At 72.0% G+C, this 50,842-nt stretch carries 48 protein-coding genes; 23 read left to right on the top strand and 25 right to left on the bottom strand.

Going from position 1 to position 50,842, the window contains the following annotated elements:
* Positions 1-196: 196 nt before the first annotated feature.
* Genes HZS56_RS21060 through HZS56_RS21050 form a run of 3 tightly spaced genes read right to left on the bottom strand, consistent with a single transcriptional unit; the run spans position 197 to position 2,567 of the window.
* Positions 197-607, bottom strand: coding sequence for a RidA family protein (locus HZS56_RS21060; RefSeq protein ID WP_216722299.1), 411 nt, complete (start codon positions 605-607; stop codon positions 197-199).
* Positions 604-1,368, bottom strand: a complete 765-nt coding sequence (locus HZS56_RS21055; RefSeq protein ID WP_216722298.1) for an IclR family transcriptional regulator — start codon at positions 1,366-1,368, stop codon at positions 604-606. Before HZS56_RS21055 ends, HZS56_RS21060 begins: the two co-directional genes overlap by 4 nt.
* Complete coding sequence (locus HZS56_RS21050; protein ID WP_308408115.1) at positions 1,365-2,567, bottom strand: sugar kinase; 1,203 nt, start codon at positions 2,565-2,567, stop codon at positions 1,365-1,367. The genes HZS56_RS21055 and HZS56_RS21050 overlap by 4 nt, the downstream gene beginning before the upstream one ends.
* Positions 2,568-2,716: 149 nt before the next feature.
* Between HZS56_RS21050 and HZS56_RS21045 the strand changes: the two genes are divergently transcribed.
* The 4 genes from HZS56_RS21045 to HZS56_RS21030 all read left to right on the top strand — a co-directional run bounded on the left by HZS56_RS21045 (position 2,717) and on the right by HZS56_RS21030 (position 7,465).
* Complete coding sequence (locus tag HZS56_RS21045; protein WP_216722297.1) at positions 2,717-4,006, top strand: alanine racemase; 1,290 nt, start codon at positions 2,717-2,719, stop codon at positions 4,004-4,006.
* Between the two features lie 33 nt (positions 4,007-4,039).
* Positions 4,040-5,650 (top strand): N-acyl-D-amino-acid deacylase family protein, encoded by a 1,611-nt coding sequence (locus HZS56_RS21040; RefSeq protein WP_216722296.1) that lies wholly within the window; start codon positions 4,040-4,042, stop codon positions 5,648-5,650.
* Between the two features lie 83 nt (positions 5,651-5,733).
* Positions 5,734-6,945, top strand: coding sequence for a pyridoxal phosphate-dependent aminotransferase (locus tag HZS56_RS21035; protein WP_216722295.1), 1,212 nt, complete (start codon positions 5,734-5,736; stop codon positions 6,943-6,945).
* 100 nt (positions 6,946-7,045) lie between these two features.
* Entirely contained in the window at positions 7,046-7,465 is a 420-nt protein-coding gene (locus tag HZS56_RS21030) for an SCO4983 family protein (RefSeq protein ID WP_216722294.1), read from the top strand.
* A 141-nt stretch (positions 7,466-7,606) separates the two neighbouring features.
* Here HZS56_RS21030 and HZS56_RS21025 read toward each other — a convergent pair whose 3' ends face one another.
* Together HZS56_RS21025 and HZS56_RS21020 are read right to left on the bottom strand one after the other, a co-directional pair.
* Entirely contained in the window at positions 7,607-7,783 is a 177-nt protein-coding gene (locus tag HZS56_RS21025) for a hypothetical protein (protein ID WP_216722293.1), read from the bottom strand.
* Positions 7,784-8,085: 302 nt separating this feature from the next.
* Positions 8,086-9,906 carry a phosphoenolpyruvate carboxykinase (GTP) gene (locus tag HZS56_RS21020; RefSeq protein WP_216722292.1) on the bottom strand — a complete coding sequence of 607 codons (1,821 nt, stop codon included), beginning with the start codon at positions 9,904-9,906 and terminating at the stop codon, positions 8,086-8,088.
* Between the two features lie 323 nt (positions 9,907-10,229).
* Between HZS56_RS21020 and trhA the strand changes: the two genes are divergently transcribed.
* From trhA to HZS56_RS21000, 4 genes are all read left to right on the top strand, one after another.
* Positions 10,230-10,934, top strand: coding sequence for a PAQR family membrane homeostasis protein TrhA (trhA, locus tag HZS56_RS21015; RefSeq protein WP_216722291.1), 705 nt, complete (start codon positions 10,230-10,232; stop codon positions 10,932-10,934).
* Between the two features lie 138 nt (positions 10,935-11,072).
* The gene (locus HZS56_RS21010) at positions 11,073-11,804 is read left to right on the top strand and encodes a Mut7-C RNAse domain-containing protein (RefSeq protein ID WP_216722290.1); all 732 of its coding nucleotides are present in this window, start codon (positions 11,073-11,075) and stop codon (positions 11,802-11,804) included.
* Between the two features lie 48 nt (positions 11,805-11,852).
* Entirely contained in the window at positions 11,853-12,014 is a 162-nt protein-coding gene (locus HZS56_RS21005) for a hypothetical protein (RefSeq protein ID WP_216722289.1), read from the top strand.
* Complete coding sequence (locus HZS56_RS21000) at positions 12,014-12,202, top strand: hypothetical protein (RefSeq protein ID WP_216722288.1); 189 nt, start codon at positions 12,014-12,016, stop codon at positions 12,200-12,202. Before HZS56_RS21005 ends, HZS56_RS21000 begins: the two co-directional genes overlap by 1 nt.
* Positions 12,203-12,236: 34 nt before the next feature.
* On the opposite strand, the gene HZS56_RS20995 is transcribed toward HZS56_RS21000, so the two are convergent.
* Together HZS56_RS20995 and HZS56_RS20990 are read right to left on the bottom strand one after the other, a co-directional pair.
* On the bottom strand, positions 12,237-14,279 hold the full coding sequence (locus tag HZS56_RS20995) for a thioredoxin domain-containing protein (protein WP_216722287.1): 2,043 nt from the start codon (positions 14,277-14,279) through the stop codon (positions 12,237-12,239).
* A 158-nt stretch (positions 14,280-14,437) separates the two neighbouring features.
* Positions 14,438-15,016, bottom strand: a complete 579-nt coding sequence (locus HZS56_RS20990; protein WP_216722286.1) for a TetR/AcrR family transcriptional regulator — start codon at positions 15,014-15,016, stop codon at positions 14,438-14,440.
* A gap of 314 nt (positions 15,017-15,330) precedes the next feature.
* On the opposite strand from HZS56_RS20990, the gene HZS56_RS20985 reads away from it, so the two are divergent.
* From HZS56_RS20985 to HZS56_RS20970, 4 genes are all read left to right on the top strand, one after another.
* Complete coding sequence (locus HZS56_RS20985) at positions 15,331-16,224, top strand: enoyl-CoA hydratase/isomerase family protein (protein ID WP_216722285.1); 894 nt, start codon at positions 15,331-15,333, stop codon at positions 16,222-16,224.
* A 120-nt stretch (positions 16,225-16,344) separates the two neighbouring features.
* Positions 16,345-16,542: a ferredoxin gene (locus HZS56_RS20980; protein ID WP_374201188.1), complete on the top strand. Its 198-nt coding sequence runs from the start codon at positions 16,345-16,347 to the stop codon at positions 16,540-16,542.
* A 234-nt stretch (positions 16,543-16,776) separates the two neighbouring features.
* Positions 16,777-17,874: a cytochrome P450 gene (locus HZS56_RS20975; RefSeq protein WP_253914587.1), complete on the top strand. Its 1,098-nt coding sequence runs from the start codon at positions 16,777-16,779 to the stop codon at positions 17,872-17,874.
* A 332-nt stretch (positions 17,875-18,206) separates the two neighbouring features.
* Positions 18,207-21,437: a tetratricopeptide repeat protein gene (locus HZS56_RS20970; protein ID WP_216722283.1), complete on the top strand. Its 3,231-nt coding sequence runs from the start codon at positions 18,207-18,209 to the stop codon at positions 21,435-21,437.
* Positions 21,438-21,523: 86 nt separating this feature from the next.
* Here the strand turns inward: HZS56_RS20970 and HZS56_RS20965 are convergent, their stop codons facing one another.
* Together HZS56_RS20965 and mca are read right to left on the bottom strand one after the other, a co-directional pair.
* On the bottom strand, positions 21,524-21,754 hold the full coding sequence (locus HZS56_RS20965) for a hypothetical protein (protein WP_216722282.1): 231 nt from the start codon (positions 21,752-21,754) through the stop codon (positions 21,524-21,526).
* Positions 21,747-22,607 carry a mycothiol conjugate amidase Mca gene (gene mca / locus HZS56_RS20960; protein ID WP_216722302.1) on the bottom strand — a complete coding sequence of 287 codons (861 nt, stop codon included), beginning with the start codon at positions 22,605-22,607 and terminating at the stop codon, positions 21,747-21,749. Before mca ends, HZS56_RS20965 begins: the two co-directional genes overlap by 8 nt.
* A gap of 201 nt (positions 22,608-22,808) precedes the next feature.
* On the opposite strand from mca, the gene HZS56_RS20955 reads away from it, so the two are divergent.
* Both HZS56_RS20955 and greA read left to right on the top strand, forming a co-directional pair.
* Positions 22,809-23,216, top strand: coding sequence for a DUF4307 domain-containing protein (locus HZS56_RS20955; RefSeq protein ID WP_216722281.1), 408 nt, complete (start codon positions 22,809-22,811; stop codon positions 23,214-23,216).
* Positions 23,217-23,396: 180 nt separating this feature from the next.
* On the top strand, positions 23,397-23,894 hold the full coding sequence (gene greA / locus HZS56_RS20950) for a transcription elongation factor GreA (protein ID WP_216722280.1): 498 nt from the start codon (positions 23,397-23,399) through the stop codon (positions 23,892-23,894).
* Between the two features lie 73 nt (positions 23,895-23,967).
* Here the strand turns inward: greA and HZS56_RS20945 are convergent, their stop codons facing one another.
* The 3 genes from HZS56_RS20945 to ilvA form a co-directional block, all read right to left on the bottom strand.
* A complete protein-coding gene (locus tag HZS56_RS20945; RefSeq protein WP_216722279.1) occupies positions 23,968-24,825 on the bottom strand; it encodes an ABC transporter permease in 858 nt (285 codons plus the stop codon).
* A complete protein-coding gene (locus tag HZS56_RS20940; RefSeq protein ID WP_216722278.1) occupies positions 24,822-25,829 on the bottom strand; it encodes an ATP-binding cassette domain-containing protein in 1,008 nt (335 codons plus the stop codon). Before HZS56_RS20940 ends, HZS56_RS20945 begins: the two co-directional genes overlap by 4 nt.
* A 395-nt stretch (positions 25,830-26,224) precedes the next feature.
* The gene (gene ilvA, locus HZS56_RS20935; RefSeq protein WP_216722277.1) at positions 26,225-27,454 is read right to left on the bottom strand and encodes a threonine ammonia-lyase; all 1,230 of its coding nucleotides are present in this window, start codon (positions 27,452-27,454) and stop codon (positions 26,225-26,227) included.
* Between the two features lie 164 nt (positions 27,455-27,618).
* Here ilvA and HZS56_RS20930 point away from each other — a divergent pair, with 164 nt between their 5' ends.
* The 3 genes from HZS56_RS20930 (at position 27,619) to HZS56_RS20920 (ending at position 29,259) form a co-directional block, all read left to right on the top strand.
* Entirely contained in the window at positions 27,619-28,134 is a 516-nt protein-coding gene (locus HZS56_RS20930) for a MarR family winged helix-turn-helix transcriptional regulator (protein WP_216722301.1), read from the top strand.
* 143 nt (positions 28,135-28,277) lie between these two features.
* Positions 28,278-28,793, top strand: coding sequence for a sigma factor-like helix-turn-helix DNA-binding protein (locus HZS56_RS20925; protein ID WP_216722276.1), 516 nt, complete (start codon positions 28,278-28,280; stop codon positions 28,791-28,793).
* 208 nt (positions 28,794-29,001) lie between these two features.
* Positions 29,002-29,259 carry a hypothetical protein gene (locus HZS56_RS20920; protein WP_216722275.1) on the top strand — a complete coding sequence of 86 codons (258 nt, stop codon included), beginning with the start codon at positions 29,002-29,004 and terminating at the stop codon, positions 29,257-29,259.
* Positions 29,260-29,302: 43 nt separating this feature from the next.
* Here the strand turns inward: HZS56_RS20920 and HZS56_RS20915 are convergent, their stop codons facing one another.
* Positions 29,303-30,457, bottom strand: a complete 1,155-nt coding sequence (locus HZS56_RS20915; RefSeq protein WP_216722274.1) for a cystathionine gamma-synthase — start codon at positions 30,455-30,457, stop codon at positions 29,303-29,305.
* Positions 30,458-30,553: 96 nt separating this feature from the next.
* On the opposite strand from HZS56_RS20915, the gene HZS56_RS20910 reads away from it, so the two are divergent.
* Complete coding sequence (locus HZS56_RS20910) at positions 30,554-31,672, top strand: hypothetical protein (RefSeq protein WP_216722273.1); 1,119 nt, start codon at positions 30,554-30,556, stop codon at positions 31,670-31,672.
* Positions 31,673-31,797: 125 nt separating this feature from the next.
* Here HZS56_RS20910 and msrA read toward each other — a convergent pair whose 3' ends face one another.
* Complete coding sequence (msrA, locus tag HZS56_RS20905; protein ID WP_216722272.1) at positions 31,798-32,310, bottom strand: peptide-methionine (S)-S-oxide reductase MsrA; 513 nt, start codon at positions 32,308-32,310, stop codon at positions 31,798-31,800.
* Positions 32,311-32,531: 221 nt separating this feature from the next.
* Positions 32,532-33,191, bottom strand: a complete 660-nt coding sequence (locus HZS56_RS20900) for an NADPH-dependent F420 reductase (protein ID WP_374201189.1) — start codon at positions 33,189-33,191, stop codon at positions 32,532-32,534.
* A 73-nt stretch (positions 33,192-33,264) separates the two neighbouring features.
* On the opposite strand from HZS56_RS20900, the gene HZS56_RS20895 reads away from it, so the two are divergent.
* Positions 33,265-33,648, top strand: coding sequence for a winged helix-turn-helix transcriptional regulator (locus HZS56_RS20895; RefSeq protein WP_216722270.1), 384 nt, complete (start codon positions 33,265-33,267; stop codon positions 33,646-33,648).
* Positions 33,649-33,691: 43 nt separating this feature from the next.
* Here the strand turns inward: HZS56_RS20895 and HZS56_RS20890 are convergent, their stop codons facing one another.
* Both HZS56_RS20890 and HZS56_RS20885 read right to left on the bottom strand, forming a co-directional pair.
* Positions 33,692-35,506: a restriction endonuclease gene (locus HZS56_RS20890; protein ID WP_216722269.1), complete on the bottom strand. Its 1,815-nt coding sequence runs from the start codon at positions 35,504-35,506 to the stop codon at positions 33,692-33,694.
* 118 nt (positions 35,507-35,624) lie between these two features.
* Positions 35,625-36,221: a TetR/AcrR family transcriptional regulator gene (locus tag HZS56_RS20885; RefSeq protein ID WP_216722268.1), complete on the bottom strand. Its 597-nt coding sequence runs from the start codon at positions 36,219-36,221 to the stop codon at positions 35,625-35,627.
* Between the two features lie 221 nt (positions 36,222-36,442).
* On the opposite strand from HZS56_RS20885, the gene HZS56_RS20880 reads away from it, so the two are divergent.
* The gene (locus HZS56_RS20880) at positions 36,443-37,474 is read left to right on the top strand and encodes an aldo/keto reductase (protein ID WP_216722267.1); all 1,032 of its coding nucleotides are present in this window, start codon (positions 36,443-36,445) and stop codon (positions 37,472-37,474) included.
* A gap of 157 nt (positions 37,475-37,631) precedes the next feature.
* Here the strand turns inward: HZS56_RS20880 and HZS56_RS20875 are convergent, their stop codons facing one another.
* Positions 37,632-38,672 (bottom strand): NAD(P)-dependent alcohol dehydrogenase, encoded by a 1,041-nt coding sequence (locus tag HZS56_RS20875; RefSeq protein ID WP_216722266.1) that lies wholly within the window; start codon positions 38,670-38,672, stop codon positions 37,632-37,634.
* Positions 38,673-38,840: 168 nt separating this feature from the next.
* Between HZS56_RS20875 and HZS56_RS20870 the strand changes: the two genes are divergently transcribed.
* Positions 38,841-39,725, top strand: coding sequence for a helix-turn-helix domain-containing protein (locus HZS56_RS20870; RefSeq protein WP_216722265.1), 885 nt, complete (start codon positions 38,841-38,843; stop codon positions 39,723-39,725).
* A gap of 250 nt (positions 39,726-39,975) precedes the next feature.
* Here HZS56_RS20870 and HZS56_RS20865 read toward each other — a convergent pair whose 3' ends face one another.
* Positions 39,976-41,220, bottom strand: a complete 1,245-nt coding sequence (locus tag HZS56_RS20865; protein WP_216722264.1) for a L,D-transpeptidase — start codon at positions 41,218-41,220, stop codon at positions 39,976-39,978.
* Between the two features lie 234 nt (positions 41,221-41,454).
* Positions 41,455-41,808 carry a hypothetical protein gene (locus HZS56_RS20860; RefSeq protein ID WP_216722263.1) on the bottom strand — a complete coding sequence of 118 codons (354 nt, stop codon included), beginning with the start codon at positions 41,806-41,808 and terminating at the stop codon, positions 41,455-41,457.
* A gap of 109 nt (positions 41,809-41,917) precedes the next feature.
* On the opposite strand from HZS56_RS20860, the gene HZS56_RS20855 reads away from it, so the two are divergent.
* On the top strand, positions 41,918-42,265 hold the full coding sequence (locus HZS56_RS20855) for a hypothetical protein (protein WP_216722262.1): 348 nt from the start codon (positions 41,918-41,920) through the stop codon (positions 42,263-42,265).
* Between the two features lie 57 nt (positions 42,266-42,322).
* Here the strand turns inward: HZS56_RS20855 and hutH are convergent, their stop codons facing one another.
* The 5 genes from hutH to HZS56_RS20830 all read right to left on the bottom strand — a co-directional run bounded on the left by hutH (position 42,323) and on the right by HZS56_RS20830 (position 49,075).
* Positions 42,323-43,861: a histidine ammonia-lyase gene (hutH, locus tag HZS56_RS20850; RefSeq protein WP_216722300.1), complete on the bottom strand. Its 1,539-nt coding sequence runs from the start codon at positions 43,859-43,861 to the stop codon at positions 42,323-42,325.
* A 145-nt stretch (positions 43,862-44,006) separates the two neighbouring features.
* The gene (locus HZS56_RS20845) at positions 44,007-45,155 is read right to left on the bottom strand and encodes a GGDEF domain-containing protein (RefSeq protein WP_216722261.1); all 1,149 of its coding nucleotides are present in this window, start codon (positions 45,153-45,155) and stop codon (positions 44,007-44,009) included.
* 270 nt (positions 45,156-45,425) lie between these two features.
* Positions 45,426-46,226: an enoyl-CoA hydratase/isomerase family protein gene (locus HZS56_RS20840; protein ID WP_216722260.1), complete on the bottom strand. Its 801-nt coding sequence runs from the start codon at positions 46,224-46,226 to the stop codon at positions 45,426-45,428.
* Positions 46,227-46,442: 216 nt separating this feature from the next.
* Complete coding sequence (locus tag HZS56_RS20835) at positions 46,443-47,588, bottom strand: adenylate/guanylate cyclase domain-containing protein (RefSeq protein WP_216722259.1); 1,146 nt, start codon at positions 47,586-47,588, stop codon at positions 46,443-46,445.
* A gap of 611 nt (positions 47,589-48,199) precedes the next feature.
* The gene (locus tag HZS56_RS20830) at positions 48,200-49,075 is read right to left on the bottom strand and encodes a biotin--[acetyl-CoA-carboxylase] ligase (RefSeq protein ID WP_216722258.1); all 876 of its coding nucleotides are present in this window, start codon (positions 49,073-49,075) and stop codon (positions 48,200-48,202) included.
* Positions 49,076-49,185: 110 nt separating this feature from the next.
* On the opposite strand from HZS56_RS20830, the gene HZS56_RS20825 reads away from it, so the two are divergent.
* On the top strand, positions 49,186-50,842 hold a 1,657-nt coding region (locus tag HZS56_RS20825), incomplete at its 3' end, for an acyl-CoA carboxylase subunit beta (RefSeq protein WP_253914586.1).

Here is a 50,842-nt window from a genome sequence, read left to right as displayed (position 1 = left end):
GGGGGGGGGGGGGGGGGGGGGGGGGGGGGGGGGGGGGGGGGGGGGGGGGGGGGTGTTTTTGGGGCCCCCCCCGGGGGCCTTTTTGTTCTGCTCTGTCATTTTGGGGGGGGGGGGGGGGGGGGCCGGGCGCCCGGGGGGCCGGGGACGCCGCGCCGTTGACAGAGGGGCGGGAGGGTGGGGCGGAGAGAGGCGGGCGTCAGCCGAGGACGGCGAGCGCGTCGATCTCGATGAGGAGCCCCGCGGGCAGTCCGACGTAGACGGTCGTGCGCGCGGCGGGCGGCTGGGTGAGGCCCTGCTCCTCGAAGTAGGCGTTGTAGAGGGCGTTCATCTCGGCGAAGTGGTCCACGTCCGTGAGGTAGACGCGGATCATCATCACGTCGTCCCAGGAGGCGCCGCCCTCCTCCAGGATCGCCTTGACGTTGGCGAGGGTCTGGAGGGTCTGCTCACGCAGGGTGGGGCCGGCCGGGGTGGGGGCCTTGCCCTCCTCGTGCGGGAGGAAGCCGACCTGGCCGGCGACCTGGAGGATGTTGCCCTTCTTCACGCCGTGGCTGAACTTCGCCGGGGGGACGGTGTGGGTCGCGGGGACGAGAGCGATCTTGTCGGTCATGCGGTGGCTTCCTTGACTGGGGTTCTGCCGGAGTACTCGCCGCTGATCGCGTCCGCCGTACGGCGCACCAGCGGGAGCAGGGTGAGGAGTTCGTCGGCGGTGACGACGACGTTCGGCGCGGAGACCGACATGGCGGCGACCACCCGGCCGTCCGCGCCCCGGATGGGCGCGGCGACGCAGTTGATGGACTCCTCGTGGCCACCGAGGTCGGTGGCCCAGCCCTGTTCGCGCACCTTGGCCAGTTCCTTGAGGAATCCGTCGGCGTTCGGTGTCGAACGGGCCGTGTACAGGGGGTAGTCGAGCTTCTCGGCCACGGACCGCAGCTCGTTCTCGGGGAGGTCGGCCAGCAGCAGCTTGGCCACGGCCGCGACGGTGATGGCGACGGGCTTGCCGATCCGGGAGTACATGCGGACCGGGTAGCGGCTGTCGACCTTGTCGATGTAGACGACCTCGTCCTCCTCGTGGACGGCGAGGTGGACGGTGTGTCCGACCTGTTCGTTGAGGCGTACGAGGTGGGGGTGGGCGATCTCGCGGACGTCGAGGTTCTCCATCGCCTCCTGGGCGAGGGAGATGAGCCGGGCGCCGAGGCGGTAGCGCTGGTCGGCCTGGCGGTAGACGAAGCCGTGCTCGTGGAGGGTGCGCAGCAGGCGCAGGGCCGTGGACTTGTGCACGCCGAGGCGGTCGGCGACCCGGCCCAGGTCGGCGGGGCCCTCGGCGAGCAGCGGCAGGATGCTGAGCGCGCGGTCGACGGTCTGGCTCATGACGTACGTACCTCCTCGTCGGCCCCTTCGCCGGACCGGCCACCGGCCCGGTCGGCGGTCCCGTCATGGGCCGCTCCACCGGTCCCTTGGGCAGCCGTTGCACCGGGACCGTCACCGGCCGTTCCACCGGGACCGTCACCGGTCGCCCCACAGGCCCCGTCACCGGTCGCCGGGGCTCCGGTCGTCGGGTCACCGCCCCGCGTCCAGCCGGGGCCGAGTCGCAGTCTCCCCCATGCGGCGTCGTCCAGGGCGGCCAGGCGGTCGGCGTGGTCGCGCGCCGGAGGTGCGGCGAGGTCGCCGGGGACGGTGAGGGCGGCGGCGGCCATGAGGTGCCCGTGGCGCAGCCGGTCGCGCACGGGCAGGCCGCGCAGCGTCGCCGAGAGGAACCCGGCGGCGAAGGCGTCGCCCGCGCCGACGGCGGCGACGACGTCGACGGCGAGGGAGGGCACGGAGGTGACGCGGGTGCCGTGGAAGGCGGTGGCGCCCCTCGCGCCCTGCTTGACGACGAGCAGGTCCGGCTCGGGCAGCGCGGCGCGTACGGCCTCGGGCCCGCCCAGGTCCCAGGCCTCGTCCTCGCCGACGAAGACGAGGTCGGCGCCGCGGGCCAGCTCCAGCAGGACACGGGGGCCGTCCCCGGTGTCGCGCCACAGGCCGGGACGGTGGTTGACGTCGAAGGAGACGAGGGGGCGGCCGGGACGGCGGGCGGTCAGCTCGCGCATCAGGCCGAGGCAGTCGGCGGAGAGCGCGGGCGTGATGCCGGACAGGTGCAGTACGCGGCCGGAGCGGATCGCGTCGAGGTCCATGGTCGCCACGGACATGGCGGAGGCCGCCGAGCCCGCCCGGTAGTACGCCACCTCGTGGGCGTCGGTGGCGCGGTCGCCCGCGGTGCGGAAGTAGACGCCGGTCGGACGGTCGGGGTCGCGGCGCACGGCGGAGACGTCGACGCCGTAGGCCCCGATCGCCTCCACGAGGTGGTCGCCGAAGCCGTCGGCGCCGACCCGGCCGATCCAGCGGACGGAGTGTCCGGCGGCGGCGAGCACGCAGGCCACATTGGACTCGGCGCCGCCGATGGCCCGCTCGAAGGAGGGGACGTCGGCGAGGCGCCCGGGGCGGGAGGGCAGGAAGGTGACCATGGACTCGCCGAGCGCGACGACGTCCGCGACGTCGGGGGCGGTGCTGCGGGGTCCGTCGGCGGTCACGATGGTCCTGGCTCCTCTTCGCGTCCTGCGGGCGGCGGCTCCGTTGACCCCGCGTTCGCCGAGATGTTAGACAGCAGTGAGCGATATACGCAACGATCGTTGCAGAATTTGCAACGCATCGGTTCGATGGATCAGATCATGGAGGCTCCATGGCCCTCGACTCCGGTTCCGAAGCCCTCGCCGAGCTGGCGGAGGAGCGCGTCGACCACCGTTTCAAGGGCCTCCCGCCGGACGCCGCGGGACTGACCGTCGCGGAGCTGGCCGGACAGCGCCGCAACCTGTTCACCGGCGGTTTCGCCACGCCGGTGCTCGCCCTGTCCGCCGAGCGCCTGGAGCACAACCTCGCGCTGATGGAGACGTACGCCGCCCGGCACGGCCTCGCCTTCGCGCCGCACGGCAAGACCTCCATGGCCCCGCAGCTCTTCCAGCGCCAGATCGAGCACGGCGCGTGGGGCATCACCCTGGCCGTGCCGCACCAGGTGTGGGTGGCGCGGGCCTTCGGCATCGGGCGGATCTTCCTCGCCAACGAACTGGTCGACGCGGGCGCCCTGCGCCGCCTCGCCGCCGAGCTGGACGCGGACCCGGACTTCCGCTTCGTCTGCTACGTCGACTCCGTGCGGGGCGTCGAGCTGATGGACGCCGCGCTGACGGAGGCGGGCGCCGGCCGCCCGGTGGACGTCGTGGTGGAGCTGGGCGCCGGTGCGGGCGCGCGGACCGGGGCGCGCACCGAGGAGGACTGCGCCGCGGTCGCCGACGCGGTGGCCGGCACGCGGACGCTGCGGCTCGCGGGAGTCGCCGGGTACGAGGGCGAGGTGCCGGACGCCGACCCGGAGCGCGTGCGCGCCTGGCTGCGGCGGCTGGTCGCACTGGCCGTCGGCTTCGACGGGGCCGGGCGCTTCGAGGGGCTGGAGGAGATCGTGCTGAGCGCGGGCGGCAGCGCCTGGTTCGACGCGGTGGCCGACGTGTTCGCCGAGGTGCCGGACCTCTCCCTGCCCGTGCTCAAGCTGCTGCGCTCGGGCGCCTACGTCTCCCACGACGACGGGCACTACCAGGCGGTGACGCCCTTCAACCGCGTCCCCGCCGAGGGCGCCCTGGAGCCCGCCTTCCGGCTCTGGACGCAGGTGGTCTCCCGCCCCACCGCCGAGCAGGCCTTCGCCAACGCCGGCAAGCGCGACGCGGCGTACGACCTCGACCTGCCCTTCGCCCAGGTGGTCCGCCCCTCGGGCGGCGGCCCCGAGCGCCCGGCGACCGGCGTCGCCGTGAGCGGCCTCTCGGACCAGCACGCCTGGCTGCGCACCGCGCCGGAGGCGGAGCTGGAGGTCGGGGACTGGGTGGGCCTGGGTCTGTCCCACCCGTGCACGTCCTTCGACAAGTGGCAGCTCATCCCGGTCGCGGAGGCGGACGGGACGGTCGTCGACTACATCCGCACGTACTTCTAGGAACCCCGGAGCATCCGGGAGAGGGAGCGGGACATGGAAGAGCTGGTCATCCGGGACGCCGACGTCGTGGACGGCTCCGGCGCCGACTCCTACCGCGCCGATGTCGTGGTCGACGGCGGCCGGATCGTCTCGATCGTCAAGGAGGCGGCGGCCGCCGGCTGCCAGCGGCCGAAGGCACGCCGCGAACTGGACGCCGAGGGCCTGGTCCTGTCCCCCGGCTTCATCGACATGCACGCCCACAGCGACCTGGCGCTGCTGCGGGACCCGGACCACAGCGCCAAGGCCGCGCAGGGCGTCACCCTGGAGGTCGTCGGGCAGGACGGGCTGTCGTACGCGCCGGTCGACGACCGCACCCTCGGCGAGGTGCGGCGCGCGATCGCCGGGTGGAACGGCCCGGGCGACGACGTCGACTTCGACTGGCGGTCCGTCGGCGAGTACCTGGACCGCCTCGACCGCGGCATCGCCGTGAACGCCGCCTACCTGATCCCGCAGGGCACGGTGCGCGCCCTCGCGGTGGGCTGGGACGACCGGGAGGCGACCGGCGCCGAGCTGGACCACATGCGGCGGCTGGTCGCCGAGGGCATGGAGCAGGGCGCGGTCGGCATGTCGTCCGGGCTGACGTACACGCCGGGCATGTACGCCAAGGACGCCGAGCTGACCGAGCTGTGCCGGGTGGTCGCCGAGTACGGCGGCTACTACTGCCCGCACCACCGCTCGTACGGCGCCGGGGCCCTGGGGGCGTACGAGGAGATGGTGGAACTGGCCCGGGAGGCGGACTGCCCGCTGCACCTGGCGCACGCCACCATGAACTTCGGCGTGAACAAGGGCCGGGCGTCCGAGCTGCTGACCCTGCTCGACGACGCGCTGGACGGCGGCGCCGACATCACGCTCGACACCTACCCCTACACCCCCGGCTGCACCACCCTCGCGGCGCTGCTGCCGAGCTGGGCGAGCGAGGGCGGCCCGGAGCAGATCCTGCGGCGGCTGGCGGACGACGACACCGCCGAGCGGATCCGGCACCACATGGAGGAGATCGGCTCCGACGGCTCCCACGGCGTGCCCATGGAGTGGGAGACCATCGAGATCTCCGGCACGGGCGACCCGGCGCTCGCCGAGTACGTCGGCCGTACGGTCCGGGAGTCGGCGCGGCTGCGCGGCGAGAGCCCGTGGACCGTCGCCCGGCACCTGCTCCTCGCCGACCGGCTGGCGCCGACCATCCTGCAGCACGTCGGCCACGAGGAGAACGTGCGCGCGATCATGCGGCACCGCGTCCACACCGGCGGCTCGGACGGCATCCTCCAGGGCGCCAAGCCGCACCCGCGCGCCTACGGCACCTTCCCGCACTACCTCGGGCACTACGTGCGCGAGCTGGGCGTGCTCCCGCTTCAGGAGTGCGTCGCCCACCTCACCTCGCGCCCGGCGGCCCGGCTGCGGCTCCCGGACCGGGGGCTGGTGCGCGAGGGGTACCGGGCCGACCTGGTGCTCTTCGACCCGGCGACGGTCGCGGCCGGCAGCACCTACGAGGAGCCGCGCCGACTGCCGACGGGCATCCCGTACGTGCTGGTGGACGGCCGGTTCGTGATGGAGGACGGGCGGCGCACGGAGGTACTCGCGGGGCGCTCGGTGCGCCGGAGCCCCCGGTGAGTGACGAAATCCGCCCATACCGTGCGTCTCAAGTGGCGGATCACACGACCCATGGAGCGTAACCGGGTCGTAAGCTCACGAACATGCAGGTGATCCAGTCGACCAAGCTCGCCAACGTCTGTTACGAGATCCGGGGCCCGGTGCTCGAGGAGGCGATGCGGCTGGAAGCGGCCGGGCACCGCATCCTGAAGCTGAACACCGGCAACCCGGCCGCCTTCGGTTTCGAGTGCCCGCCCGAGATCCTGGAGGACATCCTCCGCAACGTCTCGACGGCGCACGGCTACGGCGACGCGAAGGGCCTGCTGGCGGCGCGGCGCGCGGTCGTCATGCACAACCAGACCCTCGGCATAGAGACGGACGTCGAGCACGTCTTCATCGGCAACGGCGTCTCCGAGCTGATCGTGATGGCGATGCAGGGGCTGCTCGACGACGGCGACGAGGTCCTCGTCCCGGCCCCGGACTACCCGCTGTGGACGGCCGCGGTCTCGCTGTCCGGCGGTACGGCGGTGCACTACCGCTGCGACGAGCAGTCCGACTGGATGCCGGACCTCGCCGACGTGGAGCGGAAGATCACCGACCGCACCAAGGCGCTGGTGATCATCAACCCGAACAACCCGACGGGCGCGGTCTACGACGACGCGATGCTGCGCGGCCTGACGGACATCGCGCGCCGGCACAACCTGCTGGTCTGCTCCGACGAGATCTACGACAAGATCCTCTACGACGACGTGACGCACACCGCGACCGCCGCGATCGCCCCGGACCTGCTGACCCTGACCTTCAACGGCATGTCGAAGGCGTACCGGGTGGCCGGCTACCGGGTCGGCTGGATGTCGATCTCGGGGCCGCGCGCGCACGCGGAGTCCTACATCGAGGGCCTGACGGTCCTGGCGAACATGCGGCTGTGCGCCAACATGCCGGGCCAGCACGGTGTGGTCGCTGCGCTCAGCGGGCGCCAGACCATCAACGAGCTGGTGCTGCCGGGCGGCCGGCTGCGGGAGCAGCGGGACGCGGCCCACGAGGCACTGACCCGTATCCCGGGCGTGACGTGCGTGAAGCCGAAGGGGGCGCTCTACCTGTTCCCGCGGCTCGACCCCAAGGTCTTCAAGATCAAGGACGACCGGCGGATGGTCCTGGACCTGCTGCGCCAGGAGAAGATCATGGTCGTGCAGGGCACCGGCTTCAACTGGCCCGAACCCGACCACTTCCGCGTGGTGACCCTGCCGACGGCCGGTGATCTGCGCGAGGCGGTGGACCGGATCGGCACCTTCCTGGACGGCTACAGCCAGCCGTGATCTCACGATCCGTACGCACACAGTCCGGTTTTGTGAACGGCTCAACTTTAGACGAGATCTAAGCTAGGATGGCTTCCTGAAGAACACAGGAGGCCGTCCCATGTACGAACCGATCCGCGCCAAGTCGGTCCACAGCACGACGGCCGGCACCACGGACTTCCCCCACCGGTCCCGGGAGGAGGAGCTGGACATCCAGCTCGCGGGCCACCTCGCGGCGCTGCTCGCCATCACGGACGAGCTGCGCGCGCTGGCACCCGCCGCCGACCTGGACACCGCCGCCGAACGGCTCGCCGCGCAGGTGGCCCGGCTGCGGGGAGGTCAGGCGCCGGTCCGTCTGACCGTGGCCGCCGCCCGTCCCGAGCCGCGTCCGTCGGCCCTGCACCGGCGGGCGCACACCCTGGCGGGCCGCGCCCTGGTGGTGGCCGCCTCCCGCGCCGACACGGCGGTCGCCATCCTGGCCGCCGAGCGCATGGACGCCCACGCCGCGGCCCTGGAGCCGCGCGAACTCGCGTCCCACTGAGCCTCTCGGGCTCCCTCTCACGGCCCCGGTCCGCGCGCACCCGCAGCGACGCGCGGACCGGGCGCCACAGCCGGACGTCCGCGCGTCGCCGCGGGACCGGACCACGACAGGCGGTCAGCCCGGTCAGCCCATTCAGCCCGGTCAGCCGAAGATCACCGTCAGCACGACGAACACCACGATGACCGCCAGGACGATGCCCCACACGGGCCAGTTCCCGCGCCGGTGCGGATCCTCGGGGCCGCCGCCGCGCGGACGGTCCTCCTCCAGGGGCGAGTCGTCCGGCCGGTCGCGCCGATAGAAGTCACCACCGTCAGCCATCGCACACCCTCCGTCCCCGGGTCGTCGTACCGTCCCTGTGTCGTCCGGCCCTCCGGGTACCGCGTGCGGGGCAACGCATTCACGTGGCCCGCGCCCCCGGCGACGGGAATGCCGAAGGGCCGGGTCCGTCGCACGCCGTTGTGCGGGGACCCGGCCCGAGCGGGATCGGCACGCGCTCCGGATACAGAGAGCTACTGGAGCGCGCGACGACCCCCTCGTGACCGGCCTTCGTGACGACTTCGCGGGTCAGGGCTAGTCGGACCGGCCACGGAGCTGGGTGCTGGTGGTAGTGGTGGCGGTGCTCAGCCCAGGCGCTGCACCAGGGCCCGGTACTGGTCCCACAGCTCGGTGGGCGTGTGGTCGCCGAAGGTGTTCAGGTGCTCGGGGACGAGCGCCGCCTCCTCGCGCCACACCTCCTTGTCGACGCTGAGCAGGAACTCCAGGTCGGCGTCGCCGAGATTGAGCCCCGCGGTGTCCAGGGACTCCTTGGTCGGCAGCACGCCGATCGGCGTCTCGACACCGTCCGCCCTGCCCTCGAGCCGCTCCACGATCCACTTCAGGACGCGGCCGTTCTCGCCGAAGCCGGGCCAGACGAACCTGCCCTCGTCGTCCTTGCGGAACCAGTTGACGTAGTAGATCTTGGGCAGCTTGGCCTGGTCCTTGTCCTTGGCCACGTCGATCCAGTGGCCCATGTAGTCGCCCATGTTGTAGCCGCAGAACGGCAGCATGGCGAAGGGGTCGCGGCGCAGCTCGCCGACCTTGCCCTCGGCGGCGGCGGTCTTCTCGGAGGCCACGTTGGCGCCCAGGAAGACGCCGTGGTTCCAGTCGAAGGACTCGGTCACCAGCGGTACGGCGGTGGCGCGGCGCCCGCCGAAGAGGATCGCCGAGATCGGCACGCCCCTCGGGTCCTCCCACTCGGGCGCGATGATCGGGCACTGCGCGGCGGGCGTGGTGAAGCGGGCGTTCGGGTGCGCGGCCGGCGTGCCGGACTCGGGCGTCCAGTCGTTGCCCTTCCAGTCGGTGAGGTGGGCCGGGGTCTCCTCGGTCATGCCCTCCCACCACACGTCGCCGTCGTCGGTGAGGGCGACGTTGGTGAAGACGGAGTTGCCCCACAGCGTCTTCATCGCGTTGGCGTTGGTGTGCTCACCGGTGCCGGGCGCGACGCCGAAGAAGCCGGCCTCGGGGTTGATGGCGTACAGGCGGCCGTCCTCCCCGAAGCGCATCCAGGCGATGTCGTCGCCGATGGTCTCCACGGTCCAGCCGGAGATGGTGGGCTCCAGCATGGCCAGGTTGGTCTTGCCGCAGGCGGAGGGGAAGGCGGCGGCGACGTACCGGGGCTGCCCGGTGGGCGGCGTCAGCTTCAGCACCAGCATGTGCTCGGCGAGCCAGCCCTCGTCGCGCGCCATGACGGAGGCGATGCGCAGCGCGTAGCACTTCTTGCCGAGCAGGGCGTTGCCGCCGTAGCCCGAGCCGTAGGACCAGATCTCGCGGTCCTCGGGGAAGTGCGAGATGTACTTGGTGCTGCTGCACGGCCAGGGAACGTCCGCCTCGCCCGCCGCGAGGGGGGCGCCGACGGAGTGCACGGCCCTGACGAAGAAGCCCTCGTCGCCGAGCTCGTCCAGGACCGGCTGTCCCATGCGGGTCATGGTGCGCATGGAGGCGGCGACGTACGCGGAGTCGGTGATCTCGACGCCGAGTGCGGAGAGCGGGGAGCCGAGGGGGCCCATGCAGAAGGGCACGACGTACATGGTCCGGCCGCGCATCGCACCGCGGAACAGACCCTGCTCCCCCGTGAAGATCTCCCGCATCTCGGCGGGGTCCTTCCAGTGGTTGGTCGGGCCTGCGTCCTCCTCCTCGGTGGAGCAGATGAAGGTCCGGTCCTCGACGCGGGCGACGTCGGAGGGGTCGGAGGCCGCGTAGTAGGAGTGGGGGCGCTTGATCGGGTCGAGCTTGCGGAAGGTGCCCTTCGCCACGAGCTCCTCGCACAGTCGCTCGTATTCGGCCTCGGAGCCGTCACACCAGACCACTGCGTCCGGCTGGGTCAGTTCGGCGATCTCGTGCACCCACGAGATCAGTTCCTGATGGCGGGTGGGGATGGGGGGAGCCGCGATGTCGCGCGCCACGATTGCTCCTAAATGAGGGGTTTTTTGTTGAGAGGCCCCGTGGGGGCTGCGACCCGGATGCGTGACGTGTGCCCCGCGAGGCGCTCATCCGGTGCCGACCGCACTCATTTGATCATCCGACGCGAGTGCCCATCTGTCCAGAGGGCGTCACACCTGAGCGGAGTGAGCATCGCCACGTGCCGTCACCGGAAGGTGACACCGGGGCACCCGTACCGCCGCCCGGGGATGCGGGGCCGGGTTTCCCCATGAGACGATGACCACTCGCCGTAGCTCATACGTTCGTACTGATGCGTAACTTACGGAACCGTAGGTACGATGCGCCCATGACTGCGTCCGTCCCCGACGCGCCCAGGGAGAAGCCGGCCGCCGGCCGCGGCCCTGTAGCGCTCTCGCTCCCGCACCCGGTGAAGCCGAAGCTGCGCGGCTGGCTGCACCTCGGCATGTTCCCGGCCGTTCTCGTCGCCGGACTGGTGCTCACCGCTCTCGCCCAGTCGACCGAGGCCCGCATCGCCTGCGGGATCTACGTACTGACGGCCTGTCTGCTGTTCGGCGTCAGCGCGCTCTACCACCGGGGCAACTGGAGCCCGCGGATGGACGGTGTCCTGCGCCGCCTGGACCACGCCAACATCTTCCTGATCATCGCGGGCACCTACACCCCGCTCACGATGCTGCTGCTGCCCGGCGCCAAGGGCCAGTGGCTGCTGTGGGGGATCTGGGCGGCTGCCGCGGCGGGCATCGTCTTCCGCGTCTTCTGGGTCGGCGCCCCGCGCTGGCTGTACACCCCCTGCTACCTGGCCATGGGCTGGGCGGCCGTCTTCTACCTGCCCGAGTTCATGCGGGCCGGCGGCATCGCCGTCCTCGTCCTGGTGATCGTCGGCGGCCTGCTCTACAGCGCGGGCGGCGTGATCTACGGCCTCAAGCGCCCCAACCCCTCACCGCGCTGGTTCGGCTTCCACGAGGTCTTCCACTCCTTCACGCTGGCCGCCTTCATCGCGCACTACGTGGGGATCTCACTGGTCGCCTACTAGGCACTCCGCGGCGGGCCGGCCGACGGGCGGAACCGGCCACCGGACGGGTACGGCCCGGCGGACGGGTACGGCCACCGCCGGGCAGACCCCGGCCACCGGGGCGGGACCGGTGCCGGGCGCCCGTGGCATCCTGACCGGGTGAACGGTCCCGAGATCCGTGTCGAGTTCGCCCCCGAGCTGCACCTGTTCGTGCCCCGCGCCCGGCCCACCGGCGCCACCCGCGCCGCCACCGACGGCGTCTCCACTCTCGGGCACGTCGTGGAGTCCCTCGGCGTCCCGCTGACCGAGGTGGGCGCCCTCCTCGTCGACGGCCGCGAAGTCCCGCGCGGACACGTGCCGACGGGCGGCGAGTCGGTGCGCGTACGGCCCGTCGCGCACCCCCAGGAGGTGCCGGGCGCTCCCCTGCGCTTCCTGCTCGACGTCCACCTCGGCACCCTCGCCCGCCGGCTGCGGCTGCTCGGCGTGGACACGGCGTACGAGTCGACGGACCTCGGGGACCCGGCGCTCGCCGCGCTGTCGGCGGCCGAGAGACGCGTCCTGCTCAGCCGCGACCGCGGCCTGCTGCACCGCCGCGAACTGTGGGCCGGCGCCTTCGTCTACAGCACCCGACCGGAGGACCAGCTCCGGGAGGTCCTGGACCGCTTCCGGCCCGAGCTGCACCCGTGGACGCGGTGCACCGCCTGCAACGGACTGCTGGAGGCCGCCACCAAGGAGGAGGTCGCCGACCAGCTCAAGGGCGGCACCGAGCGGTCGTACGACGTCTTCGCGAAGTGCGGCACCTGCGGACGCGCGTACTGGAAGGGCGCGCACCACGAGCAGCTGGAGGCGATCGTGGAGCGCGCCGTGAGCAGGAGTACTCAGAGCGGTTGAGCAGACCGGCCGATCACCGACGGCCGCCCGGCGCGGTGTGATGTCCGCATGACCGCCTCGTCCGGCCTCCCGGCCTCGCCGCTCCGCCACACTCCGCCGTCCGCCCGCGCCCTGACCCTGGGCTCCGTGGCCGGACTCGCCCTGCTCCTGCCGACCGTCGTCCTCGCCTGGGTCGTCGTGTCACGTCCGAGCGCGGCAGCCGCTGCCTGATGTACGGCGAGCAGTGCTCGCGCGTTCCCGGCGACGCGCTGTGGGCCTGCTTCTGGGTCTCGGCCGCCCTGGGCGTCCTGGCCCTGGCCTGGCCCCGCGCCCGGTGGGCACCCGCCAGGCGGGCGGTCGTCGTCCTGCAGTGGGGCGCGCAGCTCACACTGGGCGCGCTGATCCTCGCCGGGGCCTGATGTCCCCTGCCGGCCGGGCCGGCGCGCGCCGTCTTCAGCCGCCCTGGGCGGCGCCGCCCAGCGCGGTGCGCAGCCGCTCCGGGTCGGTGGTCGGTGCGTCGCAGGTGAAGTTGCGGCAGACGTACGCGGCCGCCGCCCCGCCCACCAGGGGCCGGTCGGCGAGCAGCGGGAACTCGTCGCTGCCCTCGGTGCCGAAGGCCACGACCGTCCCGGGCGCCGTCCCCAGCAGCGCCGTGCGGTGCAGGCCGCGTGCGGCGCCGTCGGCGGGCGTCGGTCCGACGACGGCGACTTCCCGGGGGCCGTCGAGCAGTGCCTCGGCTGCGGCCAGTCCCCAGCCGATGAAGCGCGGGACGCGCGGCCCGAGCGCCTTCACCACGCCGAGGGCCTGCTCGGCGGCGGTGCGGTGCGGCTCGGAGCCGGTGTGGGCGGCGTAGGTGAGCAGGGCGCCCGCGGCGGCGCTCCAGCCGGACGGGGTGGCGTTGTCGGTCGGGTCCTGCGGGCGGCGGATCAGCTGCTCGGCGTCGGCCGCCGTGTCGTACAGCGACCCGGACTCGTCCCGGAACCGGGTGAGGACGTGGTCGAGCAGCAGCCCGGCGAAGTCCAGCCAGACGCCCTCCCCGGTCGCCGAGGCCAGCGCGAGGAAGCCCTCGGCCACGTCGGCGTAGTCCTCCAGCACCCCCGTGTTACTGCCCGGCCGGCCGTCCTTGCTGGTCCGGGTGAGCCGGACCTGCTCGTCCAGGTGCAGCCGCACCAGCAGGTCGGCGGCGGCGACGGCCGCCTCGACCAGGTCGGGGCGCTCGAAGTACGCGCCGGTCTCGGCGAGCGCGGCGATCGCGAGCCCGTTCCAGGCGGCGACCACCTTGTCGTCCCGGCCCGGGGCGGGGCGCCCGTCGCGCGCGGCCAGCAGCCGCTCCCGGACCGACGCGATCCGTGCGGCGTCGAAGACGCCCTCCTGCTGCGGCAGTTGCAGCACCGAGGCCCCGTGCTCGAAGGTGCCCTCCTCGGTCACACCGAAGTACTGCGCGGCCAGCTCCGCGTCCTCGGCGCCGAGCACCTCGGCGAGCTGAGCGGGCGTCCACACGTAGTACGCGCCCTCGGCGTGCCGGCCCGTCCCGTCGTCGCTGTCGGCGTCCAGCGCGGAGGCGAACCCGCCCTCGGCGGTGCGCAGTTCGCGCACCATGAAGTCGGCGGTCTCCAGCGCGACCCGGCGCGCGAGGTCCGACCCCGTGGCCCGCCAGAGGTGCGCGTAGACGCGGCACAGCAGCGCGTTGTCGTACAGCATCTTCTCGAAGTGCGGCACGACCCAGTCGCGGTCCACGGAGTACCGGGCGAAGCCGCCGCCGAGCTGGTCGTAGATGCCGCCGCGGGCCATCCGCTCGCAGGTGTCGGCCGCCATCTGGAGCGCGCCCTCGGCGCCGGTGCGGGCGTGGTGGCGCAGCAGGAACTCGACCACCATGGACGGCGGGAACTTCGGCGCCCCGCCGAACCCGCCGCGCTGAGCGTCGTACTCCCGGGTGAGCCCGAGCAGTGCCTGGCCGAGCTGCTCCTCGCCGGGCGCCCGGGCGTCGCCGAAGGAGATCTCCCGCCCGGCCAGGTCCCGCACGATCTTCCCGGCGACCTCGCCGACCTCGTCGCGCCGCTCGGCCCACGCCTGCTGGACCCCCTGGAGCACCTGCCGGAAGGACGGCATGCCGTGCCGGGGCTCGGGCGGGAAGTAGGTACCGAAGTAGAAGGGCTCGGCGTCCGGCGTCAGGAACACGGTCATGGGCCAGCCGCCCTGCCCGGTCGCCGCCTGCACGGCCTCCATGTAGACGGCGTCGACGTCCGGCCGCTCCTCGCGGTCGACCTTGACGCTCACGAAGTGCGAGTTGAGGTACTCGGCGGTGGGCCCGTCCTCGAACGACTCGTGCGCCATGACGTGGCACCAGTGGCAGGCGCTGTAACCGACGCTCAGCAGCACCGGCACATCACGCCGGCGCGCTTCCTCGAACGCCTCCGGCGACCACGGCCACCAGTCGACGGGATTGTCGGCATGCTGAAGCAGATAGGGCGAGGTCACGCCAGCCAACCGGTTCATACGAGCCAGCCTCTCACGTGAGCCCTTACGAGAAGCCGTTCGCCTTCGACACGTCCGTCGCGCCCCGCACACGGTCAACGGCCCGGAACAGGCGGCGGCCGAAGTGCCCCCTCCCCCAGCCCCCCCAGCACCCGGACCACGGGGTGCGGGCCTGAGGTTCAGACGGGCCGGCGGACCAGGGGCAGAAAGATGTCGTCGACGATCTCGCGAATCGCCTCGTCACTGACCGGCTCCAGCGTCATGAGCCCTTCATGGACAGTGAGGTCGATCGGCAGCGAAACGATGCGCGGCGTGACGCGGTCCAGGTCGATCTCGCCCCGCTGGACACCGCGAGCCAGAATCCGCTGGACGAGGTCGCGTTCGCCGATCTGTTCCCGCAGGCCGGCGATGTTGGACCGCGCCGCCAGCAGATCCTCGCGCATGTCGATCACGAAACGCATCAGACTGTGTGGTGCGCGGTCGGAGAGCCGGCGCAGCAGCAACTTGAGCTCTTCCCGCGCGTCCCCGAGATCCGGGACATCGACCGGGTTGAGAGCGACGTACCGGGCGAGTGCCGCCGTCGCCAGACTTGCCGGAGTCGCCCACCGCCGGCTCAGGACCGGGCGGCTCGTGTTCGCCTGCTTCGCCACGGCCTCGAGGGTCAGGCCTTCGAAACCGCGCTCGGTGAGGACGGCCCACGCGGCATCCAGAATCGCCTCTTCCAGGGCCGAGCCCCGTCGCCGCACCGCTCTGTCCATCAGACCCCGCCTCAATAAAATACATTGCGCATCCTGTTCCAGACTAACAGCCGGCAATGATCACGCACCCGCGGGGAGCCCCGCCCTGGGCCCCAGACCACGCTCGATGCCCGCGGAACCGCTTGCCGCACCCGGCGGAGACACACCGCTGGACCGGCACAGGAGGCGGGACCCGGAGCCTTCCATGCGCTTGACGACTCTCCGAAATAAGATACAGACTGCATCGTATCGCTTCCGAGGTGGCACTCACCGGACGGAAGAGCGACTCACAACCCCTGCCCAGAAGCCCCCTGCCCAGAAGAGAGTGGAACGGCATGACAGAACAGCTGGACGGTCACTTTTCGGGCGTCGTCAGGCCGCTGAGCCTGGAGCAGTACTCGGAGAAGTACAAGGACTATCTCGTGATGAAGCGCGAGAACGGCATCCTCGAGGTGGCGTTGAGCACCGACGGGGGACCGTACGAGCACTCCTGGGGCGGACACGATGCCTGGAGCCAGGCATGGCTGGACATCGGCAACGACCCCGAGAACGAGGTGCTGATCATCACGGGCACCGGTGACAAGTGGTTCTCCATCCCGTACTCGAGCAACCCCGACACGCGCAGGAAGGAGGGAGACTGGAACAACCTGCCGTTCCGCGAGTGGTCCCCGGACGCCCAGCTTCGGCAGTACCGGGGCTCGTACAAGCTCCTGGAGAACCTGGTCTTCCAGCTCGACATCCCGACCATCGCGGTCGTCAACGGACCCGGCGCGCATGTCGAGTTCGCTCTCGCATGCGATCTCACACTCGCCGCCCCGGATGCGAAGTTCTTCGAGAACCACTTCATTTTCGGTGTCCCGCCGGGGGACGGGCTCTACCTCATCATGCAGGAACTGCTCGGACCCAAGCGATCCGCGTACTACATGTACACCGGCGAGGACATCAGCGGGCAGAAGGCCGTGGATCTCGGCCTGGTCAACGAGGTGCTGCCGCGGGAGGAACTCCTCGCCCGCGCCTGGGAACTCGCAGAGGACATGATGCGGCGTTCGCGTGCCACGCGGTACATCACCAGTCAGATCTCGAAACGACGCTGGAAGAAACTGTTCGTCGAGGACCTCGAGCACCATATGGCACACCAGCACCTCGTCATGGCGGCCGAACGGCAGACCGGGACCGACGAGCTGAGGAAGCTCCTGCCGGCCAAGGTTCCCTTCGTCCTCAAGGACTGACGCCGAACCTCGTGTGCCCGTCCCCTTCCCGACATGCCCGTCCCCTTCCCGGCCGGACTCGCGGGCTTCCGTGTGCCCCCAGGCGATCGACGGTCTCGGCCTCCCTGAGCGAAAAGGGTCATGATGAAGATCAAGGTCGACGTCTCCGCCTGCATTGCCGCCGGACAGTGCGCGCTGACGGCACCCGACATGTTCGACCAACGTGACGACGACGGCACGGTCGTTCTGCTGTCGGAGGAACCGGCACCCGCCCACGAGCACGCCGTACGCGAGGCCGTCTCGCTGTGTCCTGCGGCGGCGATCGATCTGACTCCCTGAGCACGTACAAGGCAGCAGCAGAGGCGGAACCGGCGAACTCGAAGCGGGACTTGCCGCGTTCCTGATGCTCGCGCGCCGAATCCACCGAGCATGCATCGGTTTCATCCCGTTGAGGAGATCCGCGTGACGACGACATCCGATCCGAGTGCACCGGGCGGTCCGAGTTCCGCGCCTGCCTATCCCGCCGCACGGGTACCGCGGTGTCCCTACCTTCCCCCAGTCCAGTACGTCCGCATGCGAGAGCAGGACGGGCTGACCCGGGTCCAGCTCCAACACGGTGACACGGCCTGGCTGGTCACCCGCTACGACGAGGTGCGAGCCGCGCTGAGCGATCCGCGGATCAGCGCGGACATCACCAATCCGCGACTGCCCGTAGCGGTACACGGCCGGCCCACCTTCGCACGCATGGACGACCCTGACCACGCACGGTTACGCCGCGTCTTCACCTCGGCCTTCACCGTGAAGAACGTGAACCTGATGCGTCGTGCGATCGAGACGGTCGTCGACCGGACCTTGACGGCCTTCGCCGGCGGACGGAACCCCGCGGATCTGATGCGCGGCTACGCCCTGCCCATCCCCTCTCAAGTGATCTGCCTGATACTCGGCGTTCCCTACGAGGACCATCAGTTCTTCGAGGAGCACAGCGCCACCTTGTTCGACCAGGGCCTGCCGGCGGATCGAAAGCAGGCCGCACTCACCGCCTTGTACACATACACGCATCGGCTCCTGACCGACCGGCTCACCGCACCGTCACCCGGCCTGATCGGCCAGCAGGCCGTACTGATCGCTCGTGGAGAACTGGATCTGGACGAAGCCGCGGTCAGCACCATGGCGCTGCTCGTCGCCGGACACGAGACGACGTCGAGCATGATCGCACTCAGCACTCTCGTGCTGTTGCAGCATCCCGACCAGCTGGCCCGACTCCGCGACTCCGACGACCCGACGGTCGTCGCACGAGCTGTCGAGGAACTCCTGCGGTACATCACCATTGCAGAGACAGCAGCCGTACGGGTTGCCACCGACGATGTCGAGATCGGGGGTCATCTGGTGCGTAAGGACGAGGGTCTGATGATGTGTCTGCCCTCCGCCAACCGGGACGGCAAGTTCGCCGGTGCGGACGACCTCGACCTCGGCCGTGACGCCCGCGGCCACGTGGCCTTCGGTTTTGGCGTACACCAATGTCTCGGCCAGAATCTGGCGCGGCTGGAACTGCAGATCGCGCTTCCGGTCCTGCTGCGCCGGCTTCCCGGGCTGAAACTGGCCGTGCCGCTGGAAGAACTGCGGATGCGGTTGGGAATTCTGAGCGTGGACGAGCTCCCGGTGACGTGGTGACCAGGCTCCCGTGACGGCCGCGGCCGGTGGTGGGTACCGACCCGCCGCCGGAGGTCCGGCCACGGACGGGACGGCGTACCGAGGACGTACGGTTGCCGGCCCGTCTCGCCGCCCCCTGCAGCCCCCTCCCCAGGGTCTCCCCGGCGCAGGAGACTTGACCCACGCATAACCGGGGAAGGACCCGGGGATGGGTCGGGAGGGCCTCTGGGACGTCCGGGGCCACCGGGATGCCGGGGGCACACCACAGGCCCCACAGGCCCCACAGGCACCAGGGGCACACGCGGCACCAGGGGCTCCCGGCACGACACCGATGCCGCCGGAGGGGGCGCGACATGCGGGACAGTCATCGGGCGGAGGCCGAGGGGCTGCTCAGGCGAGCCGTGGAGGAGGAGGTACGGCGCTCGGGCGGACGCACGGACGGGAACGTACTGCTGTCCCGGGCCCGCGCGTCCCTGGACGCCATGGCGGGGACGGCCGGCGAGGAGTACGAGGCCTACACCCACGCCCTCGACGAGGCGACCGCCGGTCAGCTCACCTTCCGCCAGCGCTACGCCCGCGAGGGCGCCGGCACACCCCTGCTGGTGGCCGCCGTGGCGGCGGTCGCCGCGGTGGTGGCCGACGTGGCGCTCGGCACCGACACCGGCACGGCCGTCGGTGCCGGGGTGGCGGTCGGGGTGATCGGCGCGGCGGCGACGGTGGTGAAGGTCGTCGGGGCCCATGTGCCGGCCGCCCACCACCGGGCCGGTGCCGTCAGCCAGCCCGGCGGGCCCGAGCAGCTGCGGCTGCAGTGGCTCACCGCGCTGGAGGTGCGCGGCATCCGCCCGTTCCTGGACCAGCAGCGGATGCTCGCCGCATCCACCGGGCCCGCCAAGCCCGGGCCGAAACTGCGGGGCGCCGACAAGAGCGCGGCGGCGCGCGGGCGCAGCGCACTGGAGCAGTCGTTCGCGCAACTGCCCGAGGCGGACGGCACGTTCGCCGGACGGCGGCAGGAGATGGCACAGCTGCGGCAGTGGGTGCAGGCGGCCCGCGCGAGCACCGAGACCAAGCCGACGGTGGTGGTGCTGCACGGGCCACCCGGCAGCGGCCGTACGACGCTGGCGGTGCGGGCCGTCCACGAGCTGCGGGACTACTTCCGCGGGGCGTGCCTGGTCGATCTGCGGGGGGCCGGTTCCGCCCCGGCAGGCCCCGGAGAGGGCGGCGGATCGCCGCTGAGCACCCGGGACGCGCTGCTGCACCTGCTGAACCGGCTCGGGGCGCCGCGCGAGCAACTGCTGTTCCGGGAGCGTTCCTCCGCCGACCAGCAGGTCAAGCGGCTCAGCGAGCTGTACCACCAGCATCTGACGGGCGTCCCCGTCACCGTCGTCCTGGACGACGCCGCGGACGCCGAGCAGGTGCGCACGCTGCTGCCGGAACGGTCGGACAGCCTGGTGCTGGTCACCGCGCGCGAACCGCTCGGGCTGCCGGCCGACCTGCCCGCCCGGGTCCACGAACTGCCGGTCGAGGCGCTGGACGCGGCGGGCGCGGAGGAGCTGCTGGCGGCCGCCGCCGCGGACAGCTCGGGCCCCTACGACGGTCCCTACGACGCCGAGTCCGGCGACCGGATCCGGGAGCTGTGCGGCGGGCTGCCGCTGGCGCTGCGGATCGCGGGCTCGTCGCTGGGCCCGCGGTCGCCGCGCGCGCTGGCGACCGACCTGGGCGCGTACGGGCCGGTGGAACCGGCCGAGCGGGCGCTGTGGCTGCGCTACACCGACCAGCCGGAGCCCGCCCGGCGGCTGCTGCGCAGGCTGGCGCTGGCGGGCCGCACCTCGCTGGGCGCCGCTGCCGCCGCCGCGCTCCTCGCCACGGACGAGACGGAGGCGACCCGGGAGCTGACGGCGCTGGCGCGGGCGGGTCTGATCGACCACGTCCGGGGCAGCCGCTACCGCCTGCACGACGTGGTGCGCGCCTTCGCCCGCGCCCGGCTCGCCGACGAGGAGGAGCCCGCCGACCGCACGGCCGCGCAGGAACGGCTCATCGCGAACTACGCCGAGCTGGCCGACTCCGTACTGCGCCTGGTCGACGGCAACATGTCGACCCGCTCGAACCAGTTCGGGCAGTACGGCTTCACGTCCCTGGACGAGGCGCTGCGCTGGCTGGACGACGAGTCGAGCTTCATCACGGCGGCGCTCAGACACGCGGAGGGCGTCGACCAGGGCACGGTGCTGAACCTGCTGGGGGCGCTGTGCGACTACTGCCTGCTGCGCGGCGACCTGTACCGGCTCGGTGAGATCAGCGAGCTGGCGCAGTCCGTGGACCAGGGGCTCCTGGTGCGTTCGGTGCAGTGGCGCACCGGTATCGCCGCCCGGCAGCTCGGCGAGCTGGACAAGGCGCGCACGACGCTGGCCTCCGTGGTCGACCTGTACCGCGACGCCCATCACGACGCCGGTGCGGCCCGCGCCCTGTGCTCGCTGGGGATCACGTTGCACCACCAGGGCAACCTGACCGAGGCGGCGGCGAAGCTGCAGGAGGCGCTGGACCTCCAGGCCTCGCCGGAGCTGGCCACGGACCGGGCGTGGACACTGCACGCGCTGGCGGCGGTGCAGCGCGACCGGGCCCGGCTGTCCGAGGCGCTCGACCTGCTCACCGAGTCACTGGTGCTGCACCGGGCGGGCGAGTCGGTGCACGGCCAGGCGTGGGCCCACTTCCAGCTCGGCCAGCTGCACCTGCGGATGGGCGACGTCCCCGGCGCGGAGGCGGACCTGAGGGCGGCCCTGGAGCTGTACGGCCGCACCCAGGACGCCCGCGGCGAGGCCTGGGCGCTGACCCAGCTGGCGCGGGCCCGGCTGGTGGACGGCGACGCCTCGGTGGCGGTGGACGAGCTGCGGCGGGCGACGGCCCGGCACCGCGAGAACGAGGACGCCCGCGGCGAGGCGTGGACCGTCTACTACCTCGGCCAGGCGCTGGAGGAGACGGGAGACCTGGACCGCTCCGTGCGCGAGCTGGAACGCTCCCGCACGATGTTCTCCCGGATGCGGGACGTGTACGGGCTGGCCTGCGCCCGGCACCACTCGGCCCGGGTCACCCGCGACCAGCGCGCCGCCCAGACCGGCTCGCTCCGCAATTCGGGCTTCGCCCGCCAGCTGCTCGTCGACGCCCGCGCCGACTTCCAGCGCATCGGCGTGGGACACGGCGAGGGGTGGACCTGCCTGGAGCTGGCGGTCGTCGACGCGGGCAACGCCCGTACGCCGCAGGCGCTGGCCCTGTGCGACGAGGCCGCCGCCCTGTTCGCCGCGTACGGCGACCGGCGGGGCGAGGACTGGGCGCGCTTCCTGCGCTGCACCCTGCTGCCCTACGCCGCCCCCGGCGGTGTGGAGATCGGCACGGCGGTGGCGCAGGAGGAGCTGAGCCAGCTCTCCCGCGCCCGCCACGGCGCCCGGGACCCCAAACTGGACGAGTACGTGGACGCGTACCGGTTGCTCCTGGAACGCGGCGTGCAGCTGGAGGCGGGCTGGCAGGCCTGGCGCCTGGGCATGGTCCCGAACCGCCACGCGAGGGAGGTCATGGGCGTGGCGGTACCGGCATGACGACGCCCGGCGCGACGGCACGCGGCCGCGCCGGGTGCGAGGCTGCACACCTGCCCGGCCGGCGGCGACGCACTCCGCGCGGGCGGCTATCCCTGCTGCGGCTTCGCCGTCTCGGCGGAGCCGTCGGCGTCCGCCTCCTTGAACTCCACCCTCCCCATGTGCCGGTTCATCGACTTCATCAGTCCCCACACCGCCAGGGCCATCACCGCGAAGACGATGAACCCGAGGACACCGGGGGTGACCTTGTCCTCGTCCAGCTCGGCGAGAGTGACGAGGTGCGTCATTGCCAGGCTTGCGCTTCCACTCATGTCAGGCATTGTCCCGGACGCCCGCGAAGAGGTCGTCCTCGGGGAGGGAGGTCTCCACGAGGGACTTCGCGAGCTCGTACTCCTCGGTGGGCCAGACCTCCTTCTGGATCTCCAGCGGCACCCGGAACCAGCCCCCGTCGGGGTCGATCTGCGTGGCGTGGGCGATCAGCGCCTTGTCGCGGATCTCGAAGAAGTCCGCGCAGGGCACGTGCGTGGTGAGCGTGCGCTCCTTGCGCTCGAACTCCACCCAGCGCTTGAGCCAGTCCGCGTAGGGCGACTCCAGGCCGCGCTCCAGCAGTGCGTTGTGCAGCGCCTCGGTGCGGGGCCGGTTGAAGCCCTGGTTGTAGTAGACCTTCGACGGCTGGTACGCCGTCCCGTACTCCGCCTCCGGGTACTTCTCGGTGTCGGCCGCGCCCTCGAAGGCCACCATCGTGATCTTGTGGGTCATGATGTGGTCGGGGTGCGGGTACCCGCCGTTCTCGTCGTAGGTGGTGATCACCTGGGGGCGGAAGGAGCGGATCTTGCGCACCAGCTCGCCGGCCGCCTTGTCGACGTCCTCGAGGGCGAAGCAGCCCTCCGGCAGCGGCGGCAGCGGGTCGCCCTCGGGCAGGCCGGAGTCGACGAAGCCGAGCCACTCCTGCCGCACGCCGAGGATCTCCCGGGCCTCGTCCATCTCCTTCTTGCGCACCTCGTGGATGTGCTCCTCGATGTAGGGGTCCCCCTGGAGCTTCGGGTTGAGGATGGAGCCGCGTTCCCCGCCCGTGCAGGTCACCACCAGCACGTCCACCCCCTCGGACACGTACTTCGCCATGGTGGCCGCGCCCTTGCTCGACTCGTCGTCGGGGTGGGCGTGCACGGCCATCAGTCGCAGCTGGTCAGTCAAGACTCATTCCTCGGGTCAGTCGGCGCCCGTATGCGTCGGCGCGATCCAATAGTGCCGCCCCGGAGGGGCATCGTTCAGGGGCGGCGGTCGGGTGGCGGGTGGCAGGCTTCTATAGTGACCGAATCGGGAGCGGAATAATTCCGGCACCCGGGAAGCCCGGCTCCTGCCGAGAGGACGATCATGCGTACGGCGAGCACGCGAGCGCCGCAAGCGCCCGAGGGCCGCTACGGCCGCTCCTCGGACGAGCGGGCCGACCGCACGCTCAAGGTCGTCGGCGCCGTGCTCGGTGCCGTCCTCCTCGCGGTGATCGGCTGGTTCGGCTATCACTACGTCGGCCAGAACAAGATCAGTGGCGAGCTGATCGGCTTCGAGCTCGCCGAGGACTCGGTACAGGTGCATCTCGAGGTCCGCAAGGACTCCGGGGTCACCGGCTACTGCACCGTACGCTCCCAGGCGGAGGACGGTGACGAGGTGGGCCGGGCCGACTTCCGCTTCGACGGGGACGCCACCCGCATCGACAAGGTGGTCACTCTGCGCACCAAGGCCGCGGGGACGACGGCGGAGCTGCTCGGCTGCCACCCGGAGTGATCCGGCGAGGCCCACTGGCGCCAATACAAGCCGCCTGACCTGCGGTGACAGGAATCTGGTGGCTTATGTCCTCCCCCTTTGCCCACCGAATTGTTAGGCTCGTGGTTTCGCCCTTCCGTGAAGGAACATCCTTCTGGGTAGGGCGTTGATTTGTATTCCCAGTACCAACGAGGAGCACCCGTGACCCAGACCAGCGAGAACGTCACCTGGCTGACCCAGGAGGCGTACAACAAGCTCAAGGAGGAGCTTGCATACCTTACTGGTCCTGCGCGCACCGAGATCTCTGCCAAGATCGCCGCCGCCCGCGAGGAGGGTGACCTCCGTGAGAACGGCGGGTACCACGCGGCGAAGGAGGAGCAGGGCAAGCAGGAGCTCCGTGTGCGCCAGCTGACCCAGCTGCTCGAGAGCGCCAAGGTGGGCGAGGCCCCGGCCGCCGACGGTGCGGTGGCCCCCGGCATGGTGGTCACGATCGCCTTCGACGGTGACGAGGACGACACGCTGACCTTCCTGCTCGCCTCCCGCGAGTACGCGAGCTCGGAGATCGAGACCTACTCGCCGCAGTCCCCGCTGGGCTCGGGCGTCATCGGCCACAAGGTCGGCGAGGACGCCCAGTACGAGCTGCCCAACGGCAAGCCGGCGTCGGTGAAGATCCTCAAGGCCGAGCCCTACGACGGCTGACCCGGCCCGGCGCTCTGCCCCGGTCGAGCCCTCGGCGTCCCCGTGACGCCGGGGGCTCGTCGCCGTCTCGCCGTCAGGCGGAGGCCGAGCGGTACTTGCGCACAGCGAGGCTCCGGAAGACCGCGATGATCAGGACGGACCAGATCAGTGAGGCCCACACCGGGTGCTGCATGGGCCAGGCGTCGGACTGGACGACTCCCGGGTTGCCGAACAGTTCGCGTGTCGCCTGCACGGTGGCGCTGAAGGGGTTCCACTCGGCTATGTGCCGCAGCCAGGGCGTCATCTGGCTGGAGTCCACGAAGGCGTTCGAAACGAATGTCACCGGGAACAGCCAGATGATCCCTCCGGAGGTCGCCGCCTCCGGGGTGCGCACGGACAGGCCGATCAGCGCTCCGATCCAGGTGAACGCGTAGCCGAGCAGGAGGAGCAGGGCGAAGGCGCCCAGGATCTTCGCGGCGTTGGTCGGCTCCGCCGACCCGGTGCGCCAGCCCACGAGCAGCGCGACGACCGCAAGGACGAGCACCGTGATGCATGTCTGGACGAGATCGGCGACGGTCCGCCCCGTCAGCACCGCGCCGCGGGCCATCGGCAGGGAACGGAAGCGGTCGACCAAACCCTTCTGCATGTCGTCGGCGATACCGGCCGCCGACCCCGCGGTGGCGAAGGTGACGGTCTGCGCGAAGATGCCGGCCATCAGGAAGTCCTTGTAGACACCTGCGTCGGTGGTGTTCCCGATCTTCATCGAGCCGCCGAAGACGTAGGTGAAGAGGACGACGAACATCACCGGCTGGATGATCCCGAACAGGACCATCTCCGGAATCCTGGTCATCCGGATCAGATTCCTGCGGGCGATGACCAGCGAGTCGCGTATGGACTGGCTCACGGGGTTGGCGGACGCCGTGACCGGCGCCGTGTCGGTGGCGGTGCTCACTTGGCGGCCTCCTTCTCCTGGTCGTGGCCGGCGTCGTCCGGCGACCCCTCCCCCGCTTCCTCGGTCTCGGCGACGTGGCCGGTGAGGGAGAGGAAGACGTCGTCGAGGGTGGGGCGGCGCAGGCCTATGTCGTCGATCTCTATGCCGCGGACGTCGAGTTCGCGGATGACCTCGGCGAGCAGCTTGGCGCCGCCGGTGACGGGGACGGTGAGCTTGCGGGTGTGCTCCTCGACGGTGGTCGAGCCCTTGCCGAAGGCAGCCAGCACCTCGGCGGCCGCCCCCATGCGGTCGCGCTCGTGGACGACGAGCTCCACCCGCTCCCCACCGGTGCGGGCCTTGAGCTGGTCGGAGGTGCCGCGGGCTATGACGCGGCCGTGGTCGACGACCGCGATGTCGTGCGCGAGGTGGTCGGCCTCCTCCAGGTACTGCGTGGTCAGCAGCAAGGTCGTCCCCCCGGCGACCAGCTGTTTGATCACCCCCCACAGCTCCTGCCGGTTGCGCGGGTCGAGGCCGGTCGTCGGTTCGTCCATGAACATGACGGGCGGGGAGACGACCAGGGCGGCGGCCAGGTCGAGCCGGCGGCGCATGCCTCCGGAGTAGGTCTTGGTGGGCCGGTCCGCGGCGTCCGCGAGGTGGAACTGTTCCAGCAGCTCGGCGGCCCGGGCCTTCGCGGCTCTGCCCTTCATCTGGTAGAGCCGGCCGACCATCTGCAGGTTCTCCCGGCCGGTCAGGTACTCGTCGACCGCGGCGAACTGGCCGGAGAGGCCGATGGAACGCCGCACCTCGTTGGGCTGCCTGACAACGTCGATGCCCGCGACGACCGCCTTGCCGCTGTCGGGGCGCAACAGGGTCGTGAGACAGCGGACGGCGGTGGTCTTGCCCGCGCCGTTCGGCCCGAGCAGGCCCAGGACCGTGCCCTCGGGGACGTCGAGGTCGACGCCGTCCAGAGCCCTTACGTCACCGAAGGTCTTGACCAGGCCTTCGGCATAGATGGCGCCTGGCATATGAGTCTCCACGTCGTCGGGGATTCTTCGAAAAGCCTAGGTTTGTACGTTTCGCCGCGCTCAGCGAGCGATTTACGACACACAGTAACGCGATGTATCGCGTCTCACAATGGAGTTTCTCGAACGAGTGACGGAGCACCTCCCCGAGCCCTGCTCCCCGAGCCCTGGCCCAGCTCGCGCCCCTCCCCCGAGAGGCCTCAGGCCACCCGTTCCCGAGAGGCCTCAAGGCCACCCGGCATACCGCGCTCAGCCACCCGGGGCGTACCGGGCTCCGCGACGGCTTGCGCTCACGGGTCTACCGGCTCACGGGCCCAGAGGCCCAGAGGCCCAAGGTCCCGGACACCGAGACGCCCAGAGGCCCAGGGGCCATCGGCCCTCGACCCTCGGCCGAAACCTCAGTCGATGACGGTGTAGCCCGCTTCCCGCAACGCCCGGCCGACCTCGACGCAGTGCTCCGGGCCCTTCGTCTCCAGGTGCAGTTCGACCTCCGCCTCCGTGAGCCCGAGCCGCGGATGGGTCCGTACGTGGCTCACGTCGAGGACATTGGCGTCGACCACTGACAACACCCCGAGGAGCGTGGCCAGGGCGCCCGGCCGGTCCGTCAGCCGCAGCCGAACCGCCAGGTAGCGGCCCTGCGCGGCCATGCCGTGCCGCAGCACGCCCTGCATCAGCACCGGGTCCACGTTGCCGCCGGACAGCACCGCCACCACGGGACCCGCGAAGGTGTCGGGCGCGCTCAGCAGCGCCGCCACCGGACTCGCACCGGCCGGTTCCACCACCAGCTTGGCCCGCTCCAGGCACAGCAGCAGGGCCGTGGACAGCTCGTCCTCGGTGACCGTGCGGACCTCGTCCACCAGGTCGCCGACGATCCGGAACGGCACGTCGCCGGGCCGCCCCACCTTGATGCCGTCGGCCATCGTCGCCGGGTTCTCGACGGCCACCGGGCGCCCCGCGACGAGCGAGGGCGGATACGCCGCCGCGCCCTCCGCCTGCACGCCCACGATCCGCACGTCCGGCCGCAGCGCCTTCACGGCCACCGCGATCCCGGCCGCGAGTCCGCCCCCGCCGATGCCGACCACGACGGTCCGCACCTCGGGGCACTGCTCCAGGATCTCCAGCCCGACCGTGCCCTGGCCCGCGATGACGTCGGGGTGGTCGAAGGGGTGGATGAAGACGGCGCCGCTGCGCTCGGCGTACTCCTGTGCGGCGGCCAGCGTCTCGTCGACCACCTGTCCGTGCAGCCGCACCTCTGCGCCGTAGTCCCGGGTGGCGCTGACCTTCGGCAGCGGGGCACCCTTCGGCATGAACACCGTCGAGCGCACCCCGAGCAGCGACGAGGCCAGCGCCACGCCCTGCGCGTGGTTGCCCGCGCTCGCCGCGACCACCCCGGCGGCCCGCTGCTCGGGCAGCAGGCCGGCGATCCGCACGTAGGCGCCCCGCAGCTTGAACGAGCCCGTCCGCTGGAGGTTCTCGCACTTGAGGTGCACCGGCGAGCCGACCATCTGGGACAGGTGCCTGCTGCCCTCCATCGCCGTCACCCGTGCAACGCCCGAGAGCATCTTCTGGGCTCCGCGCACGTCGTCGAGGGTGACGGGTCCGACAAGGGCGGCCGTGCTGTAGCTCATGTCCCCAGCATCGCAGTTCGGCGCCCCCGGGGCGGCCGTTGTGACCAACCTCCGGGCCCCGCTTCGCCCAGCGCGGGTACGCCCTGCCGCCCGGCCGCGTACCCTGTCCCCCAATTAGCAGCCCTCCACGAAGTGAGCCTCCGGCCATGCCCACAACACCTGAAATGTCGATGGACATGACGACTGCCGGTGACCCCGGTGACCCCGGTCTTCTCGAGACGCTCCAGCACGAGGTCGCGCTGTTCGCCCGGCGTGCGGAACAGACCCGGCTCGGCGGGGTCGGCCAAGTGCGCAATTCCATGGACCGAGCCGCCTACCTGCTGCTCAACCGCCTCGACAAAGAGGGCCCGATGGGCGTGAAGGCGCTCGCCGCGAGCATGGGGATCGACTCCTCGACGGTCACCCGGCAGGTGGCCCCGCTGGTCGACACCGGACTCGTCAAGCGGACCTCGCACCCCGAGGACGGACGCGCGGTGGTCCTCCAGCTGTCTCCGCGCGGCGTGTCGCGGCTGGAGGAGGTCAGGTCCTCCCGGCGTCAGCTCATGGCCGAGCTGACCCACGACTGGGCGCCGGAGGAGCGCGAGAGCTTCTGTGCGCTCCTCGCGCGCTTCAACGGCGCCCTGTCGGCCCGTATGGCTCCCTCGGGTGCCACGGCCACCGATGCGCCGCCGGCCTCCTGAGGCGACGTCCGCAGGCGACCGCAGGCGATCACAGGCGTCCTCGACGAGGTTTCCGGAGCGGTTCGCCCCGGACCCTTGACCGATGGGCCGCCCCTGGCCTGATATGAGACCTCAGGGTCGTCGCCGGCTGGGCGGGAGGCGCGGTGCGAGAACGGCATGCGTCCCAAGGAGCCCGCCGGGCCCGGGAGTTCGAGGCGTTCGTCGCGGGCGCGGCGGGACGGCTGCTGCATGCCGCCACCCTCCTCACGGCGGAGCCCCCGGGCGCCAACCCGCGCGCGCGGCGCCTGACCGCCCTGTCCCTGGCCCACACGTACGCGGCCTGGGACCGGTTGCACGGGGAGGACCCCTACGACCGGACCCGGCAGCACCTGACCGCCCGCTTCGCCCGCGAGGCCTGGCACCGGCACGGCGGCCTCGGCGGCGGCCTCGGCCGGTCCCGCCGCCCCTCCGGTCCCCTGGGTGGCCTCTCCCCGCAGGAACGCCTGGTCCTGGTCCTCAGGCTGTACGAGGGCGTCGCCGAGGAACAGACTGCCGCCCTGCTCGGCCTGCCCGTGGAACGCGTACGGACGATCTGCGACCGGGCCGTGGCCGCCCTCCTCCACCCGCCGGCGGCGCCGGCGCGTCCGGTGGCGCCGGAAGCGAAGACGGCGACGCCGTGACGGGCCTGGCAGGCGGCGCAGTGACCGACCCGGCGGGCGACGCCGTGACGGGCCCGGCGGGCGGCACGCGTGCGTGGGGCAAGCACGCGGACGGCACACGCGCGTGGGACACGCACGCGGGCGGCACGCGTACGCGGGACACACGCGACTGGGACCAGCACGCGTGGGGCTCGCGCGCCTGGGATCGCGGGCAGGCGGGGGCGCCGAGGTGAACCGCCCGAAGCGCGAGGCCGCCGCCCGGCGGATCCTGGAGCAGTCGCCGCCGCGGGTGCCGCCCGAGCTGTACGCGGAGGCCGTGCGCCGCGGCGCTCGCATGCTGCGGCGCAGGACCGCCGCCCGCCGTCTGATGTGGCTGCTGCTCGGCGCCGCGGCGGTGGCCTTCGCCGTGTGGGCGCTGACCGTCCAGCCCTGGGTGGAGCCGCCGTCGGAGACGACCCCGCCCGTGACCGGCTGGGAGGGCTGGTGAACCCGCTCGTGAGCGGGCTCCGGCCGGGAGGTGCGGGAACCCCTTAGCCGAGCGCCTGCTGGAGGTCGGCCAGCAGGTCGTCGGCGTTCTCGATGCCGACCGACAGACGCACCAGGTCGGCGGGGACCTCCAGGGCCGAGCCCGCCGCAGAGGCGTGCGTCATCCGGCCCGGGTGCTCGATCAGCGACTCGACGCCGCCCAGGGACTCGCCGAGCGTGAACACCTGCGCGCGGTCGCACACGTCGACGGCCGCCTGCTCGCCGCCCTCGACGCGGAACGACACCATGCCGCCGAACGCCTTCATCTGCTTGGCCGCGACCTCGTGCCCCGGGTGCTCCGGCAGCCCCGGGTACAGCACGCTCGTCACACGCGGGTGTCGCGAGAGCATGTCGGCGACCCTGGTCGCGTTCTCGGTGTGCCGGTCCATGCGCACCGCGAGCGTCTTGGTGCCGCGCAGCACCAGCCAGGAGTCGAAGGGCCCGGCGACCGCGCCCATCGAGTTCTGGTGGAAGGCCAGCTCCTCCCCCAGCTCCTGGTCGTCGACGACCAGCGCGCCGCCGACGACGTCCGAGTGACCGCCCATGTACTTGGTCAGCGAGTGCACGACGACGTCCGCGCCGAGCGCCAGCGGCTGCTGGAGGTACGGCGTGGCGAAGGTGTTGTCGACGACGAGCCGCGCGCCGGCGTCCCGGGCGACCTGGGCCACGGCGGCGATGTCGGTGATCCCCAGGAGGGGGTTGGAGGGCGTCTCGACCCACACGGCCCGGGTCTTCGGGGTGAGCGCGGCCCGCACGGCCGCCGCGTCGCCGGTGTCGGCCACCGACCACTCCACGCCCCATTTGGTGGCGACCTTGGCGAAGAGCCGGAAGGTGCCGCCGTAGGCGTCGTTGGGGATGACCACGTGGTCGCCGGGCCGCAGCAGCGTACGCAGCAGGCAGTCCTCGGCCGCCAGTCCGGATGCGAACGCGAGACCGCGCCTTCCGCCCTCCAGGGCCGCGAGGTTCTCCTCCAGGGCGGTACGGGTCGGGTTGGCGCTGCGGCTGTACTCGTAGCCGCCGCGGAGCCCGCCGACGCCGTCCTGCTTGTAGGTCGACACCTGATAGATCGGCGGGACGACCGCTCCCGTCAGGGGATCGGCGGTGTTGCCCGCGTGAATCGCGAGCGTCTCGAAGTGCTGACTGATGTGCCTGTCGCTCATGGGCACCGAGGGTAGCCGTGCGGAACGCTCCGCGCGTTTTCCACAGGACGGGGGACAGGTTGGCCAATTGTCGGCGGCGTCTGGTTCGCTTGAGACATGGAGATTCTCTGGGTCCTGATGGCGCTGGTCATGCTCGGTTTCGTGCTGCTCCAAATCTCGCGGCGCCGGCGCGGTGCGGTCGGCCTGGTGTCGCCGGGCCACCCGGACGCCGCCGACCCGGCGAACTACGGCTTCGCGCGCGAGGAGGAGCTGGACATCCGGATGCCGGGCCCGGACCAGGACCTGCTGGACGTCCTGGACCTGGTGCAGCGCTCGCAGGACTACCGGGGGGCGCAGCAGCTCCTCGCCGGTACGGAGGCGAAGGGCGAGCGGCGCTGGCAGCGCGTGCAGGCCTTCGCGGGTGCCGCGTCGCTGGAGCTGCGGCAGCGGCCCGGTGGCGTCGAGGAGACGCCCGGCGGGCAGTGGCTGCGGGTGTGGCGGTCGGAGGCTCCCAAGGACGCGGGCGGCGCGGCGGTGCACGCCGAGTTCCTGGTGCAGCAGGCGTGGCGGACGGCGACGCCGGGCACGGACGACTTCCGGATCATCATGGAGGAGGCGAAGGCGGCCTGCGGCGACGCGGCCCTGCTCGCGCCGGGGGACCCGGTTCCGTACATCGTCGAGCTGTCGGTGGCGCGCGGCCTCGGCTATCCGCGTGAGGAGTTCGAGCAGCTCTGGCTGAAGATCCTGGACCGCGCTCCGAACCACATGGGCGCCCACCTGGCCGCCCTGCAGTACTGGTGCGAGAAGTGGCACGGTTCCCGTGACCTGGCGTACGCCTTCGCGGAGGCGGCGGCCGCCCGTGCCCCGCAGGGCTCGCTCCTGGCGGCGATGCCGCTCTTCGCGGTCTTCGAGCACCTGCCCGAGGTCAACCTGGTCAGCGGTTTCTACCAGAGCGAGGTCGTCACCAAGGCCCTCCACGGCGCGCTGCACGCGGTGCACTCGGCCCGCCCGGACGACCCGATGCAGGCGCACGTCCGCCACCTGCTGGTCTTCTTCCTGGTCCGCAGCGAGCGCTGGGCGGAGGCGATGAACCAGCTGATGGTGATAGACGGCCATGTCGGCGCCCTGCCCTGGACCCTGTCCACGGACCCGGCGGCGGAGTTCGCGGTCTACCGCGCCCTCGCGGTGGCGGGCTACGAGGCGAACGGCGGCAGCCCCGCGACGCTGCCGCACTGAGCGCGCGGCGAAAACGCGGGGAGGTCCGGCCGGAATGCCGGCCGGACCTCCCCGAAAGCACCCCGAAAGCCCCCGAAAGCACCAGCGAAAGCGCTCCCGAAGATCTCAGGAGGTCTCGGCAGGTCTCAGCCCTCGGTACGCACGGGCAGCCGCCATCCCGGGCGCGGGAAGTGGCAGGTGTACCCGTCCGGGTAGCGCTGCAGGTAGTCCTGGTGCTCGGGCTCGGCCTCCCAGAAGGGGCCGACCGGTTCCACCTCGGTGACGACCTTGCCCGGCCACAGCCCGGAGGCGTCGACGTCGGCGATGGTGTCCTCGGCGATCCGCTTCTGCTCGTCGTCCACGTAGTAGATGGCCGAGCGGTAGCTGAGGCCGATGTCGTTGCCCTGGCGGTTCCTGGTGCTCGGGTCGTGGATCTGGAAGAAGAACTCCAGGAGCGCGCGGTAGTCGGTCGCCTCGGGGTCGTAGAGGATCTCGATGGCCTCGGCGTGCGTGCCGTGGTCGCGGTACGTCGCGTTCGGCACGTCGCCGCCGGTGTACCCGACCCGGGTCGCGGTCACGCCCGGGAGCCGCCGGATCAGCTCCTCCATGCCCCAGAAGCATCCGCCCGCGAGCACGGCCCTCTGTGTCTGCGCAGCCATTGCGGCCCTCCACCTGTCTGTCGACTCGATCACGCGGGCTCCCGGCCCGCACACGGCCGGGGTGCCCCGCCACCCACTGCAACGCACGAGGCCCCTCGACGATTCCACGCCGACCGCCCGGGACGCCTGCCGCACGCCCGACGACACCTCGTCCCCCGCGGCCGAAGCGGGGCCCGCCACAGGCGTCCCGCCCGGGGCGGGCAGGAGGAAAGGTTCCCCCCCTACGACGCCAGCCGGGGAACCGCCGGGTTCGGGTCGGTGCCCGCGAAGCTCAGCGCGATGACGAAGCCGGCGACTTCCTCCAGCTGGCGGACGCGGTCGAGCCCGCCGAGGACCGCGGGCACCGCACCGGCGGCGCGGACGAGGTCGCCGGTGACGCGCAGGGCCTGCGGGTGGTCGCCGCACATCACCACGGTCACCGGGTCCTCCGTGCGGCCGTTGGTCCACTGCCCGGAGGGGAAGAGGTGGAACGCCTTGACGACCTGCGCTCCCGGGGCCGCCGCGGTGATCCGTTCGGCCATCGCCTCGCCGGGGCGGGTGAGCAGTACGCCGGTGCCGTGGGCGACCGCGTTCGTGGGGTCGATCAGCGGCGTGCCGTCGAGGAGGCCGTCGGACGCGCCCGCCCGCGCGAGCATCTCCTCGGCGCCGTCCCAGGAGACGGCGAGCAGCACCGCGTCGCGCCCGCTCACCGCCTCCCGGGGCGGTGCCGCGAGCGTTCCGTGGCCCAGGCGCCGTGCCAGGCGGTCCGCCCTGTCGCGGGACCTGCCGCCGATCACGAGGTCGTGTCCGGCCCGGACCCATGCCTCGCCGAGGGCAGCCGCCAGGGTTCCTGTTCCGAGGATGCCGATCCGCATCGTCTCCGCCTTCAGTTCGCCGGTCAGGGGGGGAAGCCACCGTAGGCCGGGTGGTACGCACCGTTCGGTGCGTGCCGTACGCGCGAGGATGTGCGGTGAGATGACTGATCAGAATGCTCGGGAAGAGCGCCGTCACGAGTGGGTCGCCGACTGCCGTCTGCGCGCGGCCACCGACCTCTTCGCCCACACCTGGGACCCCGTGGTGCTCGCGGCACTTCGCCCGGGGGCCCACCGGCGCCGCGAGCTGCGTGCCGCGATCGGAGGCATCAGCGACAAGGTGCTGACCGACTCCCTGCACCGCCTGCTCGCCGGCGGACTGGTCGCGCGCGAGGCACACGCCGAGGCTCCCCCACGCGTCGACTACGCGCTCACCGGTCTCGGCCGGAGCCTGGTCGAGGGCCCGATGGCGGCGCTGGGACGCTGGGCGGTCGAACACGGCGACGAACTCCTCGACGCCCAGGAGATCAGTGCCGAAGGATTGTGAGTGAGGCTTGCCATGGATCAAGCCGTCGTTCGACCGCGGATCGTCAGTCCACCTCGACGCCGAAGCCGCGCAACAGCTCCTCCAGGCCGCCCGAGTAGCCCCTTCCTCCCACGACGAAGTCCCAGTCGCCGTTACTCCTGCGGCGGAAGGAGCCGAGGACCAGGGCGGTCTCGTGCGGGCGGCCGTCGGAGACCTGGAGTTGGCCCAGTTCCGTCAAAGACGGGTCGAGCAGGCGGATGCGGGCGTCTGCGAAACCGGACAGATCGGCGTCCGGGTTGACCTCCGGGTCGACGGCAGCCACCAGCACCAGGCGGTCGGCGTCCTCGGGCAGGGTGTCGAACGAGGCGCAGATCGCGGCCTTGTCGGGCGCGGTGGCGGGCAGCGTCCGTACGGAACCGTCCGGGGTTTGCGGGTTGTTGTAGAAAACGAAGTGGTCGTCGGTCAGGATCCGGTTGCCGCGGCACACCAGGGCGCACACGTCCAGGGCGACGCTCCCGGTCCAGGACATGCCGAGGATGTTGTACTCGTCGGGCAGCGACGGTTCCGGGAGGGGCGGGAGGACCGGGGCCGAGTCCCGGCGGCCGCCGTCGCCCAGGCGGCCGCGCAGGCCGTGGCGGCGCAGCAGGTCGACGAGTTCGGTCCCCGCGATCAGTTCCAACGGCTTGCCGTTGGCGAAGGTGCGCGAACCGGGGCCGAAGCCCGACGTGGTGACGAGGACGCCCTTGTTCGCCCCGGCGTCCTGCACTGTCCCGAACAGGTCGCGGACGGCGGCGGGCGGCACCGTGCTGCGGTACCGCTTCACCTGGACGACGATCTGGCCGCCCCGGATCGGCGTCGGGTCCAGTGCGTGGACGTCCACCCCACCGTCGTTGGAACGCCGTGTGGTGACCGCCCGCATCCCCATGGCCTCGAACAGCTCGGCCACGAGGCCCTCGAAGGCGACCGGGTCCATCTCGTACAGGTCGGGCTCCTCGTCGTCGCCGTGGGTGGCGACGCGATGCCCGACCTCCTGGGGCCGCCGACCCGGCCTGATCGCGACGAGTTGGTCCGGGCGGGGCGACACCTGCCCGCGCAGCGCGTCGGCCAGACAGCTTTCCGCGTCCACCTGGGCCAGATGCAGTTCCCGGAACGAGGAGCGCTCGGCCATGACGGTGGCCAGGAAGATGTGCTCCCGCCGGCCCGTCGTGGGGTCGTGTCCGTCGACGAACCCGTTGAGGGCCACCGATTCCAGCGCACCGGTCTCGTCGGCGGCGAACAGTTCGTGCAGGACGAGCAGCATGCACTGCGCGAGGACTTCTCTGTAGAGCGCCCTGCGCTGCCCCACCGGGCGGGGAGTCTCCCGGTACTGGTCGGCCGCGTACATGTACCGGACGTACTTGGACTGCGGTACGACGTCGCAGGCGGGCAACTCCCAGTCCAGCACCAGCTGCCGGGCCGCGGGGTCGTAGGTCATCGCGACCCGACGCGGGAACCCCTCGGGCCAGGCCGTCGAGGTGTAGAGAGCCGCGGAGAAGTACTCGACCACGGCGTCGGGCTCCCGGCGTCCGACGCCTGCGGTCACCGCGGCCAGGGACCGCAGCTCTTCGGCGTGCATGAGCGCGGAGGGCCGGAAGACCGGGGCCCGGCATCCCGTGGCCAGCAGGCCCTGGAGCACAGCGACCCGTGCGTCCAGCTCCTCCGTGCGGCGGATCGCCTCGGCCTGCTTGTACTCACGGTGGCTCTGGGCGGCGCGCCGCTCGTAGGCCCGCGCCTGCCGGGTCTCCTGTCTGCGCCGCCGCTCCTCGGCCTCGAACTGGCGCTGCCGCTGCCGCTGCATCTCGGCCCAGACTCCGACGTATCCCCTGGTGCGACGACTCATGGGTTGTCAGCCCTCCCCCCAGCACCGGTTGTCCCCACAACCAGTTGTAGCGGGTCGACTTTATCCAGCAATCGCCGCCGTGCACATCCGATCGCCGTCCTTCGCGGCCGGGCCGGGATCAGCCCACCCCGCGCAACCCCGCGACCAGCACCCGCACCAGCTCCCGCGCGTCGTACTGCGGGCTCGGGGTCTCCGCGCCGATGCACAGGTTGCCGACGCCGCGCATGAGGGCGTAGGCCTCGACGTCGGTGCGGATCTCGCCGGAGGCGGTCGCGGCGCCGAGGAGGTCGGTGCAGACGGGGACGAGGCGGTCGAGGAAGTACGCGTGGAGGGTCTCGAAGCCGGCGTTGTCGGACTGGAGGACCGCGGCGAGGCCGTGCTTGGTCACCAGGAAGTCGACGAACTGGTCGATCCAGCTCGCGAGCGCCGCGTACGGGGTGGGGCTGCTCGCCAGCAGCGCGGGGCCGGCCTCGGCACAGGCCTCCACCTGGTGCCGGTAGACGCCGATGATCAGGTCTGCGCGGGTCGGGAAGTGGCGGTAGATCGTGGCCGTTCCCACGCCCGCCTCGGCCGCGATGTCGCGCACGGGGGCCTCCACGCCCGACCTGACGAAGACTCCGGCGGCCGCGTCGAGGAGGGTCTTCTCGTTGCGCCGGGCATCCGCGCGCTTGGGCCGGGATCCGGCCTGCCCGGTCCCCGCCTCGTCGTCCTTCACCGTTCCGTCCCTCCGCCTCGGTCGCGGCCTCGGCCTTCGTCCCGGCCGCCTTCGTCCCAGCCCTGGTCATCGGTCGTCGCCCGACCGCGGTTGATAAACGGGACACCGTTCCGTATCGTCGGACGAGTAAACGGGACGCGGTTCCGCTTGACCTCTTCATGATGCCAGAGCGTCGAACCCGCCACCAAGTCACGCCTCGAACCGTCCCCCGTGGAGGACACATGCAGTACCGCACCTTGGGCCGTACCGGTGTGCAGGTCAGCTCGCTCGCGCTGGGCGCCATGAACTTCGGGCCCATCGGCCGCACCACCCAGGAGGAGGCCACCGCCCTCGTCGACGCCGCTCTGGAGGGTGGGATCAACCTCATCGACACCGCCGACTGGTACGGCGGCGGCGAGTCGGAGGAGATGGTCGGCAAGGCGATCGCCGGGCGCCGCGACGACATCGTGCTGGCCACCAAGGCCAACATGCCGATGGGCGACGAACCCAACCACCAGGGCTCCTCGCGCCGCTGGCTGGTCACCGAGCTGGACAACAGCCTGCGCCGCCTCGGGGTCGACCACGTCGACCTCTACCAGATCCACCGGTGGGACCCGAACACCAGCGACGAGGAGACGCTGTCCGCGCTCACCGACCTGCAGCGCGCGGGAAAGATCAGGTACTTCGGCTCCTCGACCTTCCCCGCGTACCGGATCGTGGAGGCGCAGTGGGCCGCCCGCGAGCACCGGCTGAGCCGTTACGTCACCGAGCAGCCCAGCTACTCCGTCCTCCAGCGCGGGGCCGAGAGCCACGTACTGCCCGTGGCCGAGCAGTACGGACTCGGGGTGCTGGTGTGGAGCCCGCTGGCCTCGGGATGGCTGTCCGGCGCGGTGCGGGCGGGCCGGGAGGTCGCCACCCACCGGTCGGTGATACTCCCCGAGCGCTTCGACCCCGCTCTGCCCGCCAACCGGGCCCGGCTCGACGCCGTCGAGAAGCTCGCCGTGATCGCCGAGGAGGCGGGGCTGACCATGGTCCAGCTCGCGCTCGGCTTCGTCACCGCGCACCCGGCCGTCACCGCCGCGCTCGTCGGGCCCCGCACGCTGGACCACCTGCAGTCCCAGCTCGACGCCGCCGGCACCGTGCTCTCCGAGGACGTCCTCGACGCGATCGACGCCGTGGTCGCGCCCGGTACGGACCTCGCCGCGCACGAGAAGTTCGACGCCACGCCCGCGCTGCTCGACCCGTCGCTGCGGCGCCGCCGGGCGGCGCGCTGAACCGGCGGCGCCACTCGTCGGGACGGGGACGGCGGACGCGCGCCCGCCCCGCCCGGACGTCCACCGACGGTGTCGGTGGCGGTACGGCCGGAGCGGGGCGGAGGGGCCGTCGGGCGACGGCCGGGGCCTGGGGGCCCGGGGGCCCGGGGGCCCGGGGTCAGATCGTCGCGGTGTCGATCACGAAGCGGTACCGCACGTCGCTGGCCAGGACGCGCTCGTAGGCCTCGTTGACCTCGGACGCGGCGATCAGCTCGATCTCGGCGCCGATGCCGTGCGCCGCGCAGAAGTCCAGCATCTCCTGGGTCTCCGCGATGCCGCCGATCATGGACCCGGCGAGGGACTTGCCGCCGCCGAGCAGCGCGAAGAGGTTGAGCGCGATGGGCTCCTCGGGGGCGCCGACGTTCGCCAGGGTGCCGTGCGGGCGCAGCAGCCCGAGGTAGGCGGCGAAGTCGAGCGGGGCGGAGACCGTCGAGACGATCAGGTCGAAGCTGCCGGCCAGCTCCTGGAAGGTCGCCGGGTCGCTGGTGGCGTAGTAGTGGTCGGCGCCCAGCTTCAGGCCGTCGTCCTTCTTGCGCAGCGACTGCGACAGCACGGTCACCTCTGCGCCCAGGGCGTGCGCGAGCTTGACGGCCATGTGGCCGAGACCGCCCAGGCCGACCACGGCGACCTTCTTGCCGGGACCGGCGTTCCACCGCCGCAGCGGGGAGTACGTGGTGATGCCGGCGCACAGCAGCGGCGCGGCCTCGTCCAGGGAGATGCCCTCGGGGATGCCGAGGACGAAGTTCTCATCGACGACGACCTTCTGCGAGTAGCCGCCGTAGGTGACCTCGCCGTCCCTGCCGACGGCGTTGTAGGTGCCGATGTTCCCTTCGGTGCAGTACTGCTCCAGGCCGGCCTTGCAGTACTCGCACTCGCGGCAGGAGTCGACCATGCAGCCGACGCCCACCCGGTCGCCGACGGCGAACCTGGTGACGCCGGGGCCGACCTCGGTGACGACGCCCGCGATCTCGTGGCCGGGGACCATCGGGAAGATGGCCTCGCCCCAACCCTCGCGAGCCTGGTGGATGTCGGAGTGGCAGATGCCGGCGAACTTGATGTCGATCAGGACGTCGTGTTCACGCACCTCGCGCCGCTCGATGGTGGTGCGCTCCAGCGGCGCCTTGGCGGCGGGTGCTGCGTACGCGGCGACAGTGGTCATTGCCGGGGTTCTCCGGGATTCTCTCGTCCTACTGGGGGATGCCTCCACCCTGCCTGGGAGCGGCGCGGCCACCCAGACCACGGTTTTGCGTACGTCCAGCGTGCGTACCACTGACGGGGACAGGCTCCTGTGCGTACGACCGGGAATACGTGCGGCGATACTGGAAGCATGGATGGACAGCTTGACCGGCGAGCCGAGCTCAGCGAGTTCCTGCGCACCCGCCGGGCCCGGCTGAAGCCGGAGGACGTGGGACTGGAGTCGTTCGGACGGCAGCGCCGGGTGCCCGGTCTGCGGCGCGAGGAGCTGGCGCAGCTGGCCGGGGTGTCGGTGGCGTACTACACCCGCCTGGAACAGGGCAACGGACAGAACGTGTCGGCGGAGGTCCTGGACTCGATCGCCCGGGCGCTGCGGCTGACCGACGCCGAGCAGGCGCACCTGACGCACCTGGCCAAGCCGAAGCAGCAGCGCAGGCGGGCGTCGTCGGGGTCGCGGGCGCAGCAGCGGCCGGTGCGGGTGGCGCTGCTCCAGCTCCTGGAGTCGATGGACACGGTGCCGGCGTACGTGACGGGCCGCCGCTCGGACATCCTGGCCTGGAACCGGATGGCCGCGGCCCTCTTCGGCGACTGGGGCGAGCTGCCGGCCCAGGAGCGGAACTGGGCGCGGCTGGTCTTCCTGAACCCCGACTACCGCACCCTCTTCGTGGACTGGGACCAGAAGGCCTACGACATGGTCAGCTTCCTGCGCATGGACGCGGGCCGGCACCCGGACGACCCGCGGCTGTCCGCGCTGGTCGGCGAGCTGTCGGTGAAGAGCGAGGAGTTCCGGCGGCTGTGGGCCACGCACGACGTCAAGGAGAAGGGCCATGGCGCCAAGCGCCTGCGGCACCCGCTGGTCGGTGACCTCACCCTGTCCTTCGAGACGTTCCACCTGATCGACGACGACGAGCAGGCCTTCGTCACGTACCACGCCGAGCCCGGCTCCCCCTCGGCGGACGCGCTGCGCCTGCTGGCGAGCTGGGGGACGGACGCGACGGCGGCCTCAGTCACGCCGTGAGCGTGCCCCGGCTCAGCGCGGTGACGAAGGGCGCCGCCCAGGTGGTACTGGCCGTCGGGGAGTGGCTCGAACTGGCCACGTGACCGGGCCACGTGCGCCCGGCCTCCCCCGGCTCACGCGGCCGGGGCCGTTTCCGACAGGAGCCGCGCAAGAGGACGACGGGAAGCCCGGGAAACGGCGGCGCCCGCCGCCCCGTCGAGGGGTGGCGGGCGCCCGTGCGAAGTGCTGTCCGTGCGGCGGGGGTTCGGCGTCAGACGGCCGAACCCGCCTTCCACTGGGCCCAGTCCATGTTCCAGCCGTTGAGGCCGTTGTCCGGGGCGACGGTCTTGTCGCCGGTGTTCTGGACGACGACCACGTCACCGACGATGGAGTTGTCGTAGAACCAGGCGCCCGGCGTGTTCGGGTCGCCCGCGCCCTTGGCGTCCTCCAGGCCGACGCAGCCGTGGCTGGTGTTGGCCTGGCCGAAGATGCCCTTGCCCCAGTAGTTGCCGTGGATGAAGGTGCCGGAGGTGCTCAGCCGCATGGCGTGGGGCACGTCCTTGATGTCGTACTCGCCCTTGCCGTCGTCGTCGGTGAAGCCGACGGTCGAGCCGTCCATCCGGGTCTCCTTGTACTTCTCGGAGATCACCATCTGGCCTTCGTAGGTCTTGTTGTCCGGGGAGCCGGCGGAGATCGGGATGGTCTTGACCGTCTTGCCGTCCTGGGTGACCTTCATCTGCTTGGTCTTGGCGTCGACGTAGGAGACCTGGTTGCGGCCGATCTTGAAGGTGACCGTCTTCTGCTGGACGCCGTAGACGCCGTCGGCGCCCTCGACCCCGTCGAGCGCCAGCTTCAGGGTGACGGTGGAGTTCTCCTGCCAGTAGTTCTCGGGGCGGCAGTCCATGCGCTGGGTGCTGAACCAGTGGCAGGCGACCTCCTGGCCGCTGCTGGTGTTGACCGTGATGCCCTTCTGGACGGCGGCCTTGTCGGTGATCTCCTTGTCGAAGTTGATCGACACGGGCATTCCGACGCCGACGGTCTTGCCCTCGTCCGGGGTGAAGTTGCCGATGAAGCTGTTCTCGGGGGAGACCGTGGTGAACGAGGAGTTCTCGTGGGCGGCGCGGCCGTCGGAGTCCTTCGCGGTCGCCGAGATCTGGTACTTGGTGGCGCGCTCCAGCTGACCGCTGGGCTTCCAGCTCGTCTTGTCGGCGGATATCTCGCCGTCGACCTCGGTACCGTCCGAGGCGGTCATCTTCACCTCGGTGAGCGTGCCCTTGCTCACCGTGACACCGGCGGAGTTGTTGATGGAGGCGTTGTCGGAGCCACCCTTGGGGGTGATCTTGAGCTGGGCCTCGGAGGTCTTCTTCGCCGCCGCCTCGTCGACATCCGCCTGAGAGGTGTTCCCGTCCCCGCCGGAGGTGCCGGCGTCGCCACTGGAACATGCCGAGAGCACCAGCACACCGCCGAGCAGTGCGGACGCGGCCGCCAGGCCCTTGCGCCGCTTACCGTCCGTCATCACACGCTTCTCCATCGTTGCCGATCCCGAAAAACCGGATACCCCGTCAATAACTTTCAACGCTACGACCGCTTCGTCCCGTTCCACATCGATCGCGGGTGTGGGGCATGCCACGTTTCACCATGAGGGCGAGGGGTGCGCGGGGCCGGTCCGTAGGCGTTCAGTGCTCACCGTGAGACGACGAAACCCCGGGTGGCGGTTGCCGCCCGGGGCCGGGATTTTCCCCACGCGGCGTCAGCCGACCCGCATTCCGTCGTCCTCCGGGCCGTTCTCGTCGTCATCATCCTCGTCGAGGTTCCAGGTGGGCGAGTCGGGGTCGTAGTCGATCCGCTCGCTGCTCCAGGAGGCCTGCTGCAGTTCGACCCCCGGCACCGCACTGACCAGGTCGAAGGGGTCGACGAGATGGGCGAGGGCCTCCGCCGTGTCCTCCGTCACAGCCTGCTCGGAGTGCGCCCGTTCCGCGTCCGGGAGATCGGTGTCGTCGGCGAGCGCCTGGAGTGCGGCTCCCGTGACGGCCTCCTCGTCGTCGATCTCGAGGACGAGCTCGACGCGAATACGCACATGTCGTGATGTCTCTGGAGTGCTCATGCCCGGAGCGTAAGGCCGAGGGGTCCCGTGACTTTCCTGTGACCCGCGACTTTCACTAACATCTGCCCACACGGCCAATTAGCCAGCGCCACAAGGGGATCGATATTCCGTGTCATCCGCTCGCCGTCCGTTGCTGACCGCCGCCGCCGCGGGGGGCCTCCTGTGCGCCCTGTGGTTCGTTCCGTCGGCGAACGCGACACCCGACACTCCTGTGCTCGAGTCCGCGGCCGCGACCCCGTCCTCGCAGGTCACCGCGCAGGCCAGAGCGGCGTCCGCGGACACCGCGACCGACAGCGCCGGCCTGTCCGACGGCGTCTCCACCCACGGGGACACGACCCGCCTGGCCGACACCGGCAGCTTCGACAGCACGCCGTACGTCGTCGGCGGCGCCCTCTGCCTGGGCCTGGGCGCGGGCTTCGTCGGCTACTCGGTGCGCAGGGAGCGCCTGGGCCTCTGACCCAGGGACTCCGTGCTGCCGACGAGGCCCCTGGGGAGAGCGTCCGCCCCCGTCCCGCTACCGCAGCGGCCCGGTGACCGTCTCCGCCGCCGCGACCAGGTGCCCCTCGCGCACGAACGCCTCCGCCGCGGCGAGGTCGGGCGCCAGGTGGCGGTCCGGTCCGGGACCTCCGACGCCTGCGGCCCGTACGGCGTCGACGACGGCCTGTGAGGCGGGGGCCGGGGTGAGGCCCTCACGCAGCTCGATCGCGCGCGTGGCGGCGTACAGCTCGACGGCGATCACGCGGGTGAGGTTGCCGACGGCCGTGCGCAGCTTGCGCGCCGCCGACCAGCCCATGGAGACGTGGTCCTCCTGCATCGCGGAGGACGGGATGGAATCCGCCGACGCCGGTACGGCGAGCCGCTTCAGCTCGCCGACCAGGGCGGCCTGCGTGTACTGGGCGATCATCAGGCCGGAGTCGACACCGGCGTCGTCGGCGAGGAACGGCGGCAGGCCGTGGCTCCGGTTCTTGTCGAGGAGCCGGTCGGTGCGGCGCTCGGTGATGGAGCCGAGGTCGGCGACGACGACGGCGAGGAAGTCCAGGACGTAGGCGACCGGGGCGCCGTGGAAGTTGCCGTTGGACTCCACCCTGCCGTCGGGCAGCACGACCGGATTGTCGACGGCCGCCGCCAGCTCGCGTTCGGCGACGAGTCCCGCGTGGGCCATCGTGTCGCGTCCGGCGCCCGCGACCTGCGGGGCGCAGCGCACCGAGTAGGCGTCCTGGACGCGGGGCGCGTCGTCCTGGTGGTGCCCGGTCAGGCCCGAGCTCTTGAGCACGGCAGCCATGTTGGCGGCGCTGGCGGCCTGCCCCGGGTGCGGCCGGATGGCGTGCAGCTCGGGGGCGAGCACCTTGTCGGGGCCGAGCAGCGCCTCCAGGGTCAGCGCCGCGGTGACGTCGGCGGACTTGTACAGGGTGTCGAGGTCGGCGAGGGCCATGACCAGCATGCCGAGCATGCCGTCGGTGCCGTTGAGGAGGGCGAGCCCTTCCTTCTCGCGCAGTTCGACGGGGGTGATCCCGTGTGCGGCGAGCAGTTCGCCGGCCGGCCGTACGGTGCCGTCGGGCCCCTCGGCGTCGCCCTCGCCCATGAGGGTGAGCGCGCAGTGCGACAGCGGGGCCAGGTCACCGGAGCAGCCCAGGGAACCGTACTCGTGCACGACCGGGGTGATCCCGGCGTTGAGCACGTCGGCCATGGTCTGCGCGACCTCGGGACGGACGCCGGTGCGTCCGGAGCAGACGGTCTTCAGCCGCAGGAACATCAGCGCCCGGACCACCTCGCGCTCGACGCGCGGCCCCATTCCGGCGGCGTGCGAGCGGACGATGTTGCGCTGCAGCTGCGCGCGCAGGTCCGGGCTGATGTGACGGGTCGCCAGGGCACCGAACCCGGTGCTCACCCCGTACACGGGTTCCGGCTTGGCGGCCAGCGCGTCCACGATCTCGCGGGCCGCGGCCAGGGCGGCCAGCGCCTCGCCGGAGAGCTCGACCCGGGCGCCCGCGCGCGCCACGGCGAGCACGTCGGACGCGGTGGCCCCCGACGTTCCCACCACCACAGTGTGCATATCCATATTCAGGAGCGTACGCAGTGAATGCAACGATGTCACGAGAGGTGGGCCGCCGGATACGTCACTGCCAGGAGGGGCGTGCACCCCTTACGGCACTCGAGTGCACCTCACAGCCACCGACGGCGCCCGTCACGGCCGTCCGCTACGGCGAGTGCCGCCCGCGGAAGCGCCTGCGCTCCCCGTCCTCCTCCCGCGACGGTTCGTCCGCGAGCCGTACGACGGGATCGTCGGGCCCCTCGCGGCCCGCGACCACCGGCCCGGCCGACCGCTCGGCCTTGGCCCGGTACTGGGCCGCGTCGGCGAGCCGGAACAGCCTGCGGGCGGAGCGCACGGGCCCGACCGGGTCCTCCGTGGACGCGACCCCGCAGGCCACCCCGTCGCCGAGCTCCAGCTCGGCCGCCCGGCGGCACAGCTCCTCGGCCGCCTTGACCACCTCGTCGGCGGCGGGACCGACCGCGAGCAGGCAGAACTCGTCCCCGCCGAGCCGCGCGGCCAGCGCCCCCGGCAGCATGGCCCCGCACAGCGAGAGCACCGAGCCGAAACGTTCCAGCAGTCGGTCCCCCACGGCGTGCCCGTGTGTGTCGTTGACCCGCTTGAGGCCGTTCAGGTCGCACACGACGAGGCTGACGGCGACGCCCTCCCCGCGGTGCCGTTCGACCGCCTCGTCCAGCGCGGCGTCGACGGCGCGGCGGTTGGCCAGTCCGGTGAGCGCGTCCGTGTAGGCGAGCCTGCGGACCTCCTCCAGCCGCTCGGTCTGCGCGATCCCCGCGGCCACGACCGAGGCCAGCACGGTGGCGAAGTCCGCGTCGCCCCGCTCGAAGACCCGCTCCCCGACCGGCCGGGCCGCGTACAGCTCGCCCCAGGCGCGGCCGTGCAGCACGATCGGCGCGACCACGCAGCAGCCCCGGCCCCGGCGGCGCAGCGCGGCGACCCGCTGGTGCACGTATCCGGCGCGTCCCGCGGCGGGCCCCTCGGCGGTCTCGACCCAGGCGTCGGGCTCGCCGCCACCGGCCCAGCGTTCGTGCAGGAACTCTGTGATCTCCGCGAACTGGTGCACCGGGTAGGACTCGTCCTCCGGGAACTCCTCCTCGTCCTCGGCGCGCTCGCCGACGTTCACGAGGACCCGGAGCCGGCCCAGCTCCCGCTCCCACACCGACAGTGCGGCGAAGCTGCCGCCCAGCGCCGCGCACGCACCGAGGGCCGCCGCCCGCCACGCCTCACGGGAGCTGTGCGCGGCGGCCATGCCCTGCGCCAGTGCCACCACGGCCGTGAGCCGCCTGTCGTCGCCCATCACTCCAGGTTAGGGAGATTTAACTAGAAATGGGATCCAAACATGGCGAACAGGGCAAAGTGGCCGACCCGCGGACTCCGGAGCCGACACACGGGATCAGGGCCCCGGTGCAGCGCACAGCAGCAGGACCCAGGATCAGGAGCAAGATGCAGCGCGCAGGATCAAGACCCAGGTGCAGCGCACAGGATCAGGACCCAGGCGCAGCGCACAGATCGGCGCCCGGGCGCAGCGGGCCGCGGCCGCACTCGGGACGGCACCCCGCGCCCTGCCTCACTCGCCCGGCCACCTGGGCGCCCGCTTCTCGTTGAAGGCCGCCACACCCTCCGCACGGTCCCCCGAGAACGCCACCGTCCGCCACGCCGCGTCCTCGACCTCGAGGCCGGCCCGCAGGTCGAGGCCGTGCCCGAGCCGCAGCGCCCGCTTGGCCGCCCGCAGGCCCACGGGCGAGTTCGCGGCCATCCGGGAGGCGAGGTCCAGGGCCTCCTCCCGGTCCCGCCCCTCGTCCACCAGCTGGTCCACCAGACCCAGCTCCCGCGCCTCCTCCGCCGCCACCCGCCGCGCCGTGAACACCAGCTCGGCGGCGCGCGCCGCCCCCACCCGGCGCGGCAGCAGCTGCGTACCGCCGCCGCCGGGGATCACGCCGACCGACACCTCGGGCAGCCCCACCACCGCCGTGGGGTCGGCCACGATCACGTCGCACGAGAGCGCCAGCTCGAACCCGCCGCCCAGCGCGAACCCGTGCACGGCCGCGACCGTCGGGACCGGCAGCTCGAGCACCGCGGTGTACGCCCCCCGCGACACCGGCCGCTGCCGCAGCAGGTCGGCGTCCGTGAAGGAGTTCCGCTCCTTCAGGTCGGCGCCGACACAGAACGCCCGCCCGTGGGTCGAGGTCAGCACCACGACCCGTACGGTCCGGTCCTCGCCCAGGGCGGCGCAGGCGGCGCCGATGGAGTGGGCCATCGCGGTCGACACGGCGTTCATGGCCTTCGGCCGGTCGAGCACGAGCTCCGCGACGTGCCCGTCCTCGTGCCGCCGCACCAGAACGAACTCTCCGAACCGCTCCTCGCTCATGACACCCTCCGGTTAACGGTGGTTAACGATGGACCGCCCGATCATCGCAGCCACCCCGCACGGACGGAAGACCGGCCCGTGGGGCCGGGGGAACCCGTGGGGCCGGGGTGATTGGACACTTTGTCCCGGCGACACGCCACCCGAGTCGCCTTTTCCGCGGGACAAACTGTCCAATCAGCCACCCATACGGATGCCGGGGGATGTCGGGGGGGCGGGTTACGGTTCTCCGCCGCCGTCGCCCCGGCGCGTGAGCAGCCACGGCTCGACCACGCCGAGCCCGCGTACGGGCCGCTGCCACATCGGCCGGAGCGCGAAGCGGTACGCCGGCGGCTCCTCGCCCTTCTTCTCCGCGGCGGCGGCCTCCTCGACGGCCGCCGCCTCCGAGGCCGGGGCGTCACCGGTACGGATCAGCTCCTCCGCGAAGGCGGTGTCGACGAGCACGGCGTCCTTGGGCGCTATCGAGGTGAGCCGGGAGGCGAGGTTGACGGTGGTGCCGAAGACGTCGCCCATCCGGGTGGTGACGGTGCCGAAGGCGATGCCGACGCGCAGTTCCGGCATGGTCTCGTCGTTGGCCATCGTCTCCACGAGCAGCAACGCGATCTCGGCGGCCGTGCCGGCGTCGTCGGCGGCGTAGAGGACCTCGTCGCCGAGGGTCTTGATCAGCCGTCCGCCGCGCGCGGCGACCAGGTCGGCGGAGGTGGTCTCGAAGGCCTCGACCAGCTCGCCGAGTTCCTCCTCCTCCATCCGGCGGGTCAGGCGCGTGAAGCCCACCAGGTCCGCGAAGCCGACCGCGAGCCGTCGGTCCACCATCTCCTCGTCGTCACCGGTCTGGACGACCCGCCCGGCCGACGCGGCGAGCTGGCGCCGCCAGACGTAGACGAGGAACTCCTGCAGCTCGGGCAGGAGCAGCTCGACGATCGGATACGTCACCTCGGTGCGCGTCATCCCGGGTTCCGGGGGCTCGGTCAGGCCCTCCAGGAAGGAGTCGATCTGCCACTCGGCCAACCGGGCGGTGGTCTGTCCCGTGGACCGGGCCACCTGGACGGCCATCGCCTCGCTGAGCAGCCCCGCCTCCACCAGACCGGCCAGCCGCCGCAGCGCGAGGACGTCCGCCTCGGTGAGCGCCTTGGCCTGCCCGATGTCGGCGAAGCCCATGGCCCGCCAGAAGCGGGAGGCCAGTTCCATGGAGACACCCGCGCTGCGGGCGGCCTGGAAGGGGGTGTAGCGGCGGTCGGCGCCCAGGATGAGCCCTTCGAGGCGCAGCGCGAGCGGGTCATCGCCGGGATCGGCGGAGTCCGGGGCGGGCTCGGGGTCCACCCGGCCGTCCCCGTCCGCGCCGGAGCCCGTGTCGTCGACGGTCACGCCTGCTGCCCTTCCGATCTGCCGCGGTCAGGTTCGACCGGCCCCAACTTTACGTCAGGTGTGCCCCAGCTCACTCCTGCTCGTCCCACACCCCGGACCCCTCCCCCGGCGAGCGCCGCGAGCCGCTGGTCGGCCCGCCCGTGCGTCGAAGGTCCCGGGCACAGCCGCCGAGCGGCCCTCACCGGCCCCCGCCGACCGCCACCGGCCCTCCGCCCCGGTGACACGCCGAACGCCGGGGGCCACCGTCCTTCAGCACGTCAGTACGTACGGGAACCGCCCCCGTATCGACACGTCCCGGCCCCGTCGCCGTAGCGACCGGCCGCCCCGCCCGGCATCCGCGCCCCGCACCGCCCACCAGGACACGGCCGGCGAGCGCCACCGCACAGCCGGCGAGCGCCACCGCACGACCGGCGAGCGTCGCCACCCGGCCGAGGGGCACCCCGCTCCGGCCCCACACCCCGGCCGAGTCCGTCGCATCCGTCGCCCCGCCCGCCCCTCTGCCTCCCCCTTCGCAGCGCCACTCGCCCGCACTCGTCCCCGCTCGCCCACACTCGTCCCGCCGAGAACCCATTCGCCGCCCACCGAGACCCACTCGCCCCGCCGGCCCGCGCTCACGCCGGCCGCAGATGCACGATGTCCCCCGCGCCGACCGGCTCCTGTACCCCCGCCTCCGTCGCCAGGACCAGTCGGCCGTCCCCGTCCACGGCGACGGCCTCGCCGACGAGCGACCGGTCGCCCGGCAGCTCGGCCCGCACGGTCCGCCCCAGCGTCGCGCAGCCGGCGGCGTACGTCTCCTGGAGCCCGCTGACCGCGGGGTCGCCCTCCGCCGCCCGCCAGCGCCCGTACCAGTCCTCCAGCGACCGCAGTACGCCGCGCAGCAGCGGGTCCCGGTCGGTGCCCGCGGCCCCGGCCAGCGCGAGTGAGCCCGCCCGCGGGACCGGCAGCTCGTCCGCGCGGAGGCTGACGTTGACGCCGACGCCGATGACGACGCCGTCGTCGCCGGCCCGCTCGGCCAGGATGCCGCCGGCCTTGCGCTCCTCGTCGCCGACGGTCACCAGCAGGTCGTTGGGCCACTTCAGCGCCGTGTCGACCCCCGCCACGCGGGACAGCCCGGTCGCCACGGCGACACCGGTGAGCAGCGGCAGCCAGCCCCAGCGGGCCACGGGCACCTCGGCGGGCCGCAGGAGTACGGAGAAGAAGAGCCCGGAGCGGGCCGGCGCCGTCCACTGCCGGTCCAGCCGCCCCCGCGCGGCGCTCTGTTCCTCGGCGACGAGGACCACGCCCTCCGCAAGGCCCTCCTCCGCGGCGCGGGCCACGAGGTCGGAGTTGGTGGACCCGGTGCGCTGCACCACGTCCACCTGCCGCCACAGCCCTCCCGCCCGTACCAGGCCCCGGCGCAGGGCCGCGGCGCTCAGCGGCGGCCGGTCGAGGTCGGACCACCGGTTGTTCGGGGAGCCGGCGGGGCCGGAGGAGTCTCGGGGCGTCATGCAACCCACCCTAGGTGTGGGAAAGACCGCACTGCCGAACGGAGGACCCCCTACTAGTCTACGAACGAGTAACCGTCCCCCCTTTTGAGCAGGCAGGGAGCCGCATCCCGATGTCCGAGCCGGAAGAGCAGCAGCCCGACATCCACACGACCGCGGGCAAGCTCGCGGATCTGACGCGCCGTATCGAGGAAGCGACGCACGCCGGTTCCGCACGCGCCGTCGAGAAGCAGCACGCCAAGGGCAAGCTGACGGCTCGTGAACGCATCGGTCTCCTGCTCGACGAGGATTCCTTCGTCGAGCTGGACGAGTTCGCCCGCCACCGCTCCACCAGCTTCGGCCTCGACGCCAACCGCCCCTACGGCGACGGCGTCGTCACCGGGTACGGCACCGTCGACGGCCGCCCGGTCGCCGTCTTCTCCCAGGACTTCACGGTCTTCGGCGGAGCCCTCGGCGAGGTCTACGGCCAGAAGATCGTCAAGGTCATGGACTTCGCGCTGAAGACCGGCTGCCCCGTCATCGGCATCAACGACTCCGGCGGCGCCCGCATCCAGGAGGGCGTGGCCTCACTCGGCGCCTACGGCGAGATCTTCCGCCGCAACACCCACGCCTCGGGTGTGATCCCGCAGATCAGCCTGGTCGTCGGCCCGTGCGCGGGCGGCGCGGTCTACTCCCCCGCGATCACCGACTTCACGGTGATGGTCGACCAGACCAGCCACATGTTCATCACGGGACCCGACGTCATCAAGACCGTCACCGGCGAGGACGTCGGCTTCGAGGAGCTGGGCGGCGCCCGCACCCACAACACCGCCTCCGGCGTGGCCCACCACATGGCGGGCGACGAGAAGGACGCCATCGAGTACGTCAAGCAGTTGCTGTCGTACCTGCCGTCCAACAACCTCTCCGAGCCCCCGGCCTTCCCGGAGGAGGCCGACCTCGCCGTCACGGACGAGGACGCCGAGCTGGACACGATCGTCCCGGACTCGCCGAACCAGCCGTACGACATGCACGCCGTCGTCGAGCACGTCCTGGACGACGGCGAGTTCTTCGAGACGCAGCCGCTGTTCGCGCCGAACATCGTCACCGGGTTCGGCCGGGTCGAGGGCCGCCCGGTCGGCATCGTCGCCAACCAGCCGATGCAGCTGGCGGGCTGTCTGGACATCACCGCCTCCGAGAAGGCGGCCCGCTTCGTGCGCACCTGCGACGCCTTCAACGTGCCCGTCCTGACCTTCGTGGACGTCCCCGGTTTCCTGCCCGGCGTCGGCCAGGAGCACGACGGCATCATCCGGCGCGGCGCCAAGCTGATCTTCGCCTATGCCGAGGCGACGGTCCCGCTGATCACGGTCATCACCCGCAAGGCCTTCGGCGGCGCCTACGACGTCATGGGCTCCAAGCACCTGGGCGCCGACCTCAACCTGGCCTGGCCGACCGCGCAGATCGCGGTGATGGGCGCGCAGGGCGCGGTCAACATCCTGCACCGCCGCACCATCGCCGACGCCGGCGAGGACGCCGAGGCCACCCGGGCCCGCCTGATGCAGGAGTACGAGGACGCCCTGCTCAACCCCTACACGGCGGCCGAACGCGGCTACGTCGACGCGGTGATCATGCCGTCCGACACCCGCCGCCACATCGTCCGCGGCCTGCGCCAGCTGCGCACGAAGCGGGAGTCCCTGCCTCCGAAGAAGCACGGCAACCGGGGGGGGGGGGGGGGGGGGGGGGGGGGGGGGGGGGGGGGGGGGGGGGGGGGGGGGGGGGGGGGGGGGGGGGGGG

The sequence above is a fragment of the Streptomyces mayonensis genome (assembly GCF_018982965.1).
Taxonomy (GTDB): domain Bacteria; phylum Actinomycetota; class Actinomycetes; order Streptomycetales; family Streptomycetaceae; genus Streptomyces; species Streptomyces mayonensis.
Note: the sequence above shows the minus strand (reverse complement) of the source record. Positions and strands in the feature narration are given on the sequence as shown.

Excerpts from the sequence above, each read along its gene's own strand:
- HZS56_RS21060 (WP_216722299.1), bottom strand. The coding sequence starts at position 607 with ATGACCGACAAGATCGCTCTCGTCCCCGCGACCCACACCGTCCCCCCG.
- HZS56_RS21055 (WP_216722298.1), bottom strand. The coding sequence starts at position 1,368 with ATGAGCCAGACCGTCGACCGCGCGCTCAGCATCCTGCCGCTGCTCGCC.
- HZS56_RS21045 (WP_216722297.1), top strand. The coding sequence starts at position 2,717 with ATGGCCCTCGACTCCGGTTCCGAAGCCCTCGCCGAGCTGGCGGAGGAG.
- HZS56_RS21040 (WP_216722296.1), top strand. The coding sequence starts at position 4,040 with ATGGAAGAGCTGGTCATCCGGGACGCCGACGTCGTGGACGGCTCCGGC.
- HZS56_RS21035 (WP_216722295.1), top strand. The coding sequence starts at position 5,734 with ATGCAGGTGATCCAGTCGACCAAGCTCGCCAACGTCTGTTACGAGATC.
- HZS56_RS21030 (WP_216722294.1), top strand. The coding sequence starts at position 7,046 with ATGTACGAACCGATCCGCGCCAAGTCGGTCCACAGCACGACGGCCGGC.
- HZS56_RS21025 (WP_216722293.1), bottom strand. The coding sequence starts at position 7,783 with ATGGCTGACGGTGGTGACTTCTATCGGCGCGACCGGCCGGACGACTCG.
- trhA (WP_216722291.1), top strand. The coding sequence starts at position 10,230 with ATGACTGCGTCCGTCCCCGACGCGCCCAGGGAGAAGCCGGCCGCCGGC.
- HZS56_RS21005 (WP_216722289.1), top strand. The coding sequence starts at position 11,853 with ATGACCGCCTCGTCCGGCCTCCCGGCCTCGCCGCTCCGCCACACTCCG.
- HZS56_RS21000 (WP_216722288.1), top strand. The coding sequence starts at position 12,014 with ATGTACGGCGAGCAGTGCTCGCGCGTTCCCGGCGACGCGCTGTGGGCC.
- HZS56_RS20995 (WP_216722287.1), bottom strand. The coding sequence starts at position 14,279 with ATGAACCGGTTGGCTGGCGTGACCTCGCCCTATCTGCTTCAGCATGCC.
- HZS56_RS20990 (WP_216722286.1), bottom strand. The coding sequence starts at position 15,016 with ATGGACAGAGCGGTGCGGCGACGGGGCTCGGCCCTGGAAGAGGCGATT.
- HZS56_RS20985 (WP_216722285.1), top strand. The coding sequence starts at position 15,331 with ATGACAGAACAGCTGGACGGTCACTTTTCGGGCGTCGTCAGGCCGCTG.
- HZS56_RS20980 (WP_374201188.1), top strand. The coding sequence starts at position 16,345 with ATGATGAAGATCAAGGTCGACGTCTCCGCCTGCATTGCCGCCGGACAG.
- HZS56_RS20975 (WP_253914587.1), top strand. The coding sequence starts at position 16,777 with ATGCGAGAGCAGGACGGGCTGACCCGGGTCCAGCTCCAACACGGTGAC.
- HZS56_RS20970 (WP_216722283.1), top strand. The coding sequence starts at position 18,207 with ATGCGGGACAGTCATCGGGCGGAGGCCGAGGGGCTGCTCAGGCGAGCC.
- HZS56_RS20965 (WP_216722282.1), bottom strand. The coding sequence starts at position 21,754 with ATGCCTGACATGAGTGGAAGCGCAAGCCTGGCAATGACGCACCTCGTC.
- mca (WP_216722302.1), bottom strand. The coding sequence starts at position 22,607 with ATGGCCGTGCACGCCCACCCCGACGACGAGTCGAGCAAGGGCGCGGCC.
- HZS56_RS20955 (WP_216722281.1), top strand. The coding sequence starts at position 22,809 with ATGCGTACGGCGAGCACGCGAGCGCCGCAAGCGCCCGAGGGCCGCTAC.
- HZS56_RS20940 (WP_216722278.1), bottom strand. The coding sequence starts at position 25,829 with ATGCCAGGCGCCATCTATGCCGAAGGCCTGGTCAAGACCTTCGGTGAC.
- ilvA (WP_216722277.1), bottom strand. The coding sequence starts at position 27,454 with ATGAGCTACAGCACGGCCGCCCTTGTCGGACCCGTCACCCTCGACGAC.
- HZS56_RS20930 (WP_216722301.1), top strand. The coding sequence starts at position 27,619 with ATGTCGATGGACATGACGACTGCCGGTGACCCCGGTGACCCCGGTCTT.
- HZS56_RS20915 (WP_216722274.1), bottom strand. The coding sequence starts at position 30,457 with ATGAGCGACAGGCACATCAGTCAGCACTTCGAGACGCTCGCGATTCAC.
- HZS56_RS20910 (WP_216722273.1), top strand. The coding sequence starts at position 30,554 with ATGGAGATTCTCTGGGTCCTGATGGCGCTGGTCATGCTCGGTTTCGTG.
- msrA (WP_216722272.1), bottom strand. The coding sequence starts at position 32,310 with ATGGCTGCGCAGACACAGAGGGCCGTGCTCGCGGGCGGATGCTTCTGG.
- HZS56_RS20895 (WP_216722270.1), top strand. The coding sequence starts at position 33,265 with ATGACTGATCAGAATGCTCGGGAAGAGCGCCGTCACGAGTGGGTCGCC.
- HZS56_RS20890 (WP_216722269.1), bottom strand. The coding sequence starts at position 35,506 with ATGAGTCGTCGCACCAGGGGATACGTCGGAGTCTGGGCCGAGATGCAG.
- HZS56_RS20880 (WP_216722267.1), top strand. The coding sequence starts at position 36,443 with ATGCAGTACCGCACCTTGGGCCGTACCGGTGTGCAGGTCAGCTCGCTC.
- HZS56_RS20875 (WP_216722266.1), bottom strand. The coding sequence starts at position 38,672 with ATGACCACTGTCGCCGCGTACGCAGCACCCGCCGCCAAGGCGCCGCTG.
- HZS56_RS20870 (WP_216722265.1), top strand. The coding sequence starts at position 38,841 with ATGGATGGACAGCTTGACCGGCGAGCCGAGCTCAGCGAGTTCCTGCGC.
- HZS56_RS20865 (WP_216722264.1), bottom strand. The coding sequence starts at position 41,220 with ATGACGGACGGTAAGCGGCGCAAGGGCCTGGCGGCCGCGTCCGCACTG.
- HZS56_RS20860 (WP_216722263.1), bottom strand. The coding sequence starts at position 41,808 with ATGAGCACTCCAGAGACATCACGACATGTGCGTATTCGCGTCGAGCTC.
- hutH (WP_216722300.1), bottom strand. The coding sequence starts at position 43,861 with ATGCACACTGTGGTGGTGGGAACGTCGGGGGCCACCGCGTCCGACGTG.
- HZS56_RS20845 (WP_216722261.1), bottom strand. The coding sequence starts at position 45,155 with ATGGGCGACGACAGGCGGCTCACGGCCGTGGTGGCACTGGCGCAGGGC.
- HZS56_RS20840 (WP_216722260.1), bottom strand. The coding sequence starts at position 46,226 with ATGAGCGAGGAGCGGTTCGGAGAGTTCGTTCTGGTGCGGCGGCACGAG.
- HZS56_RS20830 (WP_216722258.1), bottom strand. The coding sequence starts at position 49,075 with ATGACGCCCCGAGACTCCTCCGGCCCCGCCGGCTCCCCGAACAACCGG.